Below are 57,671 nucleotides of genomic sequence, written 5' to 3'. Positions count from 1 at the left end.
CTCGATTGAAGGAAGACCCTCGCCACCCATTATCGCGAATCAAGATATCGCTTATTCGAGATATTGTGTTGCTCGATAAAAGGCTGGCCGGCACACTTTGATCCAAATCAAACACGCATTCACCCATTCAGGAGACACACACATGCGTACCCAAGTCGGCATCGTCGGCGCTGGTCCTGCTGGACTGCTTCTCTCTCATCTTCTCCATTTGCAGGGCATCGACTCCGTCGTGCTCGAGTCGCGCAGCCGCGAGCAGATCGAATCGACGATACGCGCAGGCGTGCTCGAACAGGGCACGATGGATCTGCTCACGGAAACAGGCGTCGGCGAGCGCATGAAAGCGGAGGGCGCGCTACATCATGGCTTCGAACTCGCTTTCGAAGGCAAGCGCCGCCGCGTCGATCTCACGGACCTGACGGGCAAGTCGATTACCGTCTACGCGCAGCACGAAATCATCAAGGATCTGGTTGCGGCGCGCGTAGCCGCGAATGCCGCACTGCATTTCGAAGTGTCGGATGTATCGCTGCACGATATCGAAAGCGGCACGCCGAGCATTCGTTATCGGCATCAAGGCGAAGCACGCGAACTGCAATGCGACTTCATCATCGGATGCGACGGCTCGCAGGGCATTTCGCGCAATGCCATTCCCGAAGCGCTGCGCCGCGATTATCAGCGTGTGTATCCGTTCGGCTGGTTCGGCATTCTCGTCGAAGCGCCGCCATCGGCAGATGAATTGATCTATGCGCGCCACGAACGAGGCTTCGCACTGGTCAGCACGCGGTCGCCGAACGTGCAGCGCATGTACTTTCAATGCGATCCGAAAGACACCGTCGACAACTGGTCCGACGACCGCATCTGGGCCGAAATGCACGCACGTGTCGATTCAGACGATGGACACAAGGTGGTGGAAGGCAAGATCTTCCAGAAGAACATCGTCGGCATGCGCAGTTTCGTATCGACGACGATGCAGCACGGCCGCCTGTTTCTTGCCGGCGACGCCGCGCACATCGTGCCGCCGACGGGCGCAAAGGGCCTGAATCTGGCAGTCTCCGACGTGCGTGTTCTATCGGACGCACTGTGCGCGTTCTATCAGGAAGACCGCTCGGATCTGCTCGACAGCTATAGCGAAACGGCGCTCAAGCGCATCTGGCGCGCGGAGCATTTCTCGTACTGGATGACGCGCATGATGCACCGTCTCGACGATGCATCGCCATTCGAGCAGCAATTGCAAGTCGCGGAACTCGAACATGTGACGACGTCACGCAGCGCGGCGATTTCGATGGCGGAGAACTATGTGGGCGCCGTCGCGGTATAAGCGGTACGTGCGTTCAGCTCAATGACAGATCGGTGTGCGCCGCGGCCTGGAATTCCTTGGGCGTCGCGCCCGTCTGCTTGCGGAAATAGCGGCTGAAATACGCCGCATCTTCGAAGCCAAGCGCGTGCGCGATCTGTTTGATCGTCAAACCTGAATAGACCAGATCGCGCTGTGCCTCGCGTATCAGATATTCGTTGACGAGCGACATCGGCGAATGGCCGAGTTCGTCTCGGCAAATACGGCTCAATTGCGCGGCCGTGATGCCAAGTTTTTCGGCATAGAACTCGACGGGCCGATGCTCGCGGAAATGCGCGGCGACCAGTTCGCGAAAACGCCTGACCTGACCGCTGCGGCGATCGGCGACAGCGCCCGTCGCCGGCATCGCCGCCGCATCGCCCAACCTTGCTACTTGCACGAAAAGTGCAATCATCAGCGACATGCCCGCCGCAATGTGACCGCGCGCATTGCCACGGTATTCCTGTTCGAGCAGCGTGAAGAGCGGCATCAGCGTGTCGTTGCCCGCTGACGTCTTCACGGGGATTACGGCGGGGCGCTGAATCACGGGCAGCAGCCCAGGCGATAGCGCTTTCGAAAGTGACTCCAGGGCGCGTTGCGCGGCAGTAATCACCAGCCCGTCGATTTCCGGCGAAAACACAAAACCATGCACGGTTTGAGCAGGCAGAACCACTACGCACGGCGGCGAGAACGTGTGCTTCTCGCTTTCGATCACGACATGCCCGCTGCCGCTGCGAATGTACAGAACCTGCAGCAGCGCGTCGTGCCGATGCGCGGCGATATGCCAGTCGTTCGGACGACTGCGCTCAGGAATCCACTCGAAATTGAATGCGTCGTACCAGGCCGGCCGCGCGGATTCGCCGTATAAATCATAGTTAGGGATTTTCCTCATGCGGTCTCCTGCTGACCTGTACGGATTGTCCTGCTATGCGTGCCGTTTGTCCAATGCCGTCGCGCACTGCGTGGCTATACTTTTTTCCATGAATCGAGCCGTCCAAGCCTGGGTTGATCGATAAATACATGGAGATTCGGATGACTAAGAAAAACGTCGTGCAGAAGAGCAAGATCATCCGGCGAGTCGATTTGAGAAGCGTCACTGCGCTGCGTTAGAACACACATACACAGCAGCACACGACAAAAGACACGGAGACATGGTAAGGAGACGCACAATGAATCACCCGAAACATACCGTCGATGTACAGCACTTCATCGACAGCCAACGCTTTTCGCCTTTTCAATGGACGATACTCGTCCTGTGCTTCCTGGTTGTCGCGGCCGATGGCTTCGACACTGCCGCAGTCGGTTTCATCGCGCCTTCACTGGTGCAGGACTGGGGCATCGCGCGCGCGGCGCTCGGACCTGTGATGAGTGCTGCGCTCGTCGGTCTCGGCATCGGCGCACTGGGCGCAGGGCCGATGGCCGATCGCGTGGGACGCAAGACGGTACTGGTTTTATCGGTGTTTTTCTTTGGGTTGTGGAGTTTCGCAGCGGCGCACGCGAGTTCGATTGAATCGCTCACCGTATTGCGCTTCATGACGGGGCTGGGTCTCGGTGCCGCGATGCCAAACGCGGTGACGTTGATGTCCGAATACGCGCCGGCGCGTATTCGTGCCGTTGCCGTGAATGCCATGTTCTGCGGTTTTTCGTGCGGTCTCGCGATTGGCGGAGTCGCATCGGCATGGCTGATACCGCACTTCGGCTGGCAAAGCGTGCTTGTAGCAGGCGGCGCAGGACCGATCGTGTTGACGCTGATGCTTATGTTGCTGTTGCCGGAGTCCGCGCAATTCATGGTGACGAGAAAGCGTGGCGACGCGCGCATCGCACGCGTTCTTTCGCGCATCGCACGCGACGCAAGCCTCACCGAAGCGCGGTTCATCACGGCGGAAGCAGCGTCGGAAAACCGTTCTTCGGCATTGCGCGTGGTTCTGTCGCCGCGCTTGCGCTTCGGCACGCTGATGCTGTGGCTCGCGTATTTCATGGGCCTGTTGATCTACTATCTGCTCACCAACTGGCTGCCGACGCTCTTCAAGGACACTGGCTTCTCTGGCGAGAGCGCTGCGCTGATGACGTCGCTGTTTCCGCTGGGCGGCGTGCTCGGCAATCTGAGTGTCGGCTGGCTGATGGATCGCTTCAAGGCCAATCGTGTAATCGCGTGCACGTATGTCGTATCGGCTGTACTGGTGATGCTCGTCGGGCAGGGCGTTGGCCACCGGTTGTGGCTTGGCACGATGATCTTCCTGACGGGGACGATGGTGACCTCGGCTGTGACGTCGATGTCCGCCCTTGCCGCGAGCTTTTACCCGACTCAGGGACGCGCGACGGGTGTGGCCTGGATGCTGGGCGTTGGGCGCATCGGTGGTGTCGCGGGTGCGCTGGTCGGCGCGGCGTTGATGGAATTGGGCTGGCCGTTCGGCTCGGTGTTCAGTTTGCTAGCCGTTCCCGCCTTGATTTCGGCGTTTGGTGTTTATGCCGTCGCAAAGCATCCGCGAGGATTGGAAACAGAAGAGGCGAAATTGGCGCCTGCCATTGAATGATGAGCTTTCCGTCTGCGACGGTTCTGCTCGTCGCAGACGGTCAAACCGGTTCGGCGAATCCGCCCTACCTATGTTGTCGTGGCTCACGTTGGCGTCGCGCCATCGATCGGCGCACCTTCGAAATGCATCACGCTGTGACGTAGCCCGACTCGGCCGCGAGGCACGCACAGCGAACAGAGCAGTGGCGATCAATCCGCTCCGAAGCGCGGCGGATTCAATGTGGTCAATGTGTACTTTATGGACGCGCAAGGCGGGTGAGGTCCAGATTGCTACGGTCATCCGGCATTCATCACAATGCACGTTTTGTCCGGGTTAACGTCGTCTCTGTCCATTGAGGGGAATGCGGCTCAGGCTCTAAATTGGCGTCATTAAACCCACCGGGCGCTTGCGAGTAACACAGTTACTTCGCGCGCCATCCAGCCCGGGCATACCGCTAGCGGAGCGGTACGTTCGGGCGGCTCTAGAGGAGACGCCATGGCCCATCAGATAACCCTCCGTTTTGAGGACGGAGTGACCCGTTTCATCGAGTGCGAGGAGGGCGAGCGCGTCACCGATGCCGCCATTCGCGCCAAGATCAATATTCCACTCGATTGCCGTGATGGTGTGTGTGGCACCTGCAAGGCGGTCTGCGAGTCCGGCGAGTACGTTCTGGGCGACTGCGTGGAAGATGCGCTTAGCCCGGAGGAGGCGAGCGCCCGCAAGGTTCTCACCTGCCAGATGAGCCCACGTTCCGACTGCGTGATCCAGATCGCCACGAACTCCGATGTCTCGGGTACCGGCCCGTCGTCCCACAGCGGACGGATCGTCGCCTGCCAACGAGCGTCGGACAGCACGATCGTCTTCTCGGTCGAGCTCGAGAACCGCGCAGATCTCAGCTTCCTTCCTGGGCAGTATGTCAACATCCGGGTGCCCGGCACCGATCAGACACGGTCCTACTCCTTCAGCTCGGGGCCGTCCGAGCCGCACTTGTCCTTCCTTGTGCGCAATGTGCGTCAAGGGGCGATGTCGACCTGGCTCTGCGAAACCGCCAAAGCAGGAGACCCAATCGAGTTTCGCGGCCCGATGGGCAGCTTCTACCTGCGCCCCATCGAGCGCCCGGTGCTGTTTCTCGCGGGTGGCACGGGCCTCGCGCCGTTCCTCTCGATGCTGGACAAGATCGTCGAGGACGGCGGCAGTCAGTATCCGATCCACATGATCCTGGGCGTGAACAACGATGAGGATCTGGTTGGCATCGACCGGCTCGAAACCTATGCGCAGCGCCTGCCGAACTTCACCTATGCCTGCACCGTCTCCAGCCCCGACAGTGCCCATCCCAACAAGGGCTATGTCACCCACCACATCATCGCCTCCCAGCTCAACGATGGCGATGCGGATGTCTACCTCTGCGGCCCGCCGCCGATGGTTGATGCGGTGCGCGATTTTCTCTCGTCCGAAGGGCTGACGCCGCGCAACTTCTATTTTGAAAAGTTCGCCGGCACTGGCCTGGTGGTTCAGACCGGCGAGGAGCACATCGCTCCTGTTGATGTCGATGAGGCCTTCGACCTGCGCATGGCTCTCGAACTGGGGGCGGCTCAGCTGACCATGGGCCGGCTGTCGAGCGAGCAGTTAATCATCTTCCGCCAGCTCGCCGAGGCGACGGCGCAGTTCGTGTCCGGGCGGCGCTTTACCGATGTTGCACGCTACATCGAGGCAAATCACGCCTTCCACATATTCACGATCGAGGCTTCCGGGAACGCCCAGCTGATCGCGCTCTACCGGCAACTGGCCGTGCAGGACTACATCGCTCGCGCGCTGACCGACCAGATCGAGATCGTCGGCGATATCGTCCAGCAGCACCGGGACATTGTCGCCGCCTTCGAACTGGGCGACCTGAACAAGGCGCGAGACGTGATTGCGCTCCATGCGCTCCATTCCAAGGCCACGATGAGCCGGGCGCTGGAACGTATGGCGATGGGCAAAACGGCACCCATGGCGGCACCCGTGGCCGCAGCGCCCTCCTCTCTCCCGTCTGCTGTGCCGCAGAGCGCGCCGCAGATCTGCCCATTCACGGCCAAGACCCTTCCGCTCTATTCGCACGAACTGGACTGGCCCGAGGGGCTGGAGCCGTTCAAGGTGGTCGATGACGGCTCGCAAGGCGACCCTTACGAGCACTACCGCTGGATGCGGGAGCACGCGCCGGTGCTGCGTTGCCAGTCGGCGACTTCGGACGTGTGGTTCCTGTCGCGTTATGACGATGTCTACCAGGCGATCCGCAACCCTAAGCTGTTTTCCTCCGAGGTCGTCAGCCCGCCACCGCTGACGTTCCTGACGCTGTTCGATGCGCCCGACCATTCGCGCTTACGCAAGGTCGTCCAGCCGTCCTTCCTGCCGCTGGCGCTCGATCCCTTTATCGATCAGATCGCGCAAAGGGCGGAAGACCTCCTCGACGCGATGATTGCCAAAGGCGGCGGTGATGTCGTCAACGATTTCGCCATCCCGCTCAGCATCTCGACCATCTCCACGATGATCGACGTGCCGAACGAGGATGAGGAGAAGATGAAATTCTGGTCGGACGAGACCTTCAGCTACTTCGGGCGCCTCGCTCGCAATGCGCCTGGGACGGGCACCGACGAGCAGAGCGCGCAGGCCTTCTTCGCTTACCTGAAGGAAGCGATGGAGCGGCTCGCTCTCACGGACAGCCAGTCGATCGGCGGGCATATCGCGCGCATGTGGAAGGACGGGCTGCTTTCGGAAAAGGAAGCGAAGGAGCTCTGCGCCTTCGTCTTCATCGCCGGGCATGACACGACGACCATCCTTGTCGCCAACGCTTTTCGCATGTTCGCCGAACAGCCGGATCTGCTGGGACGTATCCGCGAAAACCCCGCCGACGCTGACCGTTTCGTCGAGGAGGTGGCGCGCTATCGTGGCACCGTCCAGCGCGTGAGCCGCATCACCACCGAGGCGACCACTGTCGCGGGCGTTGATCTGCCCAAGGGCGCGGTGGTGCGATTGCTGCTGTCGGCCGCGAACCGCGACAGCCGCAAGTTTGCCGAGGGCGAGACGTTCGACATCGACCGCGATTCCAGCGGCCATCTGGGTTTCGGCAACGGCATGCACAAATGCCTTGGCGCGCCGCTCGCCAAGCTGGAGACGCTGATCGCGACGAAGGCCCTGGCCCGCAAGGTCGGCGATATTGCGCTCGATCCGGCAAGGCCGATCCAGTATGTGCGCGGCAACAATCTGACCAACTCCGGGCCTGAGCGCCTGTTCGTGAAACTGGGTGGGTTATCGGCCTGAACCGGATGAGGGGGGGCGAGGTCGAGTCAGCCCGTTCCTCCCTTTGCGGGTGGCAAGGATCGATCGTGGGCCGCAGAGCGGTATTCGGTTGGCCGGAGTCCCGTCTGCTTGCGGAAGAAGCGACCGAAATAGGCCTCGTCCTGAAAGCCCAGTTCACTGGCGATCTGCTTCACGCTGAGCGTCGAATAGCCGAGCAGCCGCTTGGCCTCGTGGATCGAGCGTGCGTCGATTGCCTCGATTGCCGAGACCCCGAAGGTGGCGCGGCAGATGCGGGAGAGCTGGCCGGTCGTTACGCCCATCTCGTCGGCATAGCTGGCGACCGGCCGCCGCTCGCGGCAATGGCGGTCGAGCAGGGCGCGGAATCGCTCGATCCGCGCGGCCATTGTCCGCTGCTCGGAACTGGCTGAAAGCCGGGCGCTCTCGCTGAGGCGCCCGATCTTGACGAACAGGGTGATCGTCAGTGCTGCGCCTGCGGTGAACTGCCAGCGCTCATGGCTCTCCGCCTCGTGCCCGATCGACTCAAACAGGGTGTCCAGAGGAGTGCCGCGCTCGACGTCGGGGTCGATCGACAGCACCGTCGGCGTGCGGATGAATTCCAGCAGCTCGGGCGCGGCCGTCATCGCCAGCGATTCCAGCGCAGACTGCGCGGCGGTGATGACGTGACCGTCGATGTCGCTCCGGAAGTGAAAGCCATGGACCGAGCGCGCGGGCACGACGATCAGGCATGGCGCTTCGACTGCCCAGGTCTTGCCGTCGATGAAGGTCTCGCCGCCCCCGGCGGTGACGTAGAGCACCTGGATCAGCGCATCGTGGACGTGCGGCTTGATGTCGAAGTCGAAACGGCCGGCACGCAGGGGAATGCGTTCGTAATGGACCATGTCGACCCAGGATTGGTCGGCTTCCGCGCCATAGAGCGCGAAATGCAGAACGGTCCGGCGGCGCTGTTGGTCATGGGCCATGATGCACGTTATGTCCTGTCATATGTGAGCTCTGTCCATTGTTCCATAGGCGCTTGAGGCGTTCAATGGCGATGCAGATTTCAGAAAGCGTAATCGCGTGGAAAATATTAGGAAGGTGAACTACATGGGACAGGAACTCGAAAATCGCGCAGCTGCCTCGACCCCCTACGGGCTGAACCTGGGCGGCAAGGTCTGCGTGGTCACGGGCGCGGGTAGCGGCATTGGTGAGGGCATCGCGCGCGCTTTCGCCGATGTCGGAGCGCATGTGGCGCTCGTGGATCGGAATCTTGCCGGCGCTGAAGCTGTCGCCGCCGAACTTCGGAAGGCCGGTGCGATGGCGCAGGCGATCGGCTGCGACGTGTCGGACGAAGCCTCGGTTGCCGCAGCTGCCGCCGAGGTTCGCGCAGCGCTCGGGCCCGCCAGCGTGCTCGTCAACAATGCAGGGCTTCTGCGCGCCGGACCTCTCGAGACGGTCTCGATCGAGGACTGGAACCAGGCCATCGCCGTGAACCTGACCGGCTATCTTCTGTGTGCTCGAGCCTTTGGGCGCGACATGCTGGCGGCGGGCAAGGGCAGTATCGTCCACGTTGCCTCGATTGCGGCGCTCAATCCGCAGACCAATAGCGGTTCCTATAGCCCGAGCAAGGCGGGCGTGCTGCTGCTTTCGCGGCAGTTGGCGGCGGAATGGGGCCCACGCGGGGTGCGCAGCAACTGCGTGCTGCCCGGCATGATCCGCACCGCGCTGTCCGCGAAGTTCTACGAGGAGCCCGGCTTCGAGGCTCGCCGTGCCGCCGCGACCGCGAGCCGCCGCATCGGCGAGCCGGAGGACCTCGCCGGCCCGGCCCTCTTCCTCGCCTCTGATCTGGCTGCCTACGTCAATGGCGCGGAGGTGCTCGTCGACGGCGGGCTCGATTGCATGCTGATGGACATGGTCCCGCGCCCCGGTTTCAACGCCACCCCGGCCGCGTGAACACCGTCACACCATAACGACAAGGAGACTGGATATGACCAATGAGATCACTTGTGATCTGGTCGTGGTTGGATCGGGTGCTGCGGGCCTCGCCACCGCGATCACTGCACGCAAGCGCGGCCTCGATGTCATCGTGCTCGAAAAGGAGCCCGTGTTCGGTGGTACCACCGCGCTGTCGGGCGGGGTCTTGTGGATTCCGCTGAGCAAGTATGGCCGACAGCAGAACCCGGCCGACGCCGTCGAGCGCGTGCGCGAATACATGATGAGCGAGACGGGCACTAATTACGATGCCGCCGCGGTCCAATGCTTTATCGAGAACGGGCCGAGAATGGTCGAGTTCTTCGAGCGAGAGACCGAGATGAAGTTCGTGCCCACGCTCTATCCGGACTATCACCCGGATGCGCCCGGCGGTGTCGACATCGGCCGCTCGATCCTCGCCGCGCCCTATGATATTCGCGGGCTGGGCAAGGACATGCAACGCCTCAAGGCGCCGCTCGAGACGATCACCTTCATGGGAATGATGTTCAATTCCTCGAACGCGGACCTCAAGCACTTCTTCCGCGCGACCAAGTCCATTGTTTCGTTCTTCTACGTGGCCCGGCGTCTGGCTACGCACATCAAGGAGCTGGCGCTTTACCGGCGGGGGATCAACGTAACGAGCGGCAACGCGCTCGCTGCGAGGCTCGCGAAGTCGGCGCTGGCGATCGACATTCCGATCCTCACTTCGACGCCCGTGAAGGAACTGTTGAGCGAGAGCGGCAAGGTGGTCGGTGTGCGCGCGAGCGCAGCGGACGGTGACCTTCGCGTCACCGCCCGGCACGGCGTCGTGCTGGCTTGCGGCGGCTTCCCGCACGATCTCAAGCGTATCGCGCAGGTCTATCCGCATGTGAAGCGTGGGGGTGAGCATCTCTCGCCGACGCCCGTCGGCAATACGGGCGATGGGCTGACCATGGCGGAGAAGGTGGGTGGTGCCGTTAAGCTCGGCTTCCCCGACGCGTCGGCCTGGATGCCTGTCTCAAAGGTGCCCTTCGGCAAGGGACGCACGGGCGTATTCCCGCACCTGCTCGACCGCTATAAGCCCGGCGTGATCGGCGTGCTGCGGAGCGGTCAGCGCTTCACCAATGAATCGAACTCCTACCACGATGTTGGCTCGGCGCTGATCCGCGCCTGCGAGGGTGAGCGGGAGACGGCAATGTGGCTGATCTGCGATAAGGTGGCGCTGGGCAAGTATGGCCTGGGCTATGCCAAGCCCGCGCCGATGCCGGTGGGGCCGTTGTTACGCAAAGGCTACCTCATCAAGGGCGAGACCATCGCCGAGCTGGCGCGCAATTGCGGGATTGTTCCTGATGCGCTCGAGATGACGGTCCATGCCTACAACCTCGATGCCGGGCGCGGAGAAGACCCGGCGTTCCGTCGCGGTCGCACATCGTTCAACCGTTATCTCGCCGATCCGGACAATAAGCCCAATCCTTGCGTTGCGCCGATCGCGACCGGCCCCTTCTATGCGGTGAAGGTGGTGATGGGCGATCTGGGCACGTTCGACGGCCTCAGCACTAGCGTCACCGGCGAGGTACTGCGCGCCGACGGCAGGGAGATTGCGGGCCTTTACGCGGTCGGCAATGACCGGCGCAGCGTGATGGGCGGCAACTATCCGGGCGCCGGCATCACCCATGGGCCCAATATGACTTTCGGCTATGTCACCGGTAACGCCATCGCCACCAAAGCCATGACTTGCAAAGAGAAGGTACACGCATGAGCATCCGCCCAATGTATCTGGCAAAGCCCCTCGTGGATTTCCGCGTCTACACTATCGCGCTGCGCAAGATGCCTGAGTTTCTCGAGGTGTTTGACAGGCTCGCCATGCCGATCCTGCTCGAGACGCTTGGACATCCGCTCGGCTTTTGGACAAGTCTGGTCGGGACGCAGAACCAGTTCACCCACCTTTGGGGGTATGACAATCTGGCGGACTACGAACGACGGTGCCTTGCACGCGATACGCATCCGGATTTCCCAGCCTATCTCAAGGCATCGGGCCATCTGATCACGGCACAGGAGACACGGCTCATTCGTGCCGCCACGCTGGCTAGCGTCGCAGAGTAAGCCGATGCTTGAAAATTTTTTGCTGTTAGTCGACAGGCGAGCGTCGGATCGCCCCGGTCTTTAATGGTAGGATGCCTCATCAGACGGAGTGCCCATTTTCCCGGATCCGCATGATTGTCTGGTGAGTCGTCCCGTAGTCGCGCGCCAACTGCGAGACTGATTCACCCGCCGTCAACGAACAATTAGGATCGCATATCGATAATAGTGATCTGTCGAATTCGTGATCGTAACTTTCTCCCAAAGTCGAGAGTTCCTCGAATGGCGATCGTCGCGACCGGCCAGTGAGGAAACGGTCAGTTGAAAGGGCCCACTCATCGAGAGATGGCAACGTTTCAGAAGCTGATTTCAGTGCGAACGATCCTCCATGTTGATTTAATACTGGAAGAGATTCGCGAAGCAATTGAGCTAGTTGAACCTTCTGGGGTCGTACTCGATTCGGGAGATTTTTCAAAATAAATAGTCAAAAAATCTATTAACTATAAATATAGTTTGTAGAACGATACGCATTGATCCGTGAAACTCTCGGATTTGGGCGTAACGTTCATGGCAAGTCTCCCGGTCGGCGACGTCATTCGGCTTAGGCGAGAGCAGAAAGGGCTCAGTCAAGTCGCATTCGCTGATGCATCGGACTCTCGAGCCAATATATCTCTCTGCTAGAACTCGGATGGAACCCGTCCGTCCCTCGACACACTCTCATCGATTGCAGCGTTCTTGGGATGCAAAGTATCTGACATCACCCTCACCAGACGCGTGGACGCACCCAGTGAATCGCGACGATGACTACACGTTACCCGTAAAACAGTTAATCGCCATTTATCCGTATCGCAGCTATCTTGCAATTACCCGTTTTGCGAGTAAAATGCACTTACCTGCCATACAGGTATCCCGCAAGCCGCCTCGATGAAACGCACGCTGATCACTCCGCACCAGCTTGGCCTGATCCTTCGCACCGCCCGGCGCGCGAAGGGGCTTTCGCAGGCCCAGGCGGCGTCGCGCGTGGGCTTGAGCCAGAGCCGGCTGTCGGCGATGGAGCTCAATCCCGACTCGATCACAACCGCGCAACTTTTCACATTGCTGGCAATGTACGGCCTCGAACTGGCCGTGCAGACGCGGCCCACGCGTGCAGAGCCGTCGAAGGAAGGCTGGTAGCCATGGGCCGCCCGTCTCACGCGCGCGCGCTGTCGGTGTGGACCAACGGGCTGCGGGTCGGCACGTGGCGCATTCCGTCGCGCGGCGACATGGAGCTTCAGTACGACCGCGGCTGGATGACCTCGTCCGCCGGGCGGCCGCTGTCGCTGTCGCTGCCGTTCGGCATCGACGATGCGCCGTTGCGCGGCGAGCGCGTGCGCAACTACTTCGACAACCTGCTGCCCGACAGCGAGCCTATCCGGCGGCGCCTCGCGACCCGCTTCAGGACGGCCACCACCGATGCCTTCGATCTGCTCGAAGCCATCGGACGCGACTGCGTGGGCGCGGCGCAACTGCTTCCGGAAGACGCGCAGCCGGAAGGGTACGACCGCATCGACGGCACGCCGATGTCGGACGAAGAGATCGAGCAGACGCTCGCGCGCACCGTCGCATCGGGCGGCCCGGGCGCGGGCGGCGACCACGACGACTTTCGCATCTCGCTCGCGGGCGCGCAGGAAAAGACGGCGTTTCTACGGCACGACGGAAAGTGGATGCGCCCGCACGGCGCGACGCCGACCACGCACATCTTCAAGCTGCCGCTGGGACTCGTCGGCAACAAGAAGGCGGACTGGACGACGTCCGTCGAAAACGAATGGCTGTGTCTCGCACTCTTCAGGGCGTTCGGATTGCCCGTGCCGAATGCCGAGATCCTGACGTTCGGCGAGCAGAAGGTGCTGGCCGTCGAGCGCTTCGATCGCCGGCTGCATCCTGCGGGACAATGGATCTTGCGGCTGCCGCAAGAGGATTTTTGCCAGGTGCTCGGCAAGCCGTCGCATCAGCGGTACGAAGCGGACGGCGGCCCCGGCATGGTCGACATCGCTGCCGTGCTGCGCCAGTCGGAGCGGCCCGACGCCGATCTGGCGACGTTCCTCACCACGCAGATTCTGTTCTGGATGCTCGCCGCGCCGGATGGCCACGCGAAGAACTTCAGCGTGCATCTGTTGCCGGGCGGGCGCTACGCGCTCACGCCGCTATACGACATCATGTCGATCTGGCCCGTCGAAGGCGACGCCGGCAATCAGTGGTCCTGGCACAAGGCGAAGCTCGCGATGGCCGTCGCGGGCAAGAACCGGCACTACCTGATGAAGGACATCCAGCGCCGCAATTTCAACGCGATGGCATCGCGCTGCTTCTACGGCACTGACGTCGAAGCGCTGATCGGCAGGCTGATCGAAGACACGCCCGCCGCCATCGACAAGGTCGCCGCCACGCTGCCCGACGGTTTCCCGGCGCGCGTCGCGGAGCGCATCTTCGGCGGACTGCGCGCTTCGGCCGAGCGGCTCGCCGCGATGCCGCCGGGCATCTGAGCGGCCTGTGCGTCAAGCGCTTTTCACGCAGGCTCGGCCGCTGCGCTTCTGCGCGTCGAACGCGCCTGCGCATTCGATGCATCCAACGCTTCCTCGACCAGCTCGATCCAGTGACGCACACGCGTTCTGCCCGCGCCATCCAGATGCATCTGGCAGCCGATGTTCGCCGTCGCGATGACGTCCGGCTGTCCGCTTTCGAGCGCGGCCATTTTGTTGTCGCGCAGCTTCTGCGCGAGCTCGGGCTGCGTGATCGAATACGTGCCCGCCGATCCGCAGCACAGATGCGCGTCGGGCACAGCGGAGAGATCGAAGCCGAGCCGCGTGAGCACGCTTTCCACCGAGCCGCCGAGCTTTTGCGCATGCTGCAGCGTGCAAGGACAGTGAAACGCGATGCGCGCCGCCATCGCATCGTCGGCGGGCTGCAAAGCGTCGAGCGGCTCGGCCGCCAGCACTTCGACGAGATCGAGCGCAAGCGCGCTCACGCGCGCTGCCTTCGCGGCGTAGACGGTATCGTTGCGCAGCAGGTGTCCGTATTCCTTCACGAACGCGCCGCAGCCGCTCGCCGTCTGCACGATCGCTTCGGCGCCTGCTTCGATCGCCGGCCACCATGCGTCGATGTTGCGGCGCGCGCGGTCGAGGCCCGCGTCCTGCGCGTTCAGATGATAGTCGGTGGCGCCGCAGCAGCCCGCTTCGCTGATGGGCGTCACGCTGATGCCGAGCCGGTCGAGCACGCGCGCCGCCGCCGCGTTCGTATTCGGCGACAGCGACGGCTGCACGCAGCCCTCGAGCATCAGTACGCGCCTCGCGTGACGCGGCGCCGGGCGCGGCTTTGCGGGCACGGCGCCGCGCGTTGGAATCTTTGCCTGCACGGCGGCGGGCAACAGCGGCCGCACCGCGCGCCCCGTCTTGAGCAGCGCATCGAACACGGCGGGTCGCGGAATCACCGCGCGCAGGCCCTTGCGCGTCATCCGTTCGCCGACAGGCCGCTCGACGCGGCGCTCCAGTTCCGCGCGTCCGATGTCGAGCAGCCGGTGATACGTGACGCCCGATGGACACGTCGTTTCGCAATTGCGGCACGTGAGGCAGCGGTCGAGATGCAGTTGCGTCTTATCGCTGACGGGCTCGCCTTCGAGCAGTTGCTTGATCAGATAGATGCGCCCGCGCGGCCCGTCGAGTTCGTTGCCGAGCAGTTGATACGTCGGGCACGTCGCATTGCAGAAGCCGCAATGCACGCACGAACGCAAGATGCTTTCCGCTTCCGCGGCGTCGGGCAGCGCTTTCGCGTGAGAGTCGAGATTCGTTTGCATGAGTGCGCTCGCTTCAGAGATCGGCGTACAGGCGGCCGGGGTTCAACACGCCGCTCGGATCAAGGCGGCGTTTCAGTTGATGCTGATAGCGCAGCAGCGGCGCGGCGAGCGGATGAAACGGCTCGCGCTCCGGCGACGGCGTGAAGCACGTCGCGTGTCCGCCTGCCGCGTGCGCAAGCTGGCGAATGTCGGCGGCTGTCGCGTCGCTTCTGAGCCAGCGCTGCGCGCCCGCCCAGTCGATCAGCACATCGCCGGGCAGCGGCATCAACGGCGTCGCGTTCGGCAGCGACAGACGCCACAGCGGCCTCGTGTCGATATGGTCGTCGAAAAACGGCAGACGATGATCGCGCAGCGCATCCCAGAACGCGCAGTCGATTTCTTCGCCGCCGATCCGGTCCACCGCCGACTTCACCGATCCGCTGCCGCCTTCGAGCCGCACATGCAGCCTGCCGTCGAAATAGCACGCGCCCGTCACGGGCAGAGCGGCCTTGCGCCATGCCGACAGCTCGCTCAATGCTTCCTGCGCGCCGAGCGTGAGCGCGAAGGTGCGGCGCTCGCGCGGCTTCGGCAGCACCTTCAGCGACACTTCCGTCAGCACGCCGAGCGAACCGAAACTGCCCGCGAGCAGACGCGACATGTCGTAGCCCGCGACGTTCTTCATCACCTGGCCGCCGAAGCGCAGATGGTCTCCATCGCCCGTGATCACGCGGCAGCCGAGCACGAAGTCGCGCATCGAGCCCGCCCACGGACGACGCGGCCCCGACAGGCCGCTTGCAACCGTGCCGCCTATCGTTCCCGTGCCGTTGAAGAGCGGCGGCTCGCACGGCAGCATCTGGTTCGCGTCGTCGAGCACGGTGTTCAGTTCAGTGAGCGGCGTGCCCGCGCGCGCCGTGATCACGAGTTCCGTCGGGTCATACGCGACGATGCCGCGATGCGTGCGCGTGTCGAGTTCCTCGCCTTGCACGTCGCGCCCGAGAAAACGCTTGCTGTCGCTGCCGCGAATGCGCAACGGCGTGTGCTCCGCGATTGCGCGCTGGACTTGTGCGATGAGGCGCGCGCTGTCGTCGGTTGAATCGAATTCGCGTCGCATCAGAAGCGCTCCAGCTCGGGAAACGGCAGCTTGCCGTGATGAATGTGCATCGCGCCGAATTCGGCGCAGCGATGCAGCGTCGGAATGTTCTTGCCGGGATTGAGCAGGCCGTCGGGATCGAACGCGGCTTTCAGCGAATGAAACAGCGTGAGCTCTTCGCTGCTGAACTGCACGCACATCTGATTGATCTTTTCGCGTCCGACGCCGTGTTCGCCCGTGATGCTGCCGCCCACTTCGACGCACAGTTCGAGAATCTTCGCGCCGAGCGTCTCGGCGCGCTCCATTTCGCCGGGTGCGTTCGCATCGAACAGGATCAGTGGATGCATGTTGCCGTCGCCCGCATGAAATACGTTCGCGACGCGCAGACCGTATTCGTTCGACAGTTCCGCGATGCCGCGCAGCACGCGCGCCAGCTCGCGGCGTGGGATCGTGCCGTCCATGCAGTAGTAGTCGGGCGAGATGCGGCCCACAGCGGGGAACGCGTTCTTGCGGCCCGCCCAGAAGCGCTGACGCTCGGCTTCGTCCTTCGCGATGCGGATGTCGGTTGCGCCCGCTTCGCGCAGCAGCGCGCCGACGCGGTCGCAGTCTTCCTGCACGTCGGATTCCGCGCCATCCAGTTCGCACAGCAAGATCGCTTCGGCGTCGACGGGATAGTCCGCGTGAATGAAGTCTTCGGCGGCGCGAATCGCGAGGTTGTCCATCATTTCGAGGCCGCCTGGAATCACGCCCGCGCCGATGATCTGCGCGACGGCGTCGCCTGCTTTCTCCACATCGTCGAAGCTCGCGAGCAGCACCTTCGCGCTCTGCGGCTTGGTCAACAGCTTCACTGTGACTTCCGTGACGATGCCGAGCATGCCTTCGGAGCCCGTCAACAATGCGAGCAGATCGAAGCCGGGCGAGTCGAGGGCTTCGGAGCCGATCATCAGGCGCTCGCCGTCGATGGTCAGCACTTCGAGCTTCAGGATGTTGTGCACTGTCAGGCCGTATTTCAGGCAATGCACGCCGCCCGCGTTCTCGGCGACATTGCCGCCGATCGAGCAGGCGATCTGCGACGACGGATCGGGCGCGTAGTAGAGGCCGTGAATCGCGGCCGCCTGCGAGATCGCGAGATTGCGCACGCCGGGCTGCACGCGCGCGATCGATGCTTCGGGATCGATATGCAGGATGCGATTGAAGCGCGCCATCACGAGCAGGATGCCTTTTTCGAGCGGCAGCGCGCCGCCCGACAGACCTGTGCCCGCGCCGCGCGCGACGACGGGCACCTTGCGCGCGGCGGCGAATTTCAACAGCGCCTGCACCTGCTCGATCGAGTCGGGCAGCGCGACCATCATCGGTGTGGTGCGATAGGCAGAGAGGCCGTCGCATTCGAACGGGCGCAGGTCTTCCTTGTCGTGCAGCAGCTGCATACCGGGCGCGAGGCGTTGAAGCTCGGCAACCAGCGTGGCCTTGTCATGCGAGGCAAGCGTGCCGTCGATCCGTTCGTCGTAGGCGTAGCTCATCGGGTGTCTCCATGAGCGCGGGGACTGGCTTTCCACGCGCCGCTTATCCATGTAGCCGCTGATTGTTCCCGTTTCGTCTTCCGCTGTCGATGGACGCTGCGAGTGGTCGTACCAGTTTTTTCGCTGCGATGATACCGTGTTGAAGCCGCGCAAACCGGCATCAGGACGGAATCGGCGGTATCATGGCGGACACGCGAAACTCGCTTACCAAGTGGTCATACCAGTGATTTCAAGCACGGAAAACGACGTCAACGAGCCCGATCGCAAGATTGCCGATGTGGTCGCCGAGCGCATCGAACGCCTGATCGTGGACGGCGTACTGAGGTCGGGGCAGGCGCTGCCATCCGAGCGGCGGCTGACGGACAAGCTCGGCGTATCGAGAACCGCACTGCGCGAAGGGCTCAAGCTGCTGCGCGCGCGCGGCATCATCGAAACGGCGCACGGCAAGGGCTCGTTCGTCGCGAATCTGACTGCGCAGCCGCCGCAATCGCCGCTGATGCATCTGCTCGCGTCGCAACCGCGCACGCTCTTCGATCTGTTCGAAGTGCGCGGCATGCTGGAGGCGGAATCGGCGCGGCTCGCCGCATTGCGCGGCACGCCCGCCGACTACATGATGATCACGCGGCGCTATGAAGAAATGCTCGCCGCGCACGACGCCGAGACCGACCCGGCGACACATGCGCGCCTCGATCACGCGTTTCATCTCGCGATCTGCGAGGCTTCGCACAACCCGGTGCTCGTGCACACGTTGCGGTCGTTGACGGAGCTGCTGCTGAGTTCGGTGTTCGCGTCGGTGAACAATCTTTATCACCGGCAGCCGCATCGCAAGCGCATCGACCGGCAGCATGCGCGTCTCTACAACGCGGTGACGGGCAAGTTGCCCGAGCAGGCGTATCGGGCAGCTGCGGATCACATCAACGGCGTGCGCGAAAGCCTGCAAGAGATCGAACAGGAAGAACAGCGGTTGATACGGGCGACGCTCAGGCTCGAAGGGTGGAAGTGAGCTGAGCTGTCGATCGACACGCATGCTGTCCGCGTCCTGCGCTTCGAAGCGCGAGCGGGTGCAACGGTGACAGCCGGATAAGCCTTAGCCTGCCTCGAGCCGGTTGTCCTGATTGGCCGATGCATTGTGCTTGCACAGCGGGGTCGCATATCCCGACGGTTCAACCAGCCGGCAGAGACGCTCCAATATATGTTTCGCCGACGCTGGGCTGTCGATGATGGCATCGACGCCAGGCCATCCTTCAAAAGGCGAGGGCGTTGTCGACAGGACCGCGGTGACGCACTGCGGGCTGTGCTTTTTGACTTGCTCGATTGCCCTTACCTTGGACGCGATGTGACAGTTTCCGTCAAGGAAGGCCAGTTGCGGGCGGCTCGCACCCGCCGCTCGTGCCGCGTTGCCACACGCTTCACAAGTCGATACAAATCCTCGGACCAGAGAGAGAACGAAAATGGATTCTGCAATCGGTTCGGGCGGGTCGCGAAGCACGAGCAGGCGCCGTCCGTCGCCGATATTCTGGAGCCGGGCCCGCGCTCCGTCCGCAACGAGCGAGACGTGGTCGGCCTGCAACTTGAGCAGCGCAATGCGGTAGCGTTCCCGCGCTCGCGCAAACTCGACCGAGTCCTTGCCGAATGTATCGCATGTGACCTTCATCGCGTCAAACGTGAAATTGACCAGTCGCAGCGATGCATCGAATGCCTCGCGTGTATCCATGGCGACTATCCGTGCTCTGTTCGTCCGATTGAAAGCATAGGGCCCGATGAGGACCCGAAAAACGGGTGCCGAGCGAAAAGCAAAATCAATGTCTGCGCGCCTACGGTTGCGCGTGAAGATTCCCAATGAGACAGCCAATTTCGGGATCTCATTTCAATCGGGACAGTGACGTTCCGAAGGAATTTCGATGAAACCGTTCGCGCACTTGCGTCGGCACCGCGATCGGATGTTCAGACTCCCGACATAGCAATCGAAATGCCGCATGAGCGCGGCCTATAGACAGAGTGAATGCTGCATCGCTGCATAAGCCACTGCCTCAAGTCTCAGACGCCTCGCGTTCGAGTTCTCTCAGCGGGACGTGACGCACATCGCGGCCCCGAACTGCATAGACGATGAATTCAGCGATATTTTTCGCATGGTCGCCTATGCGTTCGAACGCTTTGGCGATGAACAGATAATCCAGCGCGACTGAAATCGTCCCGGGCGCTTCCTGCATCCGCGTAACGAGCGTGCGGACAAGATCGCGGAATATTTCGTCGACGGCCCTGTCGTCGCGAACGACCTGCGCGGCGGCGACGGCATCCATACGCGCGAAGGCATCGAGTGCCTGATGCAGGACGGACGCGGCCATTGCACCGCATTTTTCGAGTCCGATGACGCGGGCCGCAGGCGCGGCGCCCGTTTCGTCGATGCGGCGCGCGCGCTTTGCGATCTTGCGCGCTTCATCGCCAATGCGCTCCAGGTTCGTGACGCATTTCGACATCGCCATCAGCAGGCGCAGGTCGCGCGCGGCGGGTTGTCGACGGGCAATGACGCGATGGATTTCTTCGTCAATGTCGAGTTCGAGCGCGTTCACCTGTCGCTCGCTCTCGCGAACCTCGATAACCAGCGCGGGATCGTATGTGTTCAGCAGTTCGAGGCAGCGAGCAATTTGCCGTTCGACAAGGCCGCCCATCTTCAGGAGATCAGTCGAAAGCATGTCGAGCGCAGCGTCGAACTGACTGGAAAGATGCTTGTCGGGCATGGCGAACTCCTTTGCTTTAAAGCTCTGCGACGAATACAGACAGGTCGAAATGGACGTCGTGCTGCCTGTTTATCAGAAGCTGTTAAAAACTATATATACCGTTTTATGTACATGATGCAAGCGAGCAGAGGTTGCTAATGAACAACGACAACGGACCTTTTGATAACGGTCCCGCATTCGAAATCAGTAAAAAGTACATCGTTATCCAAAGCAGCGGAAGCAATTGCGCTGAAGCTTCTCACGGATGGGGAAGAGATTGATCGCAGCGACCCCCGGTCATCGAAGGCTTGAGCGTACTGGCGTGTCCGTAAAGTATGAGATACGGACAGGCGCGAGCACTTAACATTTATATCCGGGGCCACATAAAATCAGATGTCCCCGATGACAGCGCGCCGAGGCAAAAAATGTCGAATGGCACTATGAGCAAGCGGCTTCTCGACAGGCAGTGTGAAATCGATTTTCAGCTGGAACTGTCACGAGGCGCCTCTTGCATCGCAAGCTGTGAGACCGAGGCGAGCTTGCGCGATCAGGTGGAAGAGACGGTGCACTGTTTCCTGCAAATTCACGGCCCCGGCCGTTTTGCGGAATTCCGCGGCAGTCTGGCCAACAAGCTGATTGCGCGCGGCCGGCGTGACGCGGCACTGTTCGTCGCATCGTACCCATTGCCTCCGCAGGCAATGAGCTAGTCGTCTTCACGACGTGGCGCGTGACTCGCGTGCAGATCGATTCGCAAAGATCGGAATTGACATAGAAGGCAAAAAGCGAAGGCTAGAGGCGAGGTCAAAGAGCGTTTTCGCCTGACGGCAAGGCACTATCGCGGCAAAAAAACTAACCGATATGACGGAGACACGACATGCTGAGTCCTCATGAGTTCGCCACGTTGATGCTGGTGAAGTCAGCGCCCGACCAGATCGACCTTGACCGTGCGGAACTGGATCAACTGCTTGAACAACAGCTTGTCGCACTCGAAGAGATGGCGGGCGGCGTTCGGCGTCCGCGCCTGACCGTCCACGGCGATTCCCTGTTGCAGGCCATCTCGCGAAAAGAGTGACGGGCACTGGCTGCGCGTTCAGACTTCCAGTCTTTCGAAACGCTGTAGCAAACAGCGCGGCCGCTTCGCAACGCATACGCGAAGCGGCCGCGTTCATTCGTCGATCATCGCCGGAATGTCCTCGACGAGTGCATCGATCGCACAACGCGTTTTAGAGGGCATATAGCGGGTTCGCGGCCAAACGACGTTTATCTCTTGTGGCGGCAGGCTGCAACGTCCCTTGACCAGCACCAGTTCCCCCGTCTTCGCGTATCGCGCGAGCAGCCAGGACGGAAGGCGTGCAAGCCCGAAGCCTGCAACGGCCGCGGACGCGATCGCCTGCACGTCGTCCATGCTCAACTGCGGGCGAATCTTCACGCGCTTCACCTGACCCGAGTCGTCACGCAGATCCCACGGTACCAGCGCGCCGGCGCGCGCATAGACGACGCCATCGCGTCCATCCATATCGTCGAACGAAAAGGGCATGCCGTGCTCGACGAGATACGACGGCGCTGCGCCGATGCTCGTGTACTGCACGCCGAGGCGCCGTGCCGCGAGACTCGCACTGTCGCGCAGTTCACCGATTCGCACGGCGAGATCGAAGCCTTCTTCGACGAGGTCGACCATGCGATCGCTGAACGACATGTCGATCTGCAACTTCGGATGTCGGCGCGCGAGATTCATTAAAACAGGTGCGACGCACAGTTGGCCGAACGCGAGCGGCAGACTGACGCGCAGCCGACCACGCGGCGCGCGACGGCCGCCTTCGAGCTCGGCCTCGGCGGCCTCGAGCTCCGCGAGCGCGCGCACGCAGCGCTCGTAGTATGCCTGGCCGTCTTCGGTGAGGCTCTGGCTGCGCGTCGTGCGATGAATCAGTCGCGCGCCAAGCCGCATTTCCAGCCGCGCAATCACCTTGCCGACGGCCGAGCGAGTGAGGTTCAGCCGTTCGGCCGCCAGCGCGAAACTGCCCGCCTCGACGACCTGCACAAAGGCTGCGACGCCATCGAGCCGGTCAGTCATCACGCCACCTCATTGGTTCCATGATGGACTCATTCATCGGAAAATAGCTCACCAATAGGGACTGAAGTTCCCGATATATTAACCGTTCATTCACAGCATCGGGTTCACGTCATGCCGTATCTCCGCTTTCGCAAGAACACGCTTGCGCTGCTTGCTGCCTGCCTTTCGTCATTGATGTTCGGTCTTGAGATTTCCAGTGTCCCCGCGATCCTGCCGACGCTCGAACATCTATTGCGCGGTGACTTCAAGGACATCCAATGGGTCATGAACGCGTACACGATCGCGTGCACGACCGTCTTGATGGCGACGGGCACGCTCGCGGATCGCTTCGGCCGCAAGCGCGTATTCATCGTCAGCATCGCGCTGTTCGGCGTTACGTCGTTGTTATGCGGGCTTGCCTCGAACATGGCCGTCCTGATTGCGGGGCGCTTCCTGCAAGGCGCAAGCGGCGGCGCCATGCTCATCTGCCAGGTGGCTGTGCTTTCGCATCAGTTCCAGCAGGGGCGCGAGCGCGTCAATGCATTTGCTGCGTGGGGCATCATCTTCGGAATCGGACTGGGATTCGGGCCGATCATCGGCAGCGCGACGGCCGCGCTCGTCGGCTGGCAATGGGTCTTTCTGGTTCACGCGCCACTGGCGCTCGCCACGATCGCACTCGCGGCGAGCGGCGTCAGCGAATCGCTTGATCCGCATGCGCAAAAGCTCGATGCATGGGGCGCCGCGACGTTGTCGCTCGCCGTGTTCGGCCTGGCTTTCTATATCACGCAGGGCGCGGACCTCGGCTTCACGAGCCTGCGTGCGCTCGGCATTGTCGCGATGAGCGCGCTCTGCCTGATCGCGTTCTTCGTCGCCGAGAACTTGAGCGCGCATCCGATGTTCGACTTCTCCGTCTTTCGCATTCGCGAGTTCTCGGGCGCGCTGATCGGTTCAGCCGCGATGAATTTCAGCTTCTGGCCTTTCATGATCTATCTGCCCGTGTACTTCCACAACGCGCTCGGCTACGACGATCTTCGCGCGGGACTCGCGCTGCTCGCCTATACGCTGCCGACGCTGGTGGTGCCGCCCGTCGCGGAACGCCTCGCTTACCGCTATCGCCCCATCTATGTCATTCCAGGCGGACTGTTCACGATCGGCGTGGGCTTCTTTCTGATGCGCATCGGCGGCATCGCTGAACACGCGAGCTGGATCACGATGCTGCCTGGTTGCGTCGTAGCGGGCGTCGGACTGGGCCTTACCAACACGACGGTGACGAACACGACGACGGGCGCCGTGCCGAGCGCGCGCGCCGGCATGGCCTCGGGCATCGACATGAGCGCGCGCATGATCGCGCTCGCGATCAACATCGCATTGATGGGGTTCGTATTGGTGGCGGGTGTCGATGCATCGCTGTCCCACGCGCTTTCGGGTGCGCTCGACGCCGCGCAGATTCATGCGTCGAGCGTTGCGATTGCGGCAGGCCACGGTGTCGCGCTCGATCAGAAGACCGCGCACGACGCGCTCGTGCACGGCTTCGGCTGGGTGATGCTGTATGGAGGCGTGGGCGTGTGGATACTCGCGGCTGCGAGCTTTCTGATCTTCGGCGCGGCGGCCAACCGTCCGCAACACGGTGAAGCGCACGCGACCGCACGCGCGCAATGCACAGATTGAACGGACACGTAAGCGCGGCGATTGACGCCCTGGCTTTCGAACGTGCAAACCGGCAATGGGGCGCGTCCTACCATCGCAACAGCTTCGGCCCGAGCCACGCGCCGATGCCCGCGGGCATCAACATCCCGATTGCGTACCACACGCTCCAGAATGCCGGGCTCATCTCGGGGCAATGCAGGCAATAGACGACCGTGGCGGTGGAACTCGCGAGCAGGCCGGCGGCTGCACCCGCGAGCCGCAGATGCGTCGGCGCGAGCGCTTTGACGGCCCAGAACACGGCAGGAAACGTCGGCACGGAAAGCAGCAGGATGTTGAACGGACACGTGCGCCACGTTTGACCGAGCACGAGCGGCCAGCGCCCCTCGGGCGCCACGCCATCGAGTACGAACGCGCCCGCGATCCAAACCGCGACGAACGGCAGCGCGACAAGCGCCCACGTATAACCGGCACGAGCCCCCGGACGGCCGAGCCGCATCACGGCGAGCATTGCGCCGACGGCAATCGCGAGCGGATACGCGAGCTTCGCCCAGAAGATGCTCGTGCGCGCGACACTGCCGAGATCGTGCCGCACGCCGAACACGATGGTCATCAGGATCAGCGAGCCCAACGCGCCGAGCAGCATCGCCTTGATGAAACGGCGCGCGACGGCCTCGCGATCGACACGCGTCACGTGGTTCGACAGGAGGCTAATGAGATCGTCGGTCTTCATCGCAGCCCCCGAATAAGCGCGGCCAGTGCCTTGAGACCGCGATGCACGCCCACCTTGACGGCCGATTCGGAAAGGCCGGTGATGCGTGCCGTCTCCGTCACCGATAAGCCTTCGAGTTTCATATGGACAATGGGCAGCCGCTGCTTGTCCGGCAGATGTGCGAGCAGCTTGCCGATGTCATGACGTGCCTGCGCGGGTTCGTCGTCGGTGTCGGCGAGCAGGTCGGCGTGATCGTCGAGTGGATCGTTCAACGATTCGCGGCGCGCGCGCGAGCGGAAGAAGTCCATCAGCTTGTAGCGGGCGATCGCGTGCAGCCAGGCGGTCAGCGGTTCGTCCGCGCGATACGTGTGACGCGCATTGTGCACGGCGAGCAGAATCTCCTGGACGAGGTCTTCGACGTCGTCGCGATGGTTCGGAATGCGCTTGCGCAAGTAGCCGCGCAAATGCCGCGTGAGCGCTTGCAGGAAGCTGCGATAAGCGTCGGCATCGCCGTCGAGACCGCTGACGAATAGCGCTTTCAGGCGGCTTTCCGCGTCCTGCAACATGGTTCCCCTATTGGCGAGACGGCGAGTCGACGAACCATGCGAATAACCCGCGTCCGCAGACGCGAGTGCGGCGCCCAGTTTCAGATCGATCGTTTCGGAACAGCCGAAGCCGTGATGCGCCACTATAGCGCGGTCGTGGTCCATCGTCGTCACCCGCTTCCTTTATCACGCTAGTTCGCGTTTTCGCGGCAGCCGGTTACAGCGCGCGCGAAATTTTTCATGCCGGTCAAAAGCGCTGAACACATCTGCGCGTGATCGGCGCGACGGTGTAACCGATCGCGCGTTGGCAACGAATTGACAGGTATCCGACCGTCATGGTGATCGACATGGAAACGATGAAAGCGCCACTCACGCCAGCGCGCGAAACTTTGCCGCGCAATCCGCCGATTCATCCGCTCTGGCTGCGCATCACGCACTGGCTCAATGCGTTGGCGGCGCTGATCATGATGTTCTCCGGCTGGCGCATCTACGACGCGTCGCCGGTGTTTCATAACATCGTGATTCCGCCGTCGATCACCCTTGGCGGCTGGCTCGGCGGCGCGCTGCAATGGCACTTCGCGGCGATGTGGCTGCTGGTGTTCAACGGGCTGGTCTATCTCGCGCTCAACATCGCGAGCGGGCGCTTTGTTTCGAAGTTCTTTCCGCTCTCGCCGCGCGACGTGCTGCGCGATTCCATTGCCGCATTGAGCGGCAAGCTCTCTCACGCGGATCTGCGCCAGTACAACGCAGTGCAGAAGCTCGCGTATCTCGTCGTAGTCATCGATCTCGTCGTGCTCGTGCTGTCGGGGCTCGCGATCTGGAAGTCCGTGCAATTTCCGCTGTTGCGCGAACTGATGGGCGGTTACGACAACGCGCGCATCGTTCACTTCTGCGCGATGGCGGTAATGGCGGCGTTCGTCGTCGTGCACGTCGCGATGGTTGCGCTCGTACCACGCTCGCTGCTGACGATGCTGCGCGGCCGCTGATCTTTGTCGAGGAACACGCCATGAACGCCAACGACAGAAAAATCATCGAGCTCGACCGCGCCGCGATTGTGGCGGATGCGCGCGGCGAACTGGACATGCCGTCGCGCCGTCTGTTCGGCAAGCGGCTGTTGACCTTGGGCGGACTGTCGCTGTTGACAGGCTGCTCGATCACCGATGACGAGTCGGTCAACAAGTTTCTGATGGCAGTCTCGCGCCTGAACGATCGAGCGCAGGCGCTCCTGTTCGATCCGAACCGCCTCGCGCCAACCTACACGGAAGCGCAGATCACGCGGCCGTTTCCGTTCAACGCGTACTACGGCATCGACGAAGTGCCCGAAGTGAACGGCAGTGACTATCGACTGAAAGTGGGCGGCCTCGTGACCGGGCAGCGCGTGTGGACGCTGCCGGAGTTATATGCGCTGCCGCACGCGGAGCAGATCACGCGGCATATCTGCGTCGAAGGCTGGAGCGCGATCGGGCGCTGGGGCGGCACGCCGTTCCGCGAGTTCTTGCGCCGCGTGGGCGCGGATACGACGGCGAAATACGTCGGTTTTCGATGCGCAGACGATTACTACGAGAGCATCGACATGCCGACGGCGCTGCATCCGCAGACCCTGCTCACGTTCGACTACGACGGCGAGCGTCTGCCCGCGAAATACGGCTATCCGATGAAGCTGCGCATGCCGACGAAACTCGGCTACAAGAACCCGAAGCATATCGTCGAGATCTTCGTCACCAATACGTATCCCGGCGGCTATTGGGTCGATCAGGGCTACAACTGGTTCGGCGGTTCGTGAGCGCCGCCCGTTTTGCTGGTTCCGGAAAGGCCGGATGCCACTTTCAACCCCAAGGAGATGAGCAATGAAACGACTGATGACGGCAGTAATCGCGGCGACACTGGCGATGGGCACATCCGCTGCATTCGCGCAGGCGAGCGGCGCGATGTCGAACGATCAGATGTCACACGACACGATGAGCAAGGGCGACATGTCTCATGACAAGATGAGCAAGGGAGACATGTCTCACGACAAGATGAGCAAGGGAGACATGTCTCACGACAAGATGAGCAAGAGCCACAAGATGAAGAAGAACGATTCGATGAAAATGGATCATCCCGCGTCAGGCGCGATGTCCGAGTAGGCTTAGGGCGGCGAGCGAGACCGGGCGTGCATGCGCGCCCGGCCCGTTTTGATAGCCGTTCTATGTGCCGGCGTATCCGTTCACGCCTGAGCCTGAAAGACCAGATTGAATGGCGTCTGCGTTGCGCGTCTGAAGCGGGTGAAGCCGCCCGCCGTCACGACTTCCTTGAGCCGTGCTTCACCTGCTTGCGCGCCTAGCGCTTTTCTGCCTTCCTGCGATAACGACGCAGCCGTGCAGATCATCGTCGACGCCGAGTAGAACACTCGGCCGACAGGGTTCAGATTGTCTTCCAGCCGGTCATTCGCGAAGGGCTCGACGATCATCCACGAGCCATCGGGCTTGAGCGACTGCAGCACATGGGCCGCGGCACCTGTCGGGTCGCCCATGTCGTGAAGACAGTCGAAGAATGCGACGAGGTCGTAGCCGCTTCCAGGGTATTGCTGCGCGCTCGCCACTTCGAACGTGACGCGATCGGCGACGTTCGCTTCACTGGCCAGTTCGCGCGCTCTTTCGATGGACGGCTCGTGATAATCGAAGCCGACGAATGTGGCGTTCGGATAGGCCTGCGCCATCAGGATCGTCGACGTGCCGTGTCCGCAACCGACGTCGGCGACTTTCGCGGCATGCCCCTTCAGAACCGCTTCGACGCCGTCGAGCGCCGGAATCCATTCGTCGACCAGATGCACTGCGTAGCCAGGCCGGAAGAACCGCTCGGTGCCCTTGAACAGCGATGGATGATGCTGGTGCCATCCGACGCCCAGGCCCGTGCGAAACGCTGCTTCGAGCTTGGGTATCGCGCGGAACATGGCTTCGGCGCAGTCGCAGAAGCCCGGAACGAAGGTCGGGCTTGTCTCTTCCGCAAAGCACATCGCCATTTCGTTTTCGAGCCGGTAGCGGGCGCTCGCCGCGTCGTAACTGATGAAGCCAGACGCGGCCTGCGCCGCGAGCCATTCGCGCACGTATCGTTCGGCAAGGCCCGCGCGTTCTGCAACCTGCTCCGAGGTCAGCCAACCCTGTTCGGTCATCGCCTTGTACAGGCCAAGCCTGTCACCGAGCGCGATGAGCGGCGCGGACGCCACTGCGCCGAACTCTTCGACCATGCGGGCCATGAAGTCCTGCACTTTCTGTTCGTCGTATTGCATGTGCCACCTCCTTGACGAAGGCAGGGTTGATCTGACGAAACAGGCGTTGCCTCATTGCCGACAATGGGCCGGCCTCGCCCATGCAAAGTATAGGAAGAAGAAAGACGGGCGAAAGACAAAGTGAAGGTGGCGTGATCGCGACGCCGGAATACAACGGCGGATACACGGCGCAGATGAAGAGTGCAATCGACTGGATCAGCCGGCCGCGCGGCGACGGGTAGCATAGGATGGCTTTGCGGCTCTGTTGAAACGGGCGCACGGAGCGCGTCAACGCGCACTGTGTGCGTTTTCCTTCACGGCTATCGAGTTGTTGAGCTATTGAACCGATGCAACGGCTATCTTGGGGTAACACTTCCACCCCTGTGCCCCGGGTTAGCGGCGGAGGTATCGGCTGTGCAAAGTTCCAATGCCGTTATGGCCTTCCTTGCAACCGCCAACGTTTCGTCGCACGCGGCAGGCTTCTCCGATCTCGGGCATCCTCCTTCGGACGCTAGAGCGAACATCTGGCGCACTTTTCGGAGCGCCGCATCGGGAGAACCGTTGTCGTATATCAGACGAGCGACGTTGAAGCTGCTTCCCGACGGCAATTCGACGAAATCAGGGCATTCTGTCCGAGCGGCGGCATCCGCCTCGATAAGCGCGAAAGTCGCGGCCAGCGCGGCTGTACAAACGAAGCGCGAGCCTGCAGTGCTCATTTCCATGGATGGCTCCCTCATAGGTAGTCGTCGACGGATGACATCCGTCAGACAGTGAACCCATGTCCTGGTGGGTTTCGCTAGAGTGGATAGCAAGCGACAAACCATACGCCGTTTGTCGCTGGCACGCTTGAGAGGGGGAGGAAAAATCAGACGGTCACGCGTGCGTAGATGCTAAAGGCGCTCAACGCGCCGGCGCGGCGGGTCTTTGGCGCGGCAAAGGCAAGCCGGCGTGCGTCAGCAAAAGCGGGCCCAACGTTGCTGCGAGTTTTATTTTCAAACCGCTGCGACTTTTTCTTCGTCGAATGACGGTGGACGGCACGACAGCGTGCTGCGCATTGCCATACAGAAACTTTGCCATTCGCAATCTGCTGCGCCATCTGCTGCAAATCGACGGGCGTGTTCTTCGCAAGCAACACGTAAGCAAGCTTGTTCGAACGCCATGTGACCGTTTTCATTTGACCAACCTGCTGCACGCGTACGGGTTCATCGGCGTGCGAATCTTCCGGCACGCACCGCGCGACGGGGTCGTACGGCGGGCGGACTCGCATGACTCCAGGCTCACAGTCCGCTGTGCCTCATGTCGCGATGCGCTGGCTGCATTTGCAGCGTTTTTACTGCTCAGAGTTCGACAGGCCTGCCTGCATGGGCATCGTCGCAATGGCCGGGAAGCATGGACGACTTGCGCCGTCGAGCAAAACGCAACTACCGGTCTGTTGCGACAACCCCATGCGCACGCCTTAGGCGGCAACTTCCGCCTTGCACGAAAAGCCCCGATCGTAAGGCCAGGCGCGCGACCGCTACTTCTTTTTTCTCGCCGACGAGGCCTTCATTTCGATCACATCGGGCGACCGCTTGCGTTTGCCCGGCACGACACCCATGCGCGGATCGCGCTCGCGCGCGAGGGCGACCATATCCTGCGCGACGGATTCGAACTCTGGATGGCTTTGCGACGCATACAGCCACTTGCCGAGCACAGGGTGCGGGACAAGCGCGGGATACGCTTGCAGCAACCCGGCTTGCCGGTCGTGTGACGTGCACACGAAGAGCCCATTCCACGGCTCTTCACCGCTTGCGACCGCGAGATAGAGCAGGCCGTCGAGCCACGCGGCCTGCATGTTGAAGAATCGTTCGCGCGAATAGCCGGGATCTCGTTCGAGAGGCTCGAAAATCCACAGCAGCGGGTTCTCGCGTTTTCGTTTCGGGTTCAGATCGACGGACAACATGGCGAGACCTTCATGAATCGATTACCCCGATGATATAGCCGCTCGTTGCTTCGGTTCTTTCCGGTGCCCATCGCGTATTGCCCGGTTTCACGCGAATGTGCGCGAGAAACCGGTATCGTATCGCCCATGACGCGCCGCAAGGCATCAACGGCAATCCGCGGAAATTCGCACAAGTCAGCACAGAGAGGAGCAGCAATGGCAACGAAGATCGAAACGATAGGCATCGTTGGCGCAGGCACGATGGGCAACGGGATCGCACAGGTGTCGGCGGTGGCGGGCCTCAAGGTGGTGCTCATCGACGTCACGGACGCCGCGCTCGAAAAGGGTGTCGCGACGCTCACATCGAGTCTCGCGAAGCTGGTCGAGAAGGGCAAGATCGACGCATCGGCGCGCGATGCCGCGCTCGCGCGCATCGAAACGTCGACCGATTATCAGCGCCTTTCCAGCGCGGATATCGTCGTCGAAGCGGCGACGGAGAACGTCGAGTTGAAAATCCGCATCCTGCGGCAGATCGAATCCATCGTGAGCGGCGAGACGATCGTCGCGTCGAATACGTCGTCGATTTCGATCACCGCGCTCGCCGCGACGCTCGCGAAGCCCGCGCGCTTTGTCGGGATGCACTTCTTCAACCCTGTGCCGCTGATGCCGCTCGTCGAAGTGATTCGCGGCGTGCAGACCGCCGACGATACGGCCGCCGCCGTGCGCGATCTGACGCAGCGGCTCGGCAAGACGCCCGTCAGCGTGAAGAATGCGCCGGGTTTCGTGGTCAACCGGATTCTCGTGCCGATGATCAACGAAGCGTTCTTCGTGCTGGCGGATGGCATCGCGACGGCGGAGGAAATCGACGAAGGCATGCGACTCGGCGCGAATCACCCGATCGGGCCGCTCGCGCTCGCGGACCTCATCGGGCTCGACGTGTGCCTGTCCGTGATGGATGTGTTCCTGAAGGACTTCGGCGATTCGAAGTATCGCGCGTGTCCGCTGCTGCGCGAACTCGTCGCGGCGGGGCGCCTGGGCCGTAAGACGGGACACGGCGTCTATCGCTACGATCAGAAGCGGTAAAGCAGTTAGCCCAACTCGAACGAAGTGACGCCGAACATCTGCGCGAGCGGAATATCCGGCGCCTCTTTCGTGTACATGCGTGCCGTTTCGAACACGCTCGTCATGCCGTGGCGCACGGCGAGCGCCACGGCTGCCGGGTTCGGCTCGGGCACATCGAGTGTCACGGTTTCGCTGGGGCAACGCGCGACGAGCGCGGTGAACAGCGTTTCGGCGATCTGCGCGTCGTCGGCGAAAAGCGGCCCGATCTTGCGGCCTTCGCGGCATCGGCGCAGCACGCCATAGCCGCGCATCTGTCCATCGACGACATCCGCCAGCGCAACGGCATCGGGCTGACCGATCCACGCGCGAAGAAAGCTGTTGCGCGGCGCGGGAAAGAAGCGCCCGTCATACGCGCTCAGCTGGTCGAACGGCAATTCGCGCGCATCTGATAACGCCGCGCTGCTCGCGATGCCAGCCTTCGCGATGCCCTGAAACCGTATGTTCCGATACGCAAGCGCAAAGCCCGACTTTCGATAGTTCGGCTGTTGCGCGACCACGCCATCGAGCCCGATGTTGCGCTCGCCGAGATACGCGATGCCATGCTGCCAGATGCACAGGCCGAGCCCCTTGCCGCGAAACTCCGGCTTGACGATATACAGCCCGATAAAGCCGAAATTCGCGTCGTACGCGACGGCGGAAATCGAGCCGACCGGATCGCCGCGCCATACGCCGACGAAGAACCCATCGGGATCGGCCGCGCGAAAGCAGCGGGTGTCGTGCATGCCGGGATTCCAGCCCTCGATCGCGGCCCATTCGATCGCGCGATCCACTTCGTCGGCTGTCATGGTGCGCACGATGAAGTCGCGCGCCGTGTCCGTCGATTCGTCCATGGTGTCTCCTTGATGCGGTTCGAGTCCACGTCCATCGACGCCTATCATGCAGCGAAAATCGCTTTGACGATACGTTCGATGAGCAACCCTCGCGCAATTTCAAGCTTTTGCGATTAAATCGCATACGATGTACAATAAGTGCGTGACGAGACATCCGTCTCGAGCCGATGAGGACGCATATGAAGACCATTGCCAATGCGGACGCCGCGAATCCGAAGCTTGCCGATTTTCTGTGCTTCGCCGTTTATTCGGCGAATCTCGCGTTCGGCAAGGCGTACAAGCCGATTCTCGAGGAACTCGGGCTGACCTACACGCAATACATCACGGTGATTGCATTGTGGGAAGAGGACGATCAGACCGTCAGCAGCCTCGGTGAAAAGCTGTTTCTCGAATCGAACACGCTGACGCCGATCCTGAAGAAGCTCGAAGGCATGGGCTATCTGGAGCGGCAACGCGATCCCGAAGACGAGCGCCAGGTGCGCGTCAGTCTGACGAAGAGCGGCCGGCGCCTGCGCGAGAAGGCGCTGAACATGGATCTCGTCGAGGCGACGGGCCTCACGCCCGATGAATTCTCGAAGGTGCAGAAGGCGATCGTCACGCTGCGCAACAACCTGGTCAAAGCTGTGACCGAGCAGCAATAACCGTATTTCCACCTGATGCAGCGCGGGCCCGGCATGTCTGCCGCGCCCGCGCTGCGCGTTTACGCGCACCCGGCCCAATGCCGGTCTCCGTGCGCTTCTTTCGCACAAGTCTTTTTCAAAAAATGATCGTACGCGATTGAATCGCATGCTTGACATGTATCCGGCTTCGTTTACAATGCATCGCATGCGATTGAATCGCGTGCGCTGTTGAATCGGACGGCAAACGGCCGAAAGCGCCAATCCGCATCGATCAGCGATTTGTAGACAGACAAACTGCCCTCGACCGAGGGTCTTCAACTACCGGAGAGAAATGATGAACAAGTTCTTCAAAGCCGCAGTTTTCGTTGCAGCGAGCGTTGCTGCTTCTGCTTCCGCTTTCGCGAGCGGATACGGTCCCGCGCCGCACTACAACCCGATCCAGGGCGCGCCGGCTTCCCAGCAAGGCGCCGCCGCGATCGCGGCAGACGCCGGCCGCGAAGCGACGGGCAACGAGAACATGGCCGCGGTGGGCGGTGTGGCGGATTCGGCGGTTCAGTCGGGTCACCGCGTAATCGCCAGCGACCTCGGCTCGACCTTCAAGCATCACTAATCACACACAACACGCAAAGGAAATCATCATGGCACGCATCGAAAATGTGCTCTACACCGGCAAGACTCACACGTCGGGCGGGCGGGAAGGCGCGTCGCGCAGTTCGGATGGCCGGCTGGATATCCAGCTTTCGTCTCCCGGCACGAACGGCAAGGGCACGAACCCCGAGCAGCTTTTTGCGGCAGGCTGGTCGGCCTGCTTCATCGGCGCGATGGGTCTCGCGGCGCGCGAGCTGAAGGTGACGTTGCCCGCAAGCGCGAGCGTCGACGCCGAAGTGGACCTCGGCACGGGTGAGGGCGGTTACTTGCTGCGGGCACGTCTGAACGTGAGCCTGCCGGGCGTGGCACGCGACGTCGCGCAAGCGCTCATCGACACGGCGCATCGGACTTGCCCGTACTCGAAGGCGACGCGCGGCAATATCGACGTTGAGCTCGCGCTTGTTTGATGTGCCTGAGCCGGTCCGTGAAGTCTCTTTCGTGAAAGGGACGAGCGGACCGGTTGCCGGTCACGATCAGCTGCGATTCAGCTGCGATTCGCTTGCGGCCCGGATCGATCGCGGGATCGAAAGACAGGCTACGTCGCAATGAAGAGAAAACACTAGAAGCCCCGCGGCGTCAAAAGATCGACCGCACGCAAATGACCTCGTTGCTCGAACGGAATCTTCAGCCAGGCAAAGACGCTCATGTCGTGGTAGCCGGGCGAAGCACGATATCCGATACCGGTACCCACGATAACGTGACGGGCAAGGAGTCCGGCTATCGTCGTGGTGTCCTCGCCAAACGCGCCGGACGCGCGACCCGTGAAGAGTTCGCGCGTTGCGTAACCGAACCGGCCACCTGTCTTGAACAGAAACCGGCCTCCTTCGTCGGACTGCGCGTAAAAGACGAGGCCTGCCTCGCGATTCGATTTAGGACTCCAGTAGCCGCCATACGGACCATCGAACCGGTTGGCGTCGTAGCGATATGAGCTCAGGCGTATTTCCGGCCCTGCGTTGAGCCAGCTCCAGCCTTTCGCGCGAAAGTCCCGGGTAAGCGAAAGGCTGAGGGCATAGAAAGGATTGACGGCGGTTCCACTTGCCGTGACAGCACCGCCGGACAGTGTTTCGCCGAAATGGAAGGCACTGCGTCCAATTGCCTGCCGCGCCGCGACCTCGAGGGAGGATGAAATGGCCGGCCCGGTTCCGGAGGAGGGCGCGCCCTCGAATGCGCGCAGCGAATCGTAGATGCTGTCTCGGCTCAAGGTCAGCCGCAAGAACTCGTCTTCGCTTTCGGCAATCCGCTGATACTGAACCTTGCCAAGTACCTGGACGGGTCCGTCGCCGGGCTTTTCGAGTTCCGCGCCGGCAAACAGCACGCCTTGACCAACCTCGGTACGCACCGTGACACCCAACTGCTTTCCCCACGCATGCTGCACACCGTCGTCCAGCCGAAGTGCGGTGCCGTCGATGCGCACGGTCAACGAGGGAGACGCCGGCATCGTGATCGAAAGTTGCGGAATGGTCCAGACAGTCAGCTTGTCCTGTCCGGTCGTGCCGGATTTACGATCCAGCGTGAACAGCGACTGCAGCGAAGGCTCCTGCCCTTCAGAAGGACGACCCGTCAGGGCTCGCGCGCGGTCGTAGAGTCCCAGGCGTTCGTCGTGTTCGGCGAGCGTCTGGCGGGCAATCGGTGGGATGTTTCCGGAGTTCTCGCCGACGAGCGCGCCGAGCGTTCCATAGTCGCGATTGGCGGCGGCGGCGAACACCAGACCCTGGATGTATTCGTCGTTCTCGGGCGCTGCTTCATGAAGCTTTGAGAAAATCTGCTCGGCTTGCGCGGGGCGACCACTGTTGAGCAGCGCCCAGCCTGCAAGCGCGCGCGTGGCGGGCCCTGTCGCGTCGCCGGTCTCTTCGACCAGCTCGAGCGCGGCGTCGACCTGCGCGGGGTCGTGCGAGTCCTTGGCCAGAGCCAGCTTGATGGCGGCGTGAACGCGCATGCCCTGTTGCGTGGTCAGCTCACGCGACTCGGCTTCTGCTTCCGCAAGCCGCTGTTGATGCATCAGCGACAGCGTGAGCCCGAGCCGTGCCGAAGACGGGTCCCTGGCCGTCTTCAGTGCCTCGCGAAACAGCGCCTCCGCGGCCTTGTCGTCGTGCGCGCGGTCTTCGAGCCAGCCGGATACTTCCAGTGCCGACGCATCCAGATGGACGGATGGATCTGCGCGAAGCACTCTCGAGTACGCCAGCGCGTTCGCATCGTGGCCTGCTTCGTTCTCCGCATACATGCGCTGCAGCCTCAGATCGTTACGGACCTGCTTTAGCGAGGGTTCCTCGAACACGGGGTCGGCAATGAGGCGGTCCACATCTGCTGGCGGCAGTGCTTTTGCTGCCTTCCATGCTGTGCCCGAGAGCTCGCCGGGATTGGTGCAGACGCGAAGCAGCTCCAGATAGACGCCATAGGCCTGCTCGGCACGTCCTGTCTCCGCAAGCGCCTGCCCGCGATCCCATTTCGCGGGCAGATTCGAGCACACCGGCTCTTTCGTCGACCTGTGCGCAGGTTGGCCGCCGACCAGGGGGTGGGAGTTCAGGGGCTTTGCTGCCTGCGGCTTGCCGGGCGTGACGGCGCTTTGCGGCGTCTGTGGCTGGACCAGTCTGACGGAATCTCGCGCTGCGGGCGAATTGCCCCATGCGCCAGACTCACGGCCGGGTGTGGCGGACGCGGGATCTGGGGATTTCGGTGAGTCAGGCTGCTCCGCGCGGACGGGGCCGTGCCATGTGAACAGAATGACGGCGGCTAGCGTGATCAGCGTGCGATTCGGGGTCATCGTTTTGGCGATGGGTCGGAAAAGGAGGATTGGTCGAATCGCTTCTTCACCTGTTCCTTGAGCGTCATGTTCAGAAAGATGTACGAAAGCGCAAGCAGTATCGTCAGCACGCCCCAGAACACCAGGGGATCGGCCAGGAGCAGGCGCAGACGCGCAATACCCGACCGGCCGGCAATCGCGAGCGGCGTTGTCGATACCGTCGCGGAGTCGAAGAGCGTCGCCCCCTGCGCAAACTGCGACCAGACCGCGGGCTGGCGCAACATTTCGACGGCACGCGGCACCGACGCGTCGTTGCTGCCAAGGATGGCAACGAACGGGTGCCCGCTGGCTTGGCCCGTCAAGGACACGGCTTGTCCGGGCTGCAAGGTCGGAAGCGAGGGCAGTTGACGAAGCTGCAGCGCGTCGAGCGACGTGGCGGGGCCGAAAAAGAAGTCGGTGCTCGCGAAGTCACCCGGGAACGCGAATGTGAAGTCGGCCAGCACGCCCGTTGCACGGACATGGACGGCAGCGAAATTCAGCACGGCGCGCACGAGCGCGGCGTCCGGACGTCCGAGCGAGATGGCGAGATGCCCCGGGGGAGCGTGAATCGCGGCCGCGGCGTCGAGCGTCATGTCCGCGCGCGACGGGAGCGCCATCGAGGTGTCGGCGAAAGCCTGCGCGGCACGCAGGCAATCGGTCTCGGTAACGCCCGAAAGCACCATGACAACCGACTTGCCTTCGTTGGCGGCGTAGATGCCGAGAAACGGGCCGTTGATGCTCTCGGCAACTGCTGCGGGCAACGCTTCCTTCAAGGCACTGCGCGTGCCCACGAGCAGCACGTCGCCTGCGCGAGCAGTGTCCTTGTCGATATCCCATGAACCCGAGTCGCCGCGTTTGACGATCGGGTCGGTGCCTTTGTACGTGACCGTGACATCGACCTGCCTCATGCGCGCAGCGATGCTTTCGACGGCGAGCGTGGCTGCCTGTAGTCGCTGGGGCGATGGCAACCCGCTTCCCAGCGCAACGGTAACGTTGCGCGGCATCCATGACCGGGCATCGAACGCCAGCGGAAGCTGCGCGAGGGTTGGTGCCGGGTTTGGGCGCAGCCCCGCAAAGTCCAGCGAGATGGATGAGCGCGCAATGTTAACCGGCGCGATATCGGAGTACGCCGTCTCTGCGGTGATCTTTGCGGCGTGCGGCACGCGTGCCAGTTGAATGCTGTTGGTCCCCGGCACGAAAGCTTGCGGGGAAAGCGGGATGGTCTGCACCTCGCCCCTCGCATCGGCCTGTGCCACCTGCGTTCCATTGACCCACACGACATACCGCGCTCCCGCCTCGGGTGCAACGTCCGATGCCAGCTGTAAGTGAACGCCGCTCAGTGCTTCTCGCGCAGACAGTTCAACGACAAGCGCATGCGCCTCTGCCGCGGCACCGTCTGGCGACGGGAGCGAGGAAAACGGTCTTGTGACTGTCTGCGCGGTGGCAGGCAGCGCGCCGAGGCCCAGCAGCCAGGCAACAACGGCGGCGCGCACGAGCCGACTAACCACGGAAGCCCTTGCGGCCCACATGACGGGCATGTGCATGAGCGCCTCTTAGCGAAATAACGAGCATGCCCAACAAGGACCGCACGAGGTTTGCCGACGCCTCCCGCTGCTTCCAGAGCCGCAGCCAGCGCTCGCTATCTCCGTACGCGAGGACCACGGCGGCCCGCTCCTCTTCGGGTGTCCTTGGCGCGTACAGCGCGACATAAACGCCAGCCGTCTTGTCGACGGGGGCGATCACGTGCGCTGCCAGCAGATGTCGCTGGAACCGGACTTCAAAGCGATCCAGCGTCAGCCCTTCAGGCGCGTGTATTCGCATGCCCAACTCGTTGACATCGAGGAGCCGTACCTGCGTCTCGCCGAAATCCCCGACGATGGTGATCGTCTCGTCGATTTCGATCCGTGGCCTGGTACGACGCTGAGCCTTTTCCAATAACGCGCCGAGCGCACCCAGACTGAGGAAGAGGTTGAAGCCTATCCATAGCACGGCTGCCGTGAGGATGGGGCGGGCATCGGGTTCGAGGATGATCCTGACGATGCCCCAGACCAGGCCGGTTACGCTGAAGACGAACATGCCGTAGTACGGCAGACGGAACTCACTGATGACGTCACTCCGGCTCTGCTCGCCCTTGGGCGTGACGGCGAACGTCGGCGCATTGGGGCGCAAAAGTGCGCCCACCAGCGCGGGCAGCATGTAGAACGCCTGAAGCGTCTCGTAGAGCTCGGACGAAAAGATGCGCCGGAATCGTCCGTTGAGCCGTTCAGCCGTCAGTAGCGCGACGACGAGATAGGGAAGTGTGTAGCCGACGAGATTTTCGGTGCCTCCCGGGTACATCTGCAGCTTGAACACGATGCCAATAATCGGAACTGCAAATGTGACCAGGCGAGCGAACGGGAAGAACCAGAAGAGCCCGATGGAAAAATAGCAGAGCCGTTGAGCATGCGACAGACCGCGGACGAGCCACGGATTCTGCCTCATGAGTATCTGCATCATGCCGACGCCCCAGCGGATGCGCTGGACGAGAAACCCGGCGACTGTCTCGGGCTGCAAGCCCGCCACCATCGGCCGACCCAGGTACACGGAACGCCAGCTTTGCTGATGCAGCTTGACTGACGTGGAAGCATCCTCGGTGATCGACTCGGTCGAAAAACCACCAATCTCCTCGATGGCAGCGCGCCGGACCAGCGCACCCGAGCCGCAGAAGAACGAGGTATTCCAGGTGTCGAGACCCGGTTGAACTGCGCGGTAAAACAGGTCGTTCTCCGCGGGCATCTGGTTGAAAAGACCGAGATTCTTTTCGAGCGGGTCCGGGTTGGTGAAGAAATGCGGGGTTTGCACCAAAGCGGTTTTCGCGTCATGGACAAAAAACCCCACCGTGGAACGCAGGAAGTCCCGCGTCGGCACGTGATCCGCATCGAGGATCGCCATCAGATCGCCAGACGTGCGTTGCATAGCTGCATTCAGATTGCCGCTTTTTGCGTGCTCGTTTGAATCGCGGGTCAGATAGACGGCACCGTGTCTTTTGCACAGTGCCTTCAGCTGCTCGGAGCGTTCCGCGAGTGCCTGGCGCTGCTCCTCACTTTTCGCGGTTCTGGATCGTGGGAAGCCGTCGTCGAGCACGTAGACTCGAAGGCGCTCTTTCGGGTAATCGATTTCCAATGCGCCGCATACGGTGGGGGCAACGACCCAGAGCGGTTCCGAGTACGTCGGAATGAATACATCGACAAAGGGGAGTGCGTCATCGGCGGGCAGTGGAAGCGGCCGACGCTCGAGCGGCCTGACACTGACGAAATAGCCCAGCAGCACAACGCCCATGCAGTACAGTTCAGCCAAAAGCAGGGCTGCCGCCGCGAGCTTCGATGGCAGATCGCCATGAATCGGAAATGCCTCGAAGCGCCACGCGATATAACGGATGATCACGAAGCTGCTGAAGACGAGCAGCACGGGTCGCGTTCTGGGCGTTTGCACGCAGGCGAGCAGCCCGAACATTGCAAGGAAGATCCATGCATGCGTCTGCGGGTGGGGCAGGCCAACTGATAGCACTGCCAGTGCGACCAGCGTCACCAGCAAGATGAGCGCGATAATCCGATGCATTTTGGATCGCATGCCGGGAACTCAAAGTCGTGAGCGACAAAGTTTCACGTGATCATAATTGCTCACTGTCGATCGCGCTATCTGGGCAGTGCTTGTCCCGCAGCGGGACCCAGCGGTGGCATGACATGCTTGCACCGGATCGCCGTGGCTCGTTGCGATCATTCGCTTTCCCTATCCATACATATCCTGCGTAACGCTTCGCCAGTCTCGTCGACGTATCTTCGAGACCGGCTCCGAATAGGCCTGAGTGCCATTGGGCTCGGTCGGCAAGCCGGGTTAGCGTGCCGTGGCTTCATACGCGGCAGCACCACTGCAACGCAAAACGACTCACGTGGCGCCGCGTGCATCGCTTCTGCCGCTTTCCATCGCAACCACGCGGTTCTTCCCGTCGCGTTTGGCGCGATAGAGCGCAAGGTCGGCGGCCTCGATCAGCGTTGTCATCGGCGCGTCGAGCGCGGGAACCTGCGTGGCGCAGCCGACGCTGATCGTCACATGCTGGCCCGACGACGAGCCCGCGTGCGGAATGCGCAGCGCCTCCACATGGAGCCGGATCTTCTCGGCGAGCAGGCGCGTGCCGCCCGCCGACGTCCCCGGCAGCACGACCGCGAACTCCTCGCCGCCGAAACGCGCCGCGAGATCACCGGGCCGCCCGAGGCAGCTTTCGACTGTCGACGCGATCTGCTTGAGCACTTCGTCGCCCGCCACGTGGCCGTATGTGTCGTTATAAGGCTTGAAGCTGTCGACGTCGATCATCAGCATCGACACTTCGGTTTGCGCGCGCATCCCGCGCCGCCATTCGGCGTTCAGATAGTCGTCCAGATAACGGCGGTTCGACAGGCCCGTCAAACCGTCCGATTGCGTGAGCTTGCGCAGTTCGAGATTGGCTTCGAGCAATTGCTGCTGCGATTCGCGCAGCGCGCGATAGGCCTGGTCGCGTTGCAGCAGATTCACATACGAGCGCGAGTGATAGCGGATGCGCGCGACGAGTTCGATGCGATCGGGCAGCTTGACCAGGTAATCGTTCGCGCCTGCCGCGAAGGCGGCGCTCTTGATGGTGGGCTCCTCTTTCGTCGACAGCACGATGATGGGCACGTCGCGCAGCTTCGCGTTCGAACGGTACGCCTTGACGAGCGTGAGGCCGTCGATGCCTGGCATGACGAGATCCTGCAGGATCACCGTGGGCCGCGTGTCGGTCGCCGCGCGGATTGCGTCGTCGGCGCTCGCGCAGTAGTGCAGGTCGATGCCGTCCTCGTTCGCGAACGCGCGGCGCACGGCCTCCGCGACGATCGCCTGGTCGTCGACGAGCAACACCATGATGGGCACGTCCGACAGCGCGGCTGTTTCCAGCGCGGCGCGCGCGGCTTCGAGCGCGGCGTTCGCGCGATCAGCCGACGTCGATGTGGAACCCCCTTGATCCCGTGCCCCGATTTGATCGAAGTCCATGTGTGTCCCCCTGTTGGAATTGCCTGTCATGCGCCGTCTTTGTCCTTGCCTGCGTGCCGCCCCTGTTCTGGATTTCCTGCTGCCATCGCCTCTGTCAGCGTCGCGCGAACGCTGCCAGATGGTCGGCGATGCCGCCGAGCGGCTCGATCCGCCGCGCCGCTCCTAGCGCCGCGGCGGCCTTCGGCATGCCGTAGACCGCACTCGTCGCTTCGTCTTGCGCAATCGTGTCGTAGCCCTTCGCGCGCATCGCCTTCAGTCCGATTGCGCCGTCGCGGCCCATGCCCGTCAGCAGTACGCCGAGCGCCTCGCCGGGCCAATGCTCGACGACGCTGTGAAAGAACACGTCGACGGAAGGACGGTAGGGCAGATCGGCCGGTTCGCGAGTGTAGTGCAGCGCGCCGTGTTGTGTCAGCAGCATGTGATCGTTGGTCGCCGCGAGCAACGCAACGCCCGCGCACGGAACATCGCCCTCGCGCGCCGTGCGCACGGTGAGCGGTGTCTGTCCATCGAGCCACTGCGCCATGCCGTCGGCGAACACCTTGTCGACATGCTGGACGATCACGATGGGCGCCGCGAACGATGCGGGCAGGCTGCCCAGCACGGTCGCGAGCGCGGCGGGGCCGCCCGCCGACGCACCGATCGCGACGAGCCGCTGCGCGTCCTGCCTGAGCGGCGCGCGAGCCGTGTCCAGCGGCGCCGTCGGCCTGTCCATCAGCCGGCCGATCTGGTCGATCTTCTGCAGCAGCAATTGCGCGGCATCGCTCACGCCCCGCTCGGCAAGCGTCGGCGTATCGACGGCGTCGAGCGCGCCCGCGCCCATTGCCTCATAGACGCGCCACGTATTCGTGCCGACGCTGCTCGTCACGACCAGGATCGGGCAGGGCGTGCGCGCCATGATGCGGCGCGTCGCCTCAACGCCGTCGAGCTTCGGCATGATGAGATCCATCAGCACGACATCGGGCGTGTGCGCGGCGCAGAAATCGACGGCCTCTTCGCCATCGGCGGCGACCCATAGCACGCGATGTTCCGGGCGCAGCGCGATCACGCGGCGCAGCGCCTCGACGGCGAGCGGCAGGTCGTTGGCGATGCCGATGTTCATGCCGGGCTTCATGAATCCGCCTCACCGATCAGGTCGCGTACGGCATCGAGCAGCGCTTCGTCATGAAAGCTGCCCTTCGCGAGATAGTAGTCGGCGCCGGCTTCGAGCCCGCGCCGCCGGTCCTCGTCGCGGTCCTTGTACGACACGATCATCACGGGCACGGGCTTGAACACCGGGTCGCGCTTGATCAGCGTGACGAGCTCGATGCCGTCCATGCGCGGCATGTCGATATCGGTGACGACGAGGTCGAACGTGCCATTTGTCACGTTATGCAGCGCGTTCCAGCCGTCCATGCCGTCGACGGCCACGGTGACGGCGTAGCCGCGTTTTTCCAGCAGCTTGCGTTCGAGTTCGCGCACCGTCAACGAATCTTCGACGACGAGCACATGCTTGCGCTGCCGCACGGCGACGTTGTGCGCGCGGCCGATCCGGTCGAGCTGGCCGCCGCGCACGAGCTTGTCGACGGAGCGCAGCAGGTCGTCGACATCGACGATCAGTACGGCGTCGCCGTTTTCCATCAGCGCACCCGCGGCGATGTCCCTGATCTTGCCGAGACGCGAGTCAAGCGGCTGCACGACGAGCATCCGCTCGCCGAGAAAGCGGTCGACTGCGATTCCATAGGTCTCGTGCTCGTCGCCGATCACGACCACGGCCACTGACTCGCGCGCCTGATCCGGGGTCGGCGTGCCGAGTAGCTGATGCGCGGTGACGAGCCCGATGGGCTTGCCGTCGAACGCGAAGTGCTGCTGGCCTTCGAGCATGTCGATGTCGGCTCGCGCGAGTTCGAGCGTGCGGCGCACATGCGCGAGCGGAAACGCGTACGCCTCGCCGCCCACTTCGACGAGGAGGCTGCGCACCACCGACAGCGTGAGCGGCAACTGCATCACGAACCGCGAGCCGCGGCCCGGTTCACTGAAGATGCGCACGGTGCCGCGCACGCTCTTGACCATTTCGTGCACGGCGTCGAGTCCCACGCCGCGCCCCGATAGGTCCGTCACCTGCTCGCGCATCGAAAAGCCCGGCAGCAGCAGGAAGTCGAGCAGTTCCTGTTCGGACAGGCGCGCGGCCGTCTCTGCATCGGCGAGCTTGCGCCGGATCACCGACGCACGCACGTTGTCGAGATCGATGCCCGCGCCATCGTCGCTGACGCTGATCAGCAGCCTGCCTGCGCTGTGGCGCGCTTCCAGCGTCACGATGGCTTCGGCGGGCTTGCCGCGCGCGAGTCGTTCGTCGGGCGTCTCGATGCCGTGATCGATCGCATTGCGAAGCAGATGGCCGAGCGGCGCGTCGAGCAGATCGAGGATGTCGCGATCCACCTGAGCCGACGTGCCGACGATCTCGAACCTCACGCGCTTGCCGAGCGAACGCGCGAGATCGCGCACGACGCGCGGATACGCTTGCGTCGCATCGCCGAACGGGCGCATCCGGCATTGCAGCGCTTCGTCATAGAGCAGCTGCGCAAGGTTGGCGCTGCTGCGCTCGTAATGGTCGAGTTCGTCGATGCGCGCGCCGAGCGCATGCTGCATCCGGTGGAGCGCGGTGCGCACGTCGGCGAGCGCGGACAGCGCGGTGTCGTCGAGATGGCCGGCGAGCGTGTCGTAGAGCGCATCGAGCGCGAGCGACGTGTCGCGCTGCGTGCGCTTCATGCGCAGCATCGATGCCGCGAACGGCTTGAGCCAGCGCGATTCGACGAGCACTTCGCCGGACAGGCCGAGCACGCGATCGAGGTTCGCGGCGCGCACGCGCAGCATGCGGTCGGGGTGGCGCGCGGCGGCGTGCGTGGCCGCATGTGGCGGCGGCGCGTCGTGTTCGTCGGCGGCATGTGGTGTGTCGGGTTCGTCCGTTGTCTGCGGGGTCTCCGACAACTCCAGCGTCGCCGCATCCTGCTGTTGCGCGAGCGCTTCGGCCTGTAACTGGGCCTGGAGTTGCGCATAGGCATCGACGCCGTCGCCCGCTTGCGCTTTGTCGCCGTCGGTCTGTTCGCGAGCGGCGCTTCCGGGCGACGATAGCCGCCGCACGAACGCGTCGATATCCGCGCGCGTGACGGGTGCTTCCGGTTGCGCTTCGCCCACGCGCAACAGCAGGTCGACGCCGCGCAGCAGCACATCGATATGCGCGGGCGTCAGCCTGAGTTCGCCGCGTTGCGCGCCGACGAAGCACTCTTCCATCAGATGCGCGATATCGACGCCATCCTGCAAGCCGATGATGCGGGCTGCGCCCTTGAGCGAATGCGCGGCGCGCATGCACGCTTCGAGCGCGGAGGCGTCGGTAGGCTGCTGTTCGAGCGCGAGCAGCCCGTCGGAGAGCACACGCGTCTGCGTGCCCGCTTCTTCGCGAAACAGTTCGAGCAGCGACTGGCGGTTCAGGTCGTCATCCGTCATCGCAGGCTCCGGGCGATCGAATCGAAAAGCCGCGTGGAATCGAGCAGGCCGATGGTCCTGTCACGCCATGCGAGCACGCCGCGCGCGTGCGCGGCCGTTGAATGCGCAAGCGTCGCGGGCACAGGAAGCAGCGCGGCCTCCGCATAGCGGACGACGCCCTCGACTTCATCGACGGGAAACGCAACCGGCTCGCTGTCGTGCGCCGCCACCAGCATCCGCGCGTATCCGTTGCGAGCGGATTGTCTTGCATCGGCGGCGTGGTCCATGTTCAGCAGTTCACCGAGCGAGACGGCGACGGTCAGCGCACCGCGCACGTTGACGACGCCGAGCACCGCGCGCGTGCGCCGGTGCGGCAGCGAATGGATCGCGCGAATCACGTCGACCTCGCGCAGCACGGATGTCGGCAGCGCGAGCCACTCGCCCGCGATGCGAAAGGCAAGGGCGGACTGCGTCGCCGCGTCTTCCCGCGATGCATGAACGCGGCTCGCTTCGGTGTCGGACGGCGTGTCCGCACGTGCACGCTGTGCGAGTTCGGCGTCGCTCAAGGGCCGGTCGAGCAGTCGCGCGGCGCCTTGCTCGAATACCGGACAGTTCAGGCAGCGCGCATGTTCGGCAAGGCGCGGGCAGCTTTTGTCGCCGCGCGTGCCGATGCGATTCCAGCAGTCGTCGACGCGCAACGGTAGACTCGCGACATCAGGAGCGTCGTGAAGCATGGAATCCTCGCGAAGATTGCGGCTCGTCGGCCGCCGCTTGTGACGCTAGCGACGCACGGGCCGCCGAGCGTTGCGCGCGCAGCATCAGGTTGTGCGCGCCCGACCGGTCGCCGCCGATCTCGAGCAACGCGGCCAGATGCGTGAGCGCTTCGTAATGCGCCGGGTCCAGATACAGCGCCTTGCGATAGAAGTCGGCGGCGTCGGCGCTGCGGCCGCGCGCATCGGCGATCAGCCCCAGCAGATAAAACGCGTCGACATCCGGACCATGCAGGACCACGTGCTTGTGCGCGAGACGTTCGGCTTCGTCGAACTCGCCTGCGTCGGCATGACGGCGCGCGGCGTCGAGCGATCTGTCGGCGGCGGGACTGGCGGGTTGCGCCGCTTGCGTCGCGTGTGAAGCTTGCGGTGGACGCGCAGCGGGTGACGCGAACGCGTGGCGCGCGCGAGGCTGTTTCGCGGCGTCGCGCCGTGCGGCGCCGTACGCGGGCGTATGCTGCCGTAGCGGTGCGCCGAACGGCGGCACGGCGCGTGGCGCGGCGTTCGACGCCTTCGGCGCAATCTGCCTGACCGCGCGCACCGCGCCTGTTTCCTCAGGCGTGCCGCGCCGGAAAGCAAAGGCGAGCGGAATGCGTGCCGAGGTCATCGCGTGCCGCATCATCAGTCCCGTTTCCGCAGGGCCGACGAAGATCGTGCCGCCGTCGGCGAGGTTTGCGTCGAGCAGACGGATCGCACGGTCCTGCGCTTCGCGGTCGAAATAGATCAAGACGTTGCGGCAGAAAATGAAGTCGTACGGGGCCTGTGCAATCGCGGGCAACTCGAAGAGATTCGCCTGCGAGAAGCGCACCGTCCGACGCACGCGCTCGTTAAGTTGCCAGCTGTCTTTCAACGCGGCGAAATGCCGGTCACGATACGCGAGCGGATGGCCGCGAAACGAATTGCGCCCGTAGATGCCGGCGCGCGCATGTTCGATCACGCGCGCGCTGATATCGAACGCATCGATCGTGAAGCGGTTTTCGCCGATGCCGTCGTCGAGCAGCGTCATCGCGACCGTGTACGGCTCTTCGCCCGTCGAACAGGGCAGGCTCAACACGCGCAGCACATGCATCGGGTCGCGCACAAGCCGTTCGTTTGCGAGCCGCGCGAGCACGACGTACGCCTCGCAATCGCGATAGAACCACGTCTCCGGCACGACGAGCGCATCGATCAGCGCCTGGCGCTCGTCGGGCGACATCGTCAGGTGCTGCCAGTATGCTTCGATTTCGGCGGGATCGACGGACACGCTCGTGTCGTGCGCCGCTGCGCCCAGACGCGTTACCCGCACGCGTTCGAGCACGCCGCGCTCGAGCGCATTGACGCCGAGCGACGACGCGTCGATACCCGTCTCCCGCAACAGCCAGGATTCGAAGCGCTGCATAAAGGGAGTCGCGGCGTTCATCGCGTTTGAGTTTCTGGTGGCGGGAAGAGCAGGGCCTTCACGTCGTCGTCGAGCATGTGCTGCACGTCAACCCACTGGATCATGCCGAGTTCGTCGCTGACGACGGGGCCGAGCCAGCGTGCATGCGGCGTCGCGATGCCGCTGTCGGCGAATCGCTGGCGTTCGATGCGGCGCGTCTGCGTCGCGTGTTCGACGATCAGGCCCAGCAGCCGCGACGGCATGCCGGCGTCGCGGCCTTCCCGCGCATCGCGGTAGCGGACCAGCACGAGCCGCGTCGAGCGCCATTGCTGCGATGGCCGGCCGAGCGCAAGCTGCGCGAGGTCGATGACAGGTACGGGCTCGCCATGCCGCTCGATCACGCCCGCGACCCACGCGGGCGCGCCCGGAATCGCCTTGGCGGCCGTCGGCGCCTGTACTTCGACAACGTCGGCGACATCGAGCGCATAGCGGTCGCGGTCGAGTTCGAAGAGAAGGAAGAGCATCGCGATCACCGTATCAGACGTGCGGCACGCGCGTGAGCGGATGTCGTCACGCTTCGATCTTGAAGCGCGAGACGCCCGTGCGCAGTTGGTTCGCAACGAGCGTCAGATCGTCGATGGCCTGCGACGACTGGCGCAGCGAGTCCGCCGTCTGCTGCGCGGCTTCCGACAGCTGAGACAGTGCCTGTGTGATCTGCTCGGCGCTCGTCGCCTGCGTGTGCATGCCTTCGTTGACGAGCTGGAAGCGCGGCGCCAGTGTCTGCACTTCCTGGATGATCTGCGACAGTTGCTCACTCACCTGCTGCACGTCGCGCATGCCGCGCCGCACTTCTTCGGAGAACTTGTCCATGCCCATCACGCCCGCCGAGACGGCCGATTGGATCTCCTTCACGGTCTGTTCGATGTCGTAGGTGGCGACGGCCGTCTGGTCCGCGAGGCGGCGGATTTCCGTCGCGACGACGGCAAAGCCGCGGCCATATTCGCCCGCCTTTTCGGCCTCGATCGCCGCGTTCAGCGACAGCAGGTTCGTCTGGTCCGCGACTTTCGTAATGGTCGCGACCACCTGATTGATGTTGACAGCCTTTTCGTTGAGGATCGCGAGCTTCGCGTTCACGGAGCCCGCCGCGTCCATCACGCTGCGCATCGTGTCTTCCATGCGCGTGAGCCCGCTCTGGCTCGCGCCCGCGAGCGTCGCCGACTGGTCCGCGACAGCCGATACTTCATTCATCGTGCGCAGCAGATCCCGCGAGGTCGCGAAAATCTCGCGCGAGGTCGCGCCGATTTCCGTCGTCGTCGCGGCTGTCTCAGTGGCGGTCGCCTGCTGCTCCTTCGATGTCGCCGCAATCTCGGCGACGGATGTCGTCACCTGCAGCGACGACTTCTGCGCCTGGGCGACGAGGCTGTTCAGTTCCTCGGCCATCCGGTTGAAGCCGTCCTCGAGTGTGCGGAACTCGTCGCGGCGGCCGAGCTTCAGGCGCTGCGCAAGATTGCCCGTGCGCATCACGTTATGCACTTCGACGAGGCTCGCCATCGGCACTGTGATCGCGCGATGCAGCGAATAGCCCGTGAGCAGCGCGACGAGCAGCGTGATGCCGAGCGCCGTCGCGAGCGTGATCTCGGTGCCCGTCACCGAATCGCGGATCGCTTTGGCGGAGTCGTCCGCCTGTGTACGGTTCTCGCTGACGAGTTCGTTCGCCGCGCGCATGACACCGTCCCACGCCGGCAAGAGCTTGACGAACGCGGCCTGTCCGTCGGACTTCGAGGTGGGCGCGACGCGCATCGCCTCGTTCAGTTGCAGCAGGTATTGGTCCCATGCACCCTTGAAGGTACGAAAGTGCGCGCGGTCGTCGTCGCGAAAGAGGGTACCCTGGTACTCGGCCGACACCTGATCGAGCTGACGCAGCAACTGTGGCACTCGCTCGAGATCGCGCTTCATCGCGTCTTCGCTGCTCTCGACGAAGAGCGCGCGTTCGAGCGTCGTATAGCTCTCGTTGGCCGTCGCGCGCAGCGTGGTCGCGAGATAGAGGCCGGGCACGGAGTCACGGCTCATGCTGAGCGCCTCGTCGTCCATCACGCGCAGCCGCGTCCAGGAGAGCGCGGCCATCACCAGCATCAGCACGAACAGCGCGCCGAAGCTCAGCAGGATCCGGTTGCCGAGCGTGAAGCGGCCTGCGTGCTTTGGATCGGGCACGGTGGTGTCGCCGGTGCGTGACGTCGCAGTGGCCATTGTCGAGGACTCTCTCGTTGAAGTTTCAGGGCGTGCACGGAATGGTGATCGTCCGGACGGCCCACGTCGAAGTGGTAGGGGAAATTGCAACGAGACTACACGACTCCCCGGCGATGCATTATCTCAAAAAGTAGGCGGAATCGACGCCAGTTCGGAGATTTGAAAGAAGGGCTGGACGGTTGGCTGCCAACGACAACAATCGGTCCTGGACTGGGCCGGCGGGTGGTCCTGCTCCTGACGATGATGGATCTCGGGACCGCCGGGGCGGCGATCGCCGATATGCATATCGGCACGCATGCAAGCGGCAGTCATGGGAAAAGGGCCCGGTCCTGGCCCGCATGCCGTAACGCGAACTGCTTACAACGTATTGCCCCACCGGCCTGCGTGGGCTGCTCGCACAGATGGTCGAGGACGCACGCGCCGCGGGAGATGCGGGCTATGCGGATAGACTTTGTTGAGGCCTCCAGGCACGGCCAGATTGGCGCCGCTCCTGTCCACGGCAATCGATGGAGCCCGTCCCGGCAAGCCTGAAACCCTATCTGCGCAGCGGCATGAAGTTTCTTCCCGCGGGACGTGAAGCCGGATTTTAGTGATCCGTCATCGTATAGTCGGGCTTCATCCCGTCGAACGTAACCGTGACCGTCTCGTTATCATGAATCGCGCATGGATACCGAGCCATCCGACCACGCCGAGCGGCACGGACCAGATCCAGCCCGGCCACGCGCTGTCCGCCCCCACAGCGGGTGTGTGGTGCGGACGTGCGCCGGTCTGCAGGTGCTGCATGATGGCGACATGCTGGCCGTACAGATACCCGGCATGCCACTGGTCCTCGTCGTACATGCCTTTGCTGGCGTTGTATGGGCACTCGCGTGCCCGACCGGCAAAACCTGCCTCGTAGCCCTCGCTGAAGCTGCGATCATAGAGCTTCGCCTCGGTCACTTTCCTCTCCGTAATACTGCGCAAGGTGCTGCCATGCGGCGAGTTCGTTGCGAAAACGGCGTAGCGGCCCCGACATGAACGCCGGGCTAGCCTTTTCGACGACAACATTTGCGATTCCATCGAGCGCGCCGTACTCAACGACTTGCGTCTCTCGTCGTGTGTCGCGCACGCATGGTTGCTCTCGCGCGCAAGTGGCTCACTCTAGCGAGCATGGCGCGTTCCCGGTAGGCTGAGTCCCAGCAGAATCTCTGGTGCAGGCCCTCGACTTCCTGAATGGCTTCGGTGGCTCACTCAGGCAATGTCACTCAGGCAATGGCTTGATGTGGAACGTACGGTTAATGTGTACTCGATGGCGAGAATGCTCAAGCCGACGGGTGCGGCCAAAGCGCCCCCGGCTTTTGTACGCTACCTGTGATCGTAACGGCGAGCTACGCTGCGGCGCCTCTATTACGGGCGAGAGATGTCGCTGCTCCGGTGAGCGAATCGGCGAGCTCGATAACGTTCCTCGCGAAGAGCGTGGGCGTCCAGCGACGGACTGTTGAAACGGCGTTCTGCGAGAATCGCTCCCGCAACGCATCGTCCGTGGACAGTTTTACAAGCCGGTCAGCCAGCGTTGCAGCGTCGCCCGGCTCGACGATGAAGCCGTTGATACCGTCGAGCACCAGCTCGTTTGCGACGCCGCAGGTTCTGGTTACGATGGCGGGCTTGGCTGCGGCGAACGCCTCGCTGATGCAAAGCCCCCATTGGTCGTACGCGCTCGGCAGCACCGCGAATTCGGCCAGTGAATACAGGGCCGGCATTTCGCAATAAGGGACGCTACCAAGGATCTGTATATGCCTGTGCATTCCGAGTCGATCGATTGCGTCGCGGACTTCCGGGCCGCACGGCCCCTGTCCTACCAGCAGCAGTGACAGTCCCGCTGAATGCAGTTGTGACCGACAGAATGCCTCGATCAACAGATCGACGTTCTTGCGCCTTATGAACCGGCTGACGCAGATGGCGTAGCGCGCGGGAAGGCCGAAGTTGCAACGAATCGTCGACGCGCTCGCTAGGGCTACGCGTGAAGCCGCCGAAAAATACTCGACGTCGATCACATCGAAGCCGGTTCTGGACCGGCTCATCGGAATACCCAGCGATCGGGCGTAAGCGCGGTGTTTTTCGCCCGCGACCAGCGCTCCATCAAAGCCCGAGACCAGCGCCTGTTTCAGGCGCTCCTTGAGCGCATATCGCCTGCCGTCATCGGCTTTTGAGTCCGACATGTAGATAAGCGTGAAGCGTCTTCCCAGCACTTTCAGTAACCACAGGAAAAGAGAGTAGTACGTGTTATAGCCAAGCGTCACGACGACGTCGGGACTGTATTGACGTAGCGCCGTGAGCAATCCGTTACCGACACGCAACCAATGATGATCTGTCTCGCTGGCACCTTCGATCAGCGTGACAGCATCCGGTGGGGAGCCCTGAAAGAATGCGATGCGACCCTCCTGCGGAAACAAATAAGCGCCGGACCTTCCAAATACCTCGACTAAGGAGATTTTGTCTCCGCGAGCGATCGCGAGCTTTGCAAGCGCTTCGTACCGCGGGACGTGGTAGTCGCTCAGATTGCCGATGACGAAAAGGAAGCGCATTTGGAGCAGGGCAAGCACGGTTGAACAACAGGGAAGGTCGAACGTGACAACATCCATCAAGCAGCATGAATCCTGCCTGGGGTGCACGCCGCCTGCACGGTGGCGAATGCGCACGCCAATGCGCGACTGGTCGTGCATCCTGAACGGGTGCGCTGGCGGAATTGCGGATCGGCAATGGGCGAGCAACAGACCAGCGGCGCACAGGCTCCGACCCGCGACGGCCTCTCCCGGATTCGATTACCCGTGACTTGTAAAAAATAATCGGTCCCCGGCCGTAGACGGCATTACGTCTGTCACCCCCTGGATGTGGAGATCGAGATCGAGATCGTGTTGTGCTAACGGCGCCCTGAGCGGTGAAACTCGTTTCGCCGCTTCCACCCTTGAAGTCGGTGGACGGCATGATTGCCAGGATCTTCATGGGGGCGGTCGAATTCGCCCGCTTTATCGCGTCGACGATATGTACACCACATCGTCGGAGATGGGAGCGTAAACCTGTAACGGCGGGTGTGTCCGGCAAAGAGACCCGGCTCGGATGAGGCAATGAAAGTAGTGCCGCATTTCGTGCGATTCGCGCTGTGACAACATCGTGCAGCATGCCTAAACCCCGCCCTGTCACGCGTTCGTCAATGCCCTGTCCAGCGACGCCGCGACGACCCGCAGATTCGGCTCGACCACCATTTCGTCATGGCTACCGGATACCTCGACAATCACCAGGCCGCCGCGCGCGACGCGCTGCCACAAAAGCATCGGATCGCCGCGCTCGTCCAGCCGGGTCGTCGCGCGCACATACACAATCGGTCCAGCGTTATAAGGGGGCGGCCGGTAGCGGGTCATCGCCAGCACCAACGTTTCGCGCACCTGTCTGAGCGCAGGCGGAAACGCCGCAGTCGTCGCGTCTGGCCGCAGTCTCATGCGGCCGAGGCGCATTTGCACGTGATCGGCTCCAACGATGAGCCGATCAGCCACGTAACCGACCATTCGCGACGCCGGCACAGCACGCAGCTTGCGCCATTGGCCCCGTATCCGGCCGTAGCACTGGCGCATCCGCGCGCTTAACGGCAGCCAGCGCTCGTAGACATACGGATCGAGCAGGCACAGCATGCCGACCTGGTCGCCGGCGCGCCGTAGCTGTTGCGCGATCTCGAATGCGATCAGCCCGCCGAGCGAATAGCCCGTCACGGAATACGGCCCGTTCGGCTGCACGGCACGCATCTCGTCGATGTAGCAGGCAGCCATTTCTTCGACGTGCCGCTGTGTCGGCTCTTCTCCGTCAAGGCCGCGTGCCTGCAGACCAAAGACCGGGCGCGGGCTGCGCAGTGCGTGAACCAGCGCCCAGCATTCCATCACCGAGCCGCTCAAGCCATGCACGAGGAACACGGGCGTTCCCGTCCCGGCGCGCATGGGCACCAGAATCGGCGACGATGCCAGCGGTGTGCCATCTTCGATGATCCCGGCAAGGCGCGAGATCGTCGGCGCGATCACCAGCGTCGCGAGTGGCATCGTGCGGCCCGTCGACTGACGTACTTCGGCGAGCAGCCTTGCCGCGAGAAGCGAATTGCCACCCAGTTCGAAGAAATTGTCATCGCGGCCGATCGGCGCAAAGTCGAACAGCTTCTCCCACAGTGCCTGCAAATGTCGTTCGAGTTGTTCGCGTGAGTCGCCGGCCGGCGGAAGCTTTTGAGTCGCGAGCTTGAGCGCCGGATGGTTCCGGATCGCGTCGAGACATTCAGGATTGCGCAGCGCCGTGACATTGATGGCCGGCACGCCGTTGACGGCATCACGCGCGGATCGTTCGGATAGCTTGCCGTTGTGTGTGACGGGCAATGCATCGACGGCGATGATCCGGTCTGGAACGTGCGCGGGCGACGCGCGGTGCGCGAGATCGCGGCGTATTCGGGCGACCAGCGTACCCGTCAGCGTGACGCCATCCTGCAGGACCAGCAGCATGACAATGCGCGGGTCAGGCGTTCGATCGCATGCCTGATCCACTCGGCCGCTGCCTTGCCGTTGCTCGACGACCATCGCTTCGCGAATTTCGCGGATATCGTTCAGCACGCGATAGATTTCGGCTGGCGCGATCTTGATCCCGCGCACATTCAATATGCCGTCGGAACGTCCGTGCAGACGGGCCGTGCCTTCAGACGAAAACCCGATCAGATCGCCGTGCGTCCACACACCCGGGTTACGTGAAAAATAGGCCGCGTGAAAGGCCGCGCCGTCGATGTCGCCATAGAACCCGAGCGGACGTGACGGAAACGGGTTGATGCAAACGAGTTCGCCGATTCCCGTCGTGGGCGCTCCCTGATCCCACGCCTGCACCTCGAGCGCAAGACTCCTGCATTGCGCTTCCCCTGCATAGACCGGCAAGTCAGGATTTCCAAGCACAAAGCAGCCGATGATATCGGTGCCGCCCGAGATCGACTGTAGCGGCAGTGGCTTCACGTGATCGCGTACCCAGTCGAACTGCGTGTCGTACAGCACCGCGCCCGTTGACATCATCGCGCGAAGTGCACCGAGATCGAACTGCCGCCCAGGCTCCAGGCCGGCGTCCTCGCACATCCTCAGATAGGCGGGGCTCGTGCCGAACACGGTGACACGCTCATCGGCGACGAGACGCCACAACACATCGATCGTGGAGATCGGGCCGTCATAAGTCACGATTTCGACGCCGGATGCAAGCGCCGACAACTGCCAGTTCCACATCATCCATGCGCAGGTGGTGTGGAAGTACATCCGGTCGCCGGGCCGCAGATCGCAGTGCAGCCGATGCTCCTTCAGGTGCTCGAGCAGACTGCCGCCGGCGCCGTGCACGATGCACTTCGGCCTGCCGGTCGTGCCCGACGAGAACATGATGAAAAGCGGATGATTGAACGGGAAGCGCGGCCACTCGAAGCGCGCGGCGTCGCCACCGTCGATCAGCTCACCAAGCGTATAGACACGCTGCCTGATTGTGCCCGGCAGGTCATTGCCGTCATCGAGACAGACGAGCCCCTGCAGTGAGCGTAGCGCATCCGTCAGCATGCCGACTTTTTCCGCCACTGGCATGCCCGTATCGAAATCGCGCGCCGTGGTGTGCGCGAACAGCAGTCGGGGTGCGAGCGGCGTGAAGCGATCGAGGATCGCTTCGACGCCCATTTCGGGCGCCGCGGACGAAAAGGTTGCGCCGAGCGCGGCAACTGCCAGCGCGGTAACGGCTGCGTCAGCGTCGTTGCGCATGACGGCGACCGCACGGTCGCCATCGCGCAGCCCCAATTTCGAAAGAGCATGTGCAAGACGCGCGACGCGCTCGCGCAGTTCGCCGCGCGTCAGGCGCACACGTTTTCCATCCGCGTAACATGCGGTGATCGCGGGTGCAGTGGCCGGTGCCACCGACAGGTTAAGCAGGTTGGCAGCGTAGTTGAGTTGAAGGTCGGGAAAGAAGCATGCATGCTCGCACGCGTCGCCGACGCAAACCGGCTCGATGCTGCCGGACACATCGAGCCCCTGCGACCACTCGACGAAGCACCGCCAGAAAGTGCGAAAGTCTCGCACGGAGAAATCGTGTAGCGACGGGTAGTCGTTGAGTTCTTTGCCAGTGCGCGCCTGCAGGGTGGCCGCAAATGCGCTCAGTTGCGATGTTGTCAGTTGCCCGGACGTGTCGTCATAAATCGGAATTCGTCCTGTGGTGACGCGTGAGCACTGAAGCGCGTCGGACAGGTGGAAACGGTCCATTGAAAGCTCCATCAATGTATTTTTTCTTATCAAACAGACTTCGTCGAACGGGCGAGCATGCACCGGTTTCGTTATTCCACGCAGAGGAAGCCGTCGTGACTGCATTGCCTGCTGCATTGCCCGTTTTTCGCGCAGCGTGTACCGGTGCCATGAACGTCGCATTTGTTGTGCCCACGCGATGGCTTGCTGTGTGGGGGAAATCGCTTACTGTCTGGGCGTAGCCGGCGGACGGCGACACGCGTCGCCCATAAAACCATCTCTTATTGCGCGACAGGACTGGTGTTCATACCGCGTGTGTTCATAGCGCGTCCGCACACGAAGTACATTTCAGCTGTACTTGATGGCGGCTGAACCGGGTGGCGATCTTCGATTTGATTTTGCATGACCAGAAGAATTAGCTAATTGGCGATCCTTAATATCTGTTCCGCTACTACCGTATATAAAGGGATCAAGCCAGTATTTATATTAATAATAGAAAACGGAATGTGCTTTCCTGAAAAAATATCCAGACCGATGAGAGACGTGTCTTTTCTCCGGGGCATTGAGGCAGATCGCCCCCACAGGCAGCGAATGTAGAAAATGGGAGAACGATTTCACCGCTCATCATCGAGATCAGTCCTTTTCTGCACTGGAGCGGGTTAACGCTACCCGCATGAAGCGCTTATAATTCTTCTGCCTTGGAAGTCTTCCGTAACTAGTGCCGGACCCGCGTTGAAGCTGTCGTCCTGGCGTAATAGATACCGAAGAGGGCATTGCGTGTAGCTAGACATCTTTTTGCCGACAAAGGCTGGAATGAGCGGGGTCTAGATGTCTGGTTGTCAATTCCTGCTCCGGGTTTCTTCACCTCAGAAACCGGACGCACGGATCTTGGCTGTTCAGTTGCAGGAATGCGTTGCAGCGTCTTCGAACCGTTGCGGTTCGAAGACGGCGTCGTGTCGCCGAGGGAAAGGCGAAAGACGTTACTGATCTGTCTGTCATCCTATGCGTTTGCCGACTGCGATGCGCGCAGTAGACGATGTCCGTCGTGACTGTCATCAGACTCGCGTCACACACTAGGTCGTCTTAGCTGCCATCGCCTGATGGGTGCGTATTTCATCGCGTATAGGGCGGATCGATGGCACGTGCCGACAGGCGGTTGTAGTTCAAACAGGCGGTGCGTAAGCGAGCGCTGTTCGCTGCGAGGAATTGATGCTTCAAGCGCATCTGATTAAGGCTAACAGTAAGGACTACGTAATTGTAGGAGTGGCGGCGACGACTGGCGGAGGTTTTCGGGTTTGGCCGTTTTGCGCCCTCGCGCGACCGAAGGTTGACGCAGCCGAGCTGAAGTGGCTCAGACAATGGACAGAGGCTGGTGCGTTCTCCGGTTCACTTCTTCTATTTGATAACGCCAAGGCGGGAGACGAAACCAATCGATCTTGCCAGACCTTCGGCGAAATTACTTCAACGAGACATACGGACAATGATGAGATATTGGAAACTAGTGGGGGTTGCATCAGCAACTGTGTTGGCATCGTTTGGTGCGGAACACGCGCAGGCTCAAGCCGCCGGCAGCTCGACGCTTTCGTGCGGCACGGCAACGCAACAGGCGGCCGGCACGCCGAACGGCCTGATCACGGCCGACACGCCGACCGGCGACGGCCTGCGCGTATTCCAGAACAACACGCCGTTCAAGCTCGCGATCACGACGAACGCGCCGAACGCGGATACCGTGGTGTGGTCGATTGCCGATTCGAATGGCGCGATCAAGGCGCAGGGTAGTTTCCCCGTGAGCGCCGGCGTGCAGACCAACGCGATCCCCTGTACGTCGACGTGGTCGGGCTATGGCGCGCTCACGGCCACACTGCGCGCGGGCGGCGGCACGCTGCCGCACAGCGGCACGCGTCCGACGGGCATTGCGACGTTCGGCGTGCTGCCGAATCTCGCGTCCGTGCTCGGCACCGTGAACTACGCGCATCAGGACCAGCACCGCTTCGGCATGCAGGGTTTCAACGGCAATATCGCTGCGCTGCACGCACTCGGCATCTCGTGGACGATCGACGACCGTCAGCAGTCGACGTTGGAGCCCAACGGTCCCAACACGTACACGCCGAACGTGAGCGACCTCGACCAGTTCTACAAGAACAACCCC

At 62.7% G+C, this 57,671-nt stretch carries 47 protein-coding genes and 3 pseudogenes (1 of these 50 running past the window's edge); 21 read left to right on the top strand and 29 right to left on the bottom strand.

Annotated features, from left to right (window positions below):
* Window position 1: pseudogene (locus BN2476_RS47920) on the bottom strand (DDE-type integrase/transposase/recombinase) (its annotated part extends 248 nt beyond the left edge of the window); the annotation flags it as partial.
* A 141-nt stretch (window positions 2–142) separates the two neighbouring features.
* On the opposite strand from BN2476_RS47920, the gene BN2476_RS02185 reads away from it, so the two are divergent.
* A complete protein-coding gene (locus BN2476_RS02185; protein WP_087732524.1) occupies window positions 143–1,315 on the top strand; it encodes a 4-hydroxybenzoate 3-monooxygenase in 1,173 nt (390 codons plus the stop codon).
* Between the two features lie 13 nt (window positions 1,316–1,328).
* Here the strand turns inward: BN2476_RS02185 and BN2476_RS02180 are convergent, their stop codons facing one another.
* Window positions 1,329–2,222: a helix-turn-helix domain-containing protein gene (locus tag BN2476_RS02180; protein WP_087732523.1), complete on the bottom strand. Its 894-nt coding sequence runs from the start codon at window positions 2,220–2,222 to the stop codon at window positions 1,329–1,331.
* 277 nt (window positions 2,223–2,499) lie between these two features.
* Between BN2476_RS02180 and BN2476_RS02175 the strand changes: the two genes are divergently transcribed.
* Window positions 2,500–3,864 (top strand): MFS transporter, encoded by a 1,365-nt coding sequence (locus BN2476_RS02175; RefSeq protein WP_087732522.1) that lies wholly within the window; start codon window positions 2,500–2,502, stop codon window positions 3,862–3,864.
* 474 nt (window positions 3,865–4,338) lie between these two features.
* A complete protein-coding gene (gene benC / locus BN2476_RS02170) occupies window positions 4,339–7,140 on the top strand; it encodes a benzoate 1,2-dioxygenase electron transfer component BenC (protein ID WP_087732521.1) in 2,802 nt (933 codons plus the stop codon).
* A 26-nt stretch (window positions 7,141–7,166) separates the two neighbouring features.
* Here benC and BN2476_RS02165 read toward each other — a convergent pair whose 3' ends face one another.
* Window positions 7,167–8,099: a helix-turn-helix domain-containing protein gene (locus BN2476_RS02165; protein WP_087732520.1), complete on the bottom strand. Its 933-nt coding sequence runs from the start codon at window positions 8,097–8,099 to the stop codon at window positions 7,167–7,169.
* A 124-nt stretch (window positions 8,100–8,223) separates the two neighbouring features.
* Between BN2476_RS02165 and BN2476_RS02160 the strand changes: the two genes are divergently transcribed.
* The 5 genes from BN2476_RS02160 (at window position 8,224) to BN2476_RS02140 (ending at window position 13,664) form a co-directional block, all read left to right on the top strand.
* Window positions 8,224–9,069 (top strand): SDR family NAD(P)-dependent oxidoreductase, encoded by an 846-nt coding sequence (locus BN2476_RS02160; protein WP_087732519.1) that lies wholly within the window; start codon window positions 8,224–8,226, stop codon window positions 9,067–9,069.
* Between the two features lie 34 nt (window positions 9,070–9,103).
* Window positions 9,104–10,825: an FAD-dependent oxidoreductase gene (locus tag BN2476_RS02155; RefSeq protein ID WP_087732518.1), complete on the top strand. Its 1,722-nt coding sequence runs from the start codon at window positions 9,104–9,106 to the stop codon at window positions 10,823–10,825.
* On the top strand, window positions 10,822–11,169 hold the full coding sequence (locus tag BN2476_RS02150) for an NIPSNAP family protein (RefSeq protein ID WP_087732517.1): 348 nt from the start codon (window positions 10,822–10,824) through the stop codon (window positions 11,167–11,169). Before BN2476_RS02155 ends, BN2476_RS02150 begins: the two co-directional genes overlap by 4 nt.
* A 900-nt stretch (window positions 11,170–12,069) precedes the next feature.
* Window positions 12,070–12,318 carry a helix-turn-helix domain-containing protein gene (locus BN2476_RS02145; RefSeq protein ID WP_087732516.1) on the top strand — a complete coding sequence of 83 codons (249 nt, stop codon included), beginning with the start codon at window positions 12,070–12,072 and terminating at the stop codon, window positions 12,316–12,318.
* 2 nt (window positions 12,319–12,320) lie between these two features.
* Window positions 12,321–13,664 carry a type II toxin-antitoxin system HipA family toxin gene (locus tag BN2476_RS02140; RefSeq protein WP_087732515.1) on the top strand — a complete coding sequence of 448 codons (1,344 nt, stop codon included), beginning with the start codon at window positions 12,321–12,323 and terminating at the stop codon, window positions 13,662–13,664.
* Window positions 13,665–13,687: 23 nt separating this feature from the next.
* On the opposite strand, the gene glcF is transcribed toward BN2476_RS02140, so the two are convergent.
* Genes glcF through glcD form a run of 3 tightly spaced genes read right to left on the bottom strand, consistent with a single transcriptional unit; the run spans window position 13,688 to window position 17,560 of the window.
* Window positions 13,688–14,971, bottom strand: a complete 1,284-nt coding sequence (gene glcF / locus BN2476_RS02135) for a glycolate oxidase subunit GlcF (RefSeq protein WP_087732514.1) — start codon at window positions 14,969–14,971, stop codon at window positions 13,688–13,690.
* 13 nt (window positions 14,972–14,984) lie between these two features.
* On the bottom strand, window positions 14,985–16,061 hold the full coding sequence (gene glcE / locus BN2476_RS02130) for a glycolate oxidase subunit GlcE (RefSeq protein ID WP_087732513.1): 1,077 nt from the start codon (window positions 16,059–16,061) through the stop codon (window positions 14,985–14,987).
* On the bottom strand, window positions 16,061–17,560 hold the full coding sequence (gene glcD / locus BN2476_RS02125) for a glycolate oxidase subunit GlcD (protein WP_087732512.1): 1,500 nt from the start codon (window positions 17,558–17,560) through the stop codon (window positions 16,061–16,063). The genes glcE and glcD overlap by 1 nt, the downstream gene beginning before the upstream one ends.
* Before the next feature lie 226 nt (window positions 17,561–17,786).
* On the opposite strand from glcD, the gene glcC reads away from it, so the two are divergent.
* Entirely contained in the window at window positions 17,787–18,563 is a 777-nt protein-coding gene (gene glcC / locus BN2476_RS02120) for a transcriptional regulator GlcC (RefSeq protein WP_162849222.1), read from the top strand.
* 84 nt (window positions 18,564–18,647) lie between these two features.
* Here glcC and BN2476_RS02115 read toward each other — a convergent pair whose 3' ends face one another.
* Together BN2476_RS02115 and phoU are read right to left on the bottom strand one after the other, a co-directional pair.
* Window positions 18,648–19,274 carry a hypothetical protein gene (locus BN2476_RS02115; protein ID WP_087732510.1) on the bottom strand — a complete coding sequence of 209 codons (627 nt, stop codon included), beginning with the start codon at window positions 19,272–19,274 and terminating at the stop codon, window positions 18,648–18,650.
* 316 nt (window positions 19,275–19,590) lie between these two features.
* Complete coding sequence (gene phoU / locus BN2476_RS02110) at window positions 19,591–20,298, bottom strand: phosphate signaling complex protein PhoU (RefSeq protein ID WP_087732509.1); 708 nt, start codon at window positions 20,296–20,298, stop codon at window positions 19,591–19,593.
* 419 nt (window positions 20,299–20,717) lie between these two features.
* On the opposite strand from phoU, the gene BN2476_RS02105 reads away from it, so the two are divergent.
* Together BN2476_RS02105 and BN2476_RS02100 are read left to right on the top strand one after the other, a co-directional pair.
* Entirely contained in the window at window positions 20,718–20,984 is a 267-nt protein-coding gene (locus BN2476_RS02105) for a hypothetical protein (protein ID WP_087732508.1), read from the top strand.
* A gap of 167 nt (window positions 20,985–21,151) precedes the next feature.
* The gene (locus BN2476_RS02100; protein ID WP_087732507.1) at window positions 21,152–21,349 is read left to right on the top strand and encodes a hypothetical protein; all 198 of its coding nucleotides are present in this window, start codon (window positions 21,152–21,154) and stop codon (window positions 21,347–21,349) included.
* Window positions 21,350–21,442: 93 nt separating this feature from the next.
* Here BN2476_RS02100 and BN2476_RS02095 read toward each other — a convergent pair whose 3' ends face one another.
* On the bottom strand, window positions 21,443–22,348 hold the full coding sequence (locus tag BN2476_RS02095; RefSeq protein ID WP_087732506.1) for a LysR family transcriptional regulator: 906 nt from the start codon (window positions 22,346–22,348) through the stop codon (window positions 21,443–21,445).
* 111 nt (window positions 22,349–22,459) lie between these two features.
* Between BN2476_RS02095 and BN2476_RS02090 the strand changes: the two genes are divergently transcribed.
* Window positions 22,460–23,995 carry an MFS transporter gene (locus BN2476_RS02090; RefSeq protein ID WP_087732505.1) on the top strand — a complete coding sequence of 512 codons (1,536 nt, stop codon included), beginning with the start codon at window positions 22,460–22,462 and terminating at the stop codon, window positions 23,993–23,995.
* A 67-nt stretch (window positions 23,996–24,062) separates the two neighbouring features.
* Here BN2476_RS02090 and BN2476_RS02085 read toward each other — a convergent pair whose 3' ends face one another.
* The gene (locus tag BN2476_RS02085; RefSeq protein WP_087732504.1) at window positions 24,063–24,704 is read right to left on the bottom strand and encodes a DUF1109 domain-containing protein; all 642 of its coding nucleotides are present in this window, start codon (window positions 24,702–24,704) and stop codon (window positions 24,063–24,065) included.
* A complete protein-coding gene (locus tag BN2476_RS02080; protein ID WP_087732558.1) occupies window positions 24,701–25,246 on the bottom strand; it encodes a sigma-70 family RNA polymerase sigma factor in 546 nt (181 codons plus the stop codon). Before BN2476_RS02080 ends, BN2476_RS02085 begins: the two co-directional genes overlap by 4 nt.
* Window positions 25,247–25,575: 329 nt before the next feature.
* Between BN2476_RS02080 and BN2476_RS02075 the strand changes: the two genes are divergently transcribed.
* The 3 genes from BN2476_RS02075 (at window position 25,576) to BN2476_RS02065 (ending at window position 27,354) form a co-directional block, all read left to right on the top strand.
* Window positions 25,576–26,214, top strand: coding sequence for a cytochrome b/b6 domain-containing protein (locus tag BN2476_RS02075; RefSeq protein ID WP_087732557.1), 639 nt, complete (start codon window positions 25,576–25,578; stop codon window positions 26,212–26,214).
* Between the two features lie 20 nt (window positions 26,215–26,234).
* Complete coding sequence (locus BN2476_RS02070) at window positions 26,235–27,011, top strand: molybdopterin-dependent oxidoreductase (RefSeq protein WP_087732503.1); 777 nt, start codon at window positions 26,235–26,237, stop codon at window positions 27,009–27,011.
* A gap of 64 nt (window positions 27,012–27,075) precedes the next feature.
* Window positions 27,076–27,354 (top strand): hypothetical protein, encoded by a 279-nt coding sequence (locus BN2476_RS02065; RefSeq protein WP_087732502.1) that lies wholly within the window; start codon window positions 27,076–27,078, stop codon window positions 27,352–27,354.
* An 80-nt stretch (window positions 27,355–27,434) separates the two neighbouring features.
* Here the strand turns inward: BN2476_RS02065 and BN2476_RS02060 are convergent, their stop codons facing one another.
* On the bottom strand, window positions 27,435–28,496 hold the full coding sequence (locus BN2476_RS02060; RefSeq protein ID WP_087732501.1) for a class I SAM-dependent methyltransferase: 1,062 nt from the start codon (window positions 28,494–28,496) through the stop codon (window positions 27,435–27,437).
* Window positions 28,497–28,576: 80 nt separating this feature from the next.
* Between BN2476_RS02060 and BN2476_RS49250 the strand changes: the two genes are divergently transcribed.
* Window positions 28,577–28,717 (top strand): NAD(P)H-dependent oxidoreductase, encoded by a 141-nt coding sequence (locus BN2476_RS49250; RefSeq protein WP_087732500.1) that lies wholly within the window; start codon window positions 28,577–28,579, stop codon window positions 28,715–28,717.
* A 623-nt stretch (window positions 28,718–29,340) separates the two neighbouring features.
* Here the strand turns inward: BN2476_RS49250 and BN2476_RS47555 are convergent.
* Window positions 29,341–29,649, bottom strand: a complete 309-nt coding sequence (locus BN2476_RS47555; protein WP_175607928.1) for a hypothetical protein — start codon at window positions 29,647–29,649, stop codon at window positions 29,341–29,343.
* A gap of 342 nt (window positions 29,650–29,991) precedes the next feature.
* Window positions 29,992–30,417: a hypothetical protein gene (locus BN2476_RS02040; RefSeq protein WP_087732499.1), complete on the bottom strand. Its 426-nt coding sequence runs from the start codon at window positions 30,415–30,417 to the stop codon at window positions 29,992–29,994.
* 195 nt (window positions 30,418–30,612) lie between these two features.
* Here BN2476_RS02040 and BN2476_RS02035 point away from each other — a divergent pair, with 195 nt between their 5' ends.
* Window positions 30,613–31,479, top strand: a complete 867-nt coding sequence (locus tag BN2476_RS02035; protein ID WP_087732498.1) for a 3-hydroxybutyryl-CoA dehydrogenase — start codon at window positions 30,613–30,615, stop codon at window positions 31,477–31,479.
* 5 nt (window positions 31,480–31,484) lie between these two features.
* On the opposite strand, the gene BN2476_RS02030 is transcribed toward BN2476_RS02035, so the two are convergent.
* The gene (locus tag BN2476_RS02030) at window positions 31,485–32,348 is read right to left on the bottom strand and encodes a GNAT family N-acetyltransferase (protein ID WP_087732497.1); all 864 of its coding nucleotides are present in this window, start codon (window positions 32,346–32,348) and stop codon (window positions 31,485–31,487) included.
* A gap of 179 nt (window positions 32,349–32,527) precedes the next feature.
* Between BN2476_RS02030 and BN2476_RS02025 the strand changes: the two genes are divergently transcribed.
* From BN2476_RS02025 to BN2476_RS02015, 3 genes are all read left to right on the top strand, one after another.
* Window positions 32,528–32,989, top strand: coding sequence for a MarR family winged helix-turn-helix transcriptional regulator (locus tag BN2476_RS02025; protein WP_087732496.1), 462 nt, complete (start codon window positions 32,528–32,530; stop codon window positions 32,987–32,989).
* Between the two features lie 313 nt (window positions 32,990–33,302).
* Window positions 33,303–33,578: a hypothetical protein gene (locus BN2476_RS02020; protein WP_087732555.1), complete on the top strand. Its 276-nt coding sequence runs from the start codon at window positions 33,303–33,305 to the stop codon at window positions 33,576–33,578.
* Between the two features lie 28 nt (window positions 33,579–33,606).
* Window positions 33,607–34,023, top strand: coding sequence for an organic hydroperoxide resistance protein (locus BN2476_RS02015; protein WP_087732495.1), 417 nt, complete (start codon window positions 33,607–33,609; stop codon window positions 34,021–34,023).
* Window positions 34,024–34,175: 152 nt separating this feature from the next.
* On the opposite strand, the gene BN2476_RS02010 is transcribed toward BN2476_RS02015, so the two are convergent.
* From BN2476_RS02010 to BN2476_RS01950, 14 genes and pseudogenes are all read right to left on the bottom strand, one after another.
* Window positions 34,176–36,377, bottom strand: coding sequence for a tetratricopeptide repeat protein (locus tag BN2476_RS02010; protein ID WP_087732494.1), 2,202 nt, complete (start codon window positions 36,375–36,377; stop codon window positions 34,176–34,178).
* On the bottom strand, window positions 36,374–37,939 hold the full coding sequence (locus BN2476_RS02005) for a cellulose biosynthesis cyclic di-GMP-binding regulatory protein BcsB (RefSeq protein ID WP_087732493.1): 1,566 nt from the start codon (window positions 37,937–37,939) through the stop codon (window positions 36,374–36,376). The genes BN2476_RS02010 and BN2476_RS02005 overlap by 4 nt, the downstream gene beginning before the upstream one ends.
* Entirely contained in the window at window positions 37,896–39,992 is a 2,097-nt protein-coding gene (bcsA, locus tag BN2476_RS02000; RefSeq protein WP_160111661.1) for a UDP-forming cellulose synthase catalytic subunit, read from the bottom strand. The genes BN2476_RS02005 and bcsA overlap by 44 nt, the downstream gene beginning before the upstream one ends.
* Window positions 39,993–40,319: 327 nt before the next feature.
* Window positions 40,320–41,435: a diguanylate cyclase gene (locus BN2476_RS01995; protein ID WP_087732491.1), complete on the bottom strand. Its 1,116-nt coding sequence runs from the start codon at window positions 41,433–41,435 to the stop codon at window positions 40,320–40,322.
* A 94-nt stretch (window positions 41,436–41,529) separates the two neighbouring features.
* Window positions 41,530–42,534 (bottom strand): chemotaxis response regulator protein-glutamate methylesterase, encoded by a 1,005-nt coding sequence (locus BN2476_RS01990; protein ID WP_087732554.1) that lies wholly within the window; start codon window positions 42,532–42,534, stop codon window positions 41,530–41,532.
* Between the two features lie 8 nt (window positions 42,535–42,542).
* Window positions 42,543–44,915 carry a hybrid sensor histidine kinase/response regulator gene (locus tag BN2476_RS01985; RefSeq protein ID WP_087732490.1) on the bottom strand — a complete coding sequence of 791 codons (2,373 nt, stop codon included), beginning with the start codon at window positions 44,913–44,915 and terminating at the stop codon, window positions 42,543–42,545.
* A complete protein-coding gene (locus BN2476_RS01980; RefSeq protein WP_087732489.1) occupies window positions 44,912–45,628 on the bottom strand; it encodes a chemotaxis protein CheW in 717 nt (238 codons plus the stop codon). The genes BN2476_RS01985 and BN2476_RS01980 overlap by 4 nt, the downstream gene beginning before the upstream one ends.
* Entirely contained in the window at window positions 45,609–47,063 is a 1,455-nt protein-coding gene (locus tag BN2476_RS01975; RefSeq protein ID WP_087732488.1) for a CheR family methyltransferase, read from the bottom strand. The genes BN2476_RS01980 and BN2476_RS01975 overlap by 20 nt, the downstream gene beginning before the upstream one ends.
* Entirely contained in the window at window positions 47,060–47,545 is a 486-nt protein-coding gene (locus tag BN2476_RS01970) for a chemotaxis protein CheW (protein ID WP_087732487.1), read from the bottom strand. The genes BN2476_RS01975 and BN2476_RS01970 overlap by 4 nt, the downstream gene beginning before the upstream one ends.
* Before the next feature lie 46 nt (window positions 47,546–47,591).
* Window positions 47,592–49,268, bottom strand: coding sequence for a methyl-accepting chemotaxis protein (locus BN2476_RS01965; protein ID WP_087732486.1), 1,677 nt, complete (start codon window positions 49,266–49,268; stop codon window positions 47,592–47,594).
* A gap of 615 nt (window positions 49,269–49,883) precedes the next feature.
* Window positions 49,884–50,207 (bottom strand): hypothetical protein, encoded by a 324-nt coding sequence (locus tag BN2476_RS47550; RefSeq protein ID WP_175607927.1) that lies wholly within the window; start codon window positions 50,205–50,207, stop codon window positions 49,884–49,886.
* A gap of 428 nt (window positions 50,208–50,635) precedes the next feature.
* Window positions 50,636–51,970, bottom strand: a complete 1,335-nt coding sequence (locus BN2476_RS01955) for a glycosyltransferase family 4 protein (RefSeq protein ID WP_235850667.1) — start codon at window positions 51,968–51,970, stop codon at window positions 50,636–50,638.
* 205 nt (window positions 51,971–52,175) lie between these two features.
* A pseudogene (locus BN2476_RS47915) lies at window positions 52,176–52,345 on the bottom strand (branched-chain amino acid ABC transporter substrate-binding protein); the annotation flags it as partial.
* 99 nt (window positions 52,346–52,444) lie between these two features.
* On the bottom strand, window positions 52,445–55,543 hold the full coding sequence (locus BN2476_RS01950) for an acetoacetate--CoA ligase (RefSeq protein WP_087732552.1): 3,099 nt from the start codon (window positions 55,541–55,543) through the stop codon (window positions 52,445–52,447).
* 1,504 nt (window positions 55,544–57,047) lie between these two features.
* On the opposite strand from BN2476_RS01950, the pseudogene BN2476_RS01945 reads away from it, so the two are divergent.
* A pseudogene (locus BN2476_RS01945) lies at window positions 57,048–57,671 on the top strand (hypothetical protein); the annotation flags it as partial.

Origin of the sequence: Paraburkholderia piptadeniae (assembly GCF_900007165.1) — a bacterium.
Taxonomy (GTDB): Bacteria; Pseudomonadota; Gammaproteobacteria; order Burkholderiales; family Burkholderiaceae; genus Paraburkholderia; species Paraburkholderia piptadeniae.
This window is presented reverse-complemented; position numbering and strand designations above follow the sequence as displayed.

Bases quoted from the DNA above. Each gene is read 5' to 3' on its own strand.
- BN2476_RS02185 (WP_087732524.1), top strand. From the start codon at position 143: ATGCGTACCCAAGTCGGCATCGTCGGCGCTGGTCCTGCTGGACTGCTT.
- BN2476_RS02180 (WP_087732523.1), bottom strand. From the start codon at position 2,222: ATGAGGAAAATCCCTAACTATGATTTATACGGCGAATCCGCGCGGCCG.
- BN2476_RS02175 (WP_087732522.1), top strand. From the start codon at position 2,500: ATGAATCACCCGAAACATACCGTCGATGTACAGCACTTCATCGACAGC.
- benC (WP_087732521.1), top strand. From the start codon at position 4,339: ATGGCCCATCAGATAACCCTCCGTTTTGAGGACGGAGTGACCCGTTTC.
- BN2476_RS02165 (WP_087732520.1), bottom strand. From the start codon at position 8,099: ATGGCCCATGACCAACAGCGCCGCCGGACCGTTCTGCATTTCGCGCTC.
- BN2476_RS02160 (WP_087732519.1), top strand. From the start codon at position 8,224: ATGGGACAGGAACTCGAAAATCGCGCAGCTGCCTCGACCCCCTACGGG.
- BN2476_RS02155 (WP_087732518.1), top strand. From the start codon at position 9,104: ATGACCAATGAGATCACTTGTGATCTGGTCGTGGTTGGATCGGGTGCT.
- BN2476_RS02150 (WP_087732517.1), top strand. From the start codon at position 10,822: ATGAGCATCCGCCCAATGTATCTGGCAAAGCCCCTCGTGGATTTCCGC.
- BN2476_RS02145 (WP_087732516.1), top strand. From the start codon at position 12,070: ATGAAACGCACGCTGATCACTCCGCACCAGCTTGGCCTGATCCTTCGC.
- BN2476_RS02140 (WP_087732515.1), top strand. From the start codon at position 12,321: ATGGGCCGCCCGTCTCACGCGCGCGCGCTGTCGGTGTGGACCAACGGG.
- glcF (WP_087732514.1), bottom strand. From the start codon at position 14,971: ATGCAAACGAATCTCGACTCTCACGCGAAAGCGCTGCCCGACGCCGCG.
- glcE (WP_087732513.1), bottom strand. From the start codon at position 16,061: ATGCGACGCGAATTCGATTCAACCGACGACAGCGCGCGCCTCATCGCA.
- glcD (WP_087732512.1), bottom strand. From the start codon at position 17,560: ATGAGCTACGCCTACGACGAACGGATCGACGGCACGCTTGCCTCGCAT.
- BN2476_RS02115 (WP_087732510.1), bottom strand. From the start codon at position 19,274: ATGGATACACGCGAGGCATTCGATGCATCGCTGCGACTGGTCAATTTC.
- phoU (WP_087732509.1), bottom strand. From the start codon at position 20,298: ATGCCCGACAAGCATCTTTCCAGTCAGTTCGACGCTGCGCTCGACATG.
- BN2476_RS02105 (WP_087732508.1), top strand. From the start codon at position 20,718: ATGAGCAAGCGGCTTCTCGACAGGCAGTGTGAAATCGATTTTCAGCTG.
- BN2476_RS02100 (WP_087732507.1), top strand. From the start codon at position 21,152: ATGCTGAGTCCTCATGAGTTCGCCACGTTGATGCTGGTGAAGTCAGCG.
- BN2476_RS02095 (WP_087732506.1), bottom strand. From the start codon at position 22,348: ATGACTGACCGGCTCGATGGCGTCGCAGCCTTTGTGCAGGTCGTCGAG.
- BN2476_RS02090 (WP_087732505.1), top strand. From the start codon at position 22,460: ATGCCGTATCTCCGCTTTCGCAAGAACACGCTTGCGCTGCTTGCTGCC.
- BN2476_RS02085 (WP_087732504.1), bottom strand. From the start codon at position 24,704: ATGAAGACCGACGATCTCATTAGCCTCCTGTCGAACCACGTGACGCGT.
- BN2476_RS02075 (WP_087732557.1), top strand. From the start codon at position 25,576: ATGGAAACGATGAAAGCGCCACTCACGCCAGCGCGCGAAACTTTGCCG.
- BN2476_RS02070 (WP_087732503.1), top strand. From the start codon at position 26,235: ATGAACGCCAACGACAGAAAAATCATCGAGCTCGACCGCGCCGCGATT.
- BN2476_RS02065 (WP_087732502.1), top strand. From the start codon at position 27,076: ATGAAACGACTGATGACGGCAGTAATCGCGGCGACACTGGCGATGGGC.
- BN2476_RS02060 (WP_087732501.1), bottom strand. From the start codon at position 28,496: ATGCAATACGACGAACAGAAAGTGCAGGACTTCATGGCCCGCATGGTC.
- BN2476_RS49250 (WP_087732500.1), top strand. From the start codon at position 28,577: ATGCAAAGTATAGGAAGAAGAAAGACGGGCGAAAGACAAAGTGAAGGT.
- BN2476_RS47555 (WP_175607928.1), bottom strand. From the start codon at position 29,649: ATGAAAACGGTCACATGGCGTTCGAACAAGCTTGCTTACGTGTTGCTT.
- BN2476_RS02040 (WP_087732499.1), bottom strand. From the start codon at position 30,417: ATGTTGTCCGTCGATCTGAACCCGAAACGAAAACGCGAGAACCCGCTG.
- BN2476_RS02035 (WP_087732498.1), top strand. From the start codon at position 30,613: ATGGCAACGAAGATCGAAACGATAGGCATCGTTGGCGCAGGCACGATG.
- BN2476_RS02030 (WP_087732497.1), bottom strand. From the start codon at position 32,348: ATGGACGAATCGACGGACACGGCGCGCGACTTCATCGTGCGCACCATG.
- BN2476_RS02025 (WP_087732496.1), top strand. From the start codon at position 32,528: ATGAAGACCATTGCCAATGCGGACGCCGCGAATCCGAAGCTTGCCGAT.
- BN2476_RS02020 (WP_087732555.1), top strand. From the start codon at position 33,303: ATGAACAAGTTCTTCAAAGCCGCAGTTTTCGTTGCAGCGAGCGTTGCT.
- BN2476_RS02015 (WP_087732495.1), top strand. From the start codon at position 33,607: ATGGCACGCATCGAAAATGTGCTCTACACCGGCAAGACTCACACGTCG.
- BN2476_RS02010 (WP_087732494.1), bottom strand. From the start codon at position 36,377: ATGACCCCGAATCGCACGCTGATCACGCTAGCCGCCGTCATTCTGTTC.
- BN2476_RS02005 (WP_087732493.1), bottom strand. From the start codon at position 37,939: ATGCACATGCCCGTCATGTGGGCCGCAAGGGCTTCCGTGGTTAGTCGG.
- bcsA (WP_160111661.1), bottom strand. From the start codon at position 39,992: ATGCATCGGATTATCGCGCTCATCTTGCTGGTGACGCTGGTCGCACTG.
- BN2476_RS01995 (WP_087732491.1), bottom strand. From the start codon at position 41,435: ATGGACTTCGATCAAATCGGGGCACGGGATCAAGGGGGTTCCACATCG.
- BN2476_RS01990 (WP_087732554.1), bottom strand. From the start codon at position 42,534: ATGAACATCGGCATCGCCAACGACCTGCCGCTCGCCGTCGAGGCGCTG.
- BN2476_RS01985 (WP_087732490.1), bottom strand. From the start codon at position 44,915: ATGACGGATGACGACCTGAACCGCCAGTCGCTGCTCGAACTGTTTCGC.
- BN2476_RS01980 (WP_087732489.1), bottom strand. From the start codon at position 45,628: ATGCTTCACGACGCTCCTGATGTCGCGAGTCTACCGTTGCGCGTCGAC.
- BN2476_RS01975 (WP_087732488.1), bottom strand. From the start codon at position 47,063: ATGAACGCCGCGACTCCCTTTATGCAGCGCTTCGAATCCTGGCTGTTG.
- BN2476_RS01970 (WP_087732487.1), bottom strand. From the start codon at position 47,545: ATGCTCTTCCTTCTCTTCGAACTCGACCGCGACCGCTATGCGCTCGAT.
- BN2476_RS01965 (WP_087732486.1), bottom strand. From the start codon at position 49,268: ATGGCCACTGCGACGTCACGCACCGGCGACACCACCGTGCCCGATCCA.
- BN2476_RS01955 (WP_235850667.1), bottom strand. From the start codon at position 51,970: ATGCACGACCAGTCGCGCATTGGCGTGCGCATTCGCCACCGTGCAGGC.
- BN2476_RS01950 (WP_087732552.1), bottom strand. From the start codon at position 55,543: ATGGACCGTTTCCACCTGTCCGACGCGCTTCAGTGCTCACGCGTCACC.